Genomic DNA, 57,671 nt, shown 5'->3' with positions numbered 1-57,671 from the left:
GTGTAATTCGTTTCTGTGCTGGAACAGTACATGTTCGGAGAGGAAGTGCTGTCGCAACAGTCGTTCGTACACGTACTGGCCAAACAGGCTCATGCTCGCAAAGGCCAGTGATACCAATACCAGGGTGGATGGTTCAAAGGGATGGCGGCCGGAACTGAGCTGCAGGCTGAAAATCATGCAGCCAATCATGATCACTGAACTAACCAGTGCGGAGTAGAATGGCACCCGTATCAGGATGCAGATCATCAGGATGGCCAGAGGGGTGTGGAAAAAGAAGGTGTAGGCCAGGGGGTGCTCGACAATGGCTCCTAGATAATTGCCGGTAAGGGCAATGGCGAATGCCAGTATCAGCGTGGCTTCATGAAGCCAGTTGCGCCATTGGGGCTTGCGGATTAATACCAGACAGCCGCCGGTGAGCATCAAGGTGAAAAGCCGCGGGCGCCAGGAAAGGTTGAGAACGTCGGGAGAAATTCGAGACTCGATAAACATGGCGGAGACAATCAGGAACGCCACCAGTGCCAACGCCCAGGGCATGACTTTGGCCACGCTTGCCCGGAAATAGAGGCGAAAATCCTTTTCCAGCGGTTTGGGCAGGCGCAGGTGCCACGGTAACGTAATATCGTTGCCGGTTGGCAGTGGGGTATGGTTCTGGTTTGCGGTCACGGCCGTAAAGGCTCCTTTCAGTCCATGAATCGGTGACTGCGTGCGTGAGCAGCATGCACTACATCATAGTGCAAAGTACTGTCATTTCGATAATGGGCACGTGGCCAGCGGTGTATTGTAAGGACAAAAGGGCAGTTGTGGTTAGCCCGGCAGAATTAATCTAATCCAAAAGCGCTAACAGTGCCTGCTGTTTCCCCTGGGGGAGTTGGCGAAAGCGTTCCAGCAGGAAGGCTTCTTCGTTGCCTTGCGGCACCGCTGCTTCGCCGTGGGGCAGGGTATGCGGCCAGTTCTTCAGGCTATGTTCCAGCCGGGCAATAATTTCCGCGTTCATGCTGCGATGGCTGTGGTTGGCCGCTTCTGCGACCTCGTTTCGCATACCGCAGGGAAAACGAACCACGAACTTCTCGGTTCGCGTGGTTGCGTTGCTTGTCATAGTAACCTCTGAATCACGCCTGCTTACATGGGGCTGGCGAGAAAGGCTTGCCGGCCTATGACAACAGAGCAGGCTGTGCTGTTATCTGGACACAAGCTTCAGACCTTACGCATTTTTTTGCCTCCAGGCGATACTGGCAACATGCCAGTAATGGCGAAATAGAGACACGGTTAACACTCAAATGCGTAAAAGTTTTTTTTACACAGAGAATCGTCATGACCCTGTGATCTGGTGCACGGTGCCAGTGAGGATCAGGCAGTGCTAGAATTGATCCTGTTGATGTGGGCATGAGTGGCTATTCATAAAATGAATATTGGTGCGGCAGATCTGAATCTGCTCAAGTATCTGGATGTGCTTCTGCGTGAGCAGAATGTGACCCGAGCGGCGGAGCAACTGGGGATTACCCAGCCGGCGATGAGTAATTCGCTGAAACGGTTGCGCGAGTTATTTGGTGATCCGTTGTTGATTCGTACCAGTGACGGCATGACGGCGACGGAACGCGCACAGGAGTTGCGGCCCTTGGTGCGGCAAATTCTGTCCCAGGCGGAGCAATTGTTCACCCCTGAGGACGTGTTCCAGCCGGCGGACAGTCGCCGGGTGTTTCGGATCATGACCAGTGATTATGCGGAAGCGACTCTGGTGCCCCATATTGTTCGTCGCCTGCGCGCCGAGGCCCCCAATGTGGTGCTGGATTTCCTGACCCCGTCGGATGTGAGCTACCAGGACATGGAGCAGGGCCGGGTGGATATGGCGGTGAATCGCTTTAACGAAATTCCGGGCTCATTTCACCAGGTAAGCCTCTGGAAAGACTCCTTTTCCTGCTTGCTCAACCGGGATAACCCCATTGCCGAAGGCTTTGATCTGGACAGCTATTTGTCCGCCCAGCATATCTGGGTATCAAAAACCGGTTTTGGCGTGGGATTCGGCATGAATCCGGAAAAGCTCGGCGGGCTGGGGTGGATTGACCATGCCCTGGAACAGTTGGGCAAGAGCCGCAAGATCAGTATCTTTACTCGCCACTATCAAATGCCGGCCCTGCTGGCCATGAATAACGACCTGGTGGCCACGCTACCAAGCCGGGTGGCGCGCATGCAGGCCCAGAATGAGCGCTTGCTGATCAAGCAGCCGCCGTTCGATATCCCCGAGTTCGAGCTGAAAATGGCCTGGTCCTCGCTGTTGCACCACAACGTGGCACACCGTTGGCTGCGGCGGCTGATTCAGGAAGAGGCAGAGCGAATTCTGGCGGAGGAATAGCTACGAGCTACGCTCGATTCGATAGGAAAAGCCGGGATAGTTCCCCAATACCGATCCTTCTTCGCAGCCGCTGTAGGAATGTGGCGAAGCCCGCTTGCGGGGTTTTCTCGAGGCTAGTCGCTAACAGCTGGCCCTCAAATTACTGAGGTGCCGCTGAGCCAGCTGCTGTGGGTCTTGCCGGGCAGGTTCTCGCCGGCTTCGGCGATGGCGCCCTTGCCGACACCTTCGAAGGCGCGGACCCGAAAGTGCTTGCCGGGAGCTTCATCGGCCAGTTGCGCAGCAATGTGGGCGGCCAGCTGTTCTACAGTGGTGTCCGTATCGACCATGTAGCAATGGTCTTCCGGGATCACCAGCTCGAAATGTCCCTGCTCGGCATCGTAACGGAACCGGTGGTGGGGAATTTCGTCGATGTAGTAAGTGCCTTCCAGATCTTCCTCGGTACCCAGGTAGATGTCTTCCCAGCGGTCTGCCCAGAGCTTTTCCCAGTAACGGCTGCGTCGGCCATTCTCGAAGATGTGAATATTGGAACGATGTCCGTGGGCAATGCGCTGGCAGTTGCCGTCGTGCTTTTTCAGGCCATGGGAATAGTGATAGAACGGCGCGGTGCCGGTATCTTCTTCGCGCAGTACCACGCGCACTTCCGCTACATTCGCCGGTACCACGGTCTGGATCAGATCCATCAGATACAGGGTCAGGCTGGCCTTGGACACTTCCGGACCGGGCATCAGCAACAGGCTCTGGCTGGGCGCCACCATGCGGATGGTGCCACCCCGGTATACCCATTCCAGGCTGGTGTCGTTATCGCGTTCGGCGATGGTGGCCTGGTCATTGTCCACGGGAACCAGCAGACGGTGATCCACGCTGTCATCAATGATCTGCTTGATGCGCTTTTTGATGTGGCCAAAGTCGAAGACCATGCCCTGATCATCCAGATCGCCGCTCAGTTCCAGGTCCACCAGCCAGGATTCGCCCACCATGCCGCGCTTGGGGTGCAGGTAGGAGAAATCGGCGACGGTTAAATTTTCGACAAAAAGAGTGGCCATGCTGTTCCGGTTGATAATGATGGGTTTCGACAGGTGCTATAATGCCATTATTCTGGGCTGCCGCTAAGGTGCACAGCGCTTGCTGCGGACATTTTACGAGCAGTTATCGTAGTAGCTGTGAACCGGGGCACACCGGTTGCACAGTAAAGTGCACATCCTGTGACGTGGCTACGGGGTTCCGCCGTGGCTTTTTCGCTGACCCAACCGAGACCAGTTATGGCTGAAACGCTTTTCTCCAAGATCATCGACCGGGAGATTCCTGCCGATATCATCTTCGAAGACGACCAGTGCCTGGCCTTCCGGGATATCAATCCCCAGGCGCCGACCCATTTTCTGGTGATTCCCAAGAAGCCGATTGCCAAGCTGTCCGATGCTGAAGAGGCCGATCAGGCATTGCTTGGGCATCTGTTGCTGGTGGCCAGTCAGGTCGCCAGACAGGAGGGGCTGGAGGACTTCCGCCTGAACGTGAATAACGGCGCTGGCGCCAGCCAGACCGTGTTCCACCTGCATGTGCATGTGCTGGGTGGTCGCTCATTCAGCTGGCCGCCGGGCTGATTCTCTCGCCGCCGGGGTACAGGCAAGACGGGCGCCGGCAGGAGAGCGCATGGAATTGCCTGACGTACAGGGGTGGCAAATGGAGCGATGGATAAAACCGGTCACACTGGAAGGCGAGCATGTGGTGCTGGAGCCTTTGTGTGTGAACCATGCGGAGGATCTGGCCGAGGCTACGGCCGATGGCGAGTTGTGGCGCCTCTGGTATACCACGGTGCCGGCCCCGGCAACGGTGGCGAATTATATCGATACGGCTTTGCAAGGGCGGGCACAGGGCGATATGCCCTTCGCGGTGCGCCACCGTGCCAGCGGCAAGGTGATCGGCAGCACCCGCTTTTTTCGTGTCGACGAGAATAATGCGCGCCTGGAGCTCGGCCACACCTGGTATGCCCGCCGTTTTCAGCGCAGCGCGGTGAATAGCGAGTGCAAGCTGCTATTGCTGGGCCATGCCTTCGAAACGTTGAATGCCGTTGCGGTGGAGTTGCGAACCCACTGGCATAACCACGCCTCACGCACGGCCATTGCCCGCCTGGGCGCCAAACAGGATGGCGTGCTGCGCCACCACACGCGTTCAGCCGACGGCGTGTACCGCGACACGGTGGTGTTTTCCATTCTTGAGCAGGAATGGCCGGCCGTACGTCAGAACCTGCGTTACCGACTGGACCGTGGTGCATCGTGAATTACCTGGCCCATCTGACCTTGGCGCAACCGTCGGTGCCCTCCAAGGTGGGCAACGTGCTGGGGGATTTTATGCGCGGTGCGGTGGTCAGTGAGCTGAGTGAGCCGCTGCGCCGGGGATTGGATAATCATCGCCTGGTGGACCGGTTCACCGACCACCACCCCTGGGTCATGGCGCAACGCCGTGGGTTTTCGGCCCGCCGGCGCCGTTTTGCCGGAGTGGCGCTGGACGTGTTGTTCGATCATTTTCTGTGGCAGCACTGGGCCACCTTCTACGGACATGACCGGGACGCAGCCATTATCCGCCATTACCAACATCTGCAAGCGGGCCTGCCGTTGATGCATCTCCCCATGCGTGAGCGGGTGGAGCGTCTGATTGAGCATGATCTGCTTAACCAATACGGGGAGTTGGAGCGGGTTGGACAGGCGCTGGATGTGATCGCCGGGCGTATCCGCTTTGCCAATGACTTTGCCGGCATCATCCAGGAAATTGAGCCGCGCTACCAAGCCCTGGAGGCCGGGTTCCTGGCGTTCTATCCCGAGCTACAAGCGGCGGTCAGGGAGGCCGCACTGGAGTGACGGGTTGTCGGTTGCCGTTTTGGGGTTTGATCGCGCAATGGAGTGATTGAGCTGATGTCGGGACTTTTTCTGTGATCCTGCCTTGGCAACCGCTGGACGCCGGATGCCCGACGGCTGACGCTTTCAGTCAAACCCCTGAAGCCTTGATCCCTCTACTCTTTTCGTCAACAGGTGTTACCTGATTGTCGCTGGAGTATTTCTCAAAAGAGATGCCGGAATAGCGACTGCCTCTCAGAGTGGGTGTTTTGCGTCAGGCATTCGGCGTCGAGCGTCCTGCAAAGTGTGAGTTATACGCGATAAGCCAGGAAAACGACGGTAAAGCTGACATTCTCGCTGACCCGTGAAGAACTTTTTTTGCTCACAATGCGGGCATATTCAATTCAGCCATGGTGTCGTAATACAGCTCATCGGCCAGGTTGCTGTTGCGGGCCCGGGGGGAGCGCAGGGCCGGTTTGTGGTTGGCGAAATACTCTCCGCTGATCTGCGCATACTGTTCGTCCAGTGCCAGGCTCACGGGAAGCGATGCGGCTTTTTCCGGGGTGGTGAGCGTGGGGCGAATCAGTGCCATGACGGCGCTGGGCACATGACGGAAAATCGGTGTGTCCACGCCGCCGGGATGCAGGGCATTACTGGTGATGCCGGTGTCTTTCAGGCGGTCGGCCAGTACGTTGCTGAACAGAATATTGGCGAGCTTGGACTGACCGTAGGCGTCCATGACCAGGTAGGGCTTGCGACCTTTCCAGGTCTTCTTGTTGATACGGCCCAGCCAGTGAGCCACCGAAGCCAGGTGCAGAATCCGGGGCTGGGTGCCTTTCTGTAGCAGGGGCAGCATCAGGTGCGTGAACAGCACCGGGGCCAGGTAATTTACCCCGAACTGCATTTCGTAACCGTCTTTGGTGAACTCCTGCTGGGTGGGCACCACGCCGGCGTTGTTGATCAGCACATCAATGTGGCCCAGTTCCTGATAGAGCTCAGCGGCGCAATCGCGTACCTGTTCAAGGTCTGCCAGATCCAGGGCAAACAGGCGCACTTTTGCCTGTGGGTGGGCGTTCTTGATTTTGGCGACGGCGGCCTGCCCCTTGGTCTGGTCGCGGCAGGCGAGGATAACCTCCGCGCCGCGGCCGGCCAGTTGCTCTGCCGTGCAGAAACCAATGCCGGAATTGCCGCCGGTGATCAGTACGCGTTTGCTCATGATGGTCCTTGCCCCGCTTCCCAGTTGGTGTGTGGTCAGCTTAACAGGCCTCACAGGTGGGAGTGGGGCCGGTGGGGCCATTTTCTGCGTTTTTCTGCGGCAGTTGGGTCATGGCAAGCCACTGGGAAATGTCCTGGCTGACCTGCTGCCACTGCCGGCTTTGCAGTAACAGGTGCGGCGCATTCGGATAGAAACGGTATTCCCCCCGGTCGTTGGCGGATAAATGTGCCCGCAGGTGGCGAATGCCTGCTTCCGGCACGGAATGGTCCTTGCCTCCGTACAGCAGCAGGGTAGGGGTGTTCAGGTTGTTGGCCGAATCGCTGGCGCTGTCCGCCAGCTTGATCAGCCCCCAGTAGGCGTCCATCCGAACCTCACGCATAACGCGCGGATCCTCGGCCAGGCGTTGAGCGCTGGTTGGGGCGAGGGTGGGATCATCGGCGTTGCGTTCAACGGTGAGGCGGTAGCCGGGGGCCAGGGTGGCGGCGGTGGCGATGGCGGCGTTCCAGCCATAACGAAAGCGAATCCCTTCGCGCACCGCAGGCCCGGCCAGCATCAATCCGGCGACCTTGTCCGGTTCCTGCTGGGCGGCCAGTATGGCCACGGCGCCACCCAGGCTTTCGCCGAGCACAAACAGGGGCGCGGCATGGGTCTGGTGCAGGCGCCGGATCTGCGTCACCGCTTCATCGACCAGTTGCTTCTCACCGGCCCAGCGGCCTTGCTCCAGCCGGTCGCCAAAGCCGGCCTGATCGTAGGCCACAAACACATAGCCGGCCTCGGCGAACCAGGGACCCAGCTGTTCAAACGCGGCGCCGAAATCCCCGAAACTGTGCAAGCCCAGGATGACGCCCCGTGGGGTGTCATCAGGCGCCCACTCCCGCACAGTCTGGGTGAGAGGCTCAGGTATACTGGTGGTGTCTGATTGTTTGCCGGAAAAAAGGCTGCATGCGGCCATCAGCACCCCGGTAAAAAGAATAAGAGAAAAGCGCAACGTACGGAGAGTCATGCCATGAGCGTAGCAGTGTCGTTGCAACGGCGAGTGAATGCGGCGGTTTTTTCCCTGGTGCTGGTGGGGACGACCGGGCTGGTGTCCCGTTGTGAGGCGGAAAAAGCCCCGGCGGTGCCGATGATGGAACTGACGGTGACGGCTTCGGCTTACAACTCACTGCACGGGCAGGGGGCGGGCAGCGACCATGCGCTCGCCGCCTGGGGTGATCGTCTGGTGCCGGGAATGCAGGCCATCGCAGTGTCCCGCGACCTGATCCGGCTGGGGCTGACCCACAATACCGAGGTTACCGTGGAGGGCTTGCCGGGTGTCTGGGTGGTGAAGGACAAGATGCACCGGCGCTGGAAACGCAAGATTGATATCTATATGGGGGAGGATGTGCAGGCGGCCCGTGAATGGGGCCGCCGCAAGGTCAAAATCCGTTTTCCCCGGCCGCCGGAGAAACCCTGACGCGGACTATTCCCGGCTGAGAAATGTCATGGTCATCCTGGTGGAGGCGCTGGGTAATACCTTGTCCATCAACTTGATGAATTTGAACACCCCGCCGACCGGATTATGCACCGCGACGTTTTCATTGGCGGCCTGCCAGGCTTTGGCTGCAATGTCGTCGGCGGTCAGATTGACCCCCAAACGGTCCACCACCGGGGCGCGGAATTCAGCGTCATCCAGCATCGGCGTTTTCACAAACGGCGGCATGATATCCACTACCCGAATGCCCTGGCGGGCCCACTCGATATTGAGTGCTTCGGTGAGCGCGCGCACGGCAAACTTGCTGGCGGAATAAGAGGCCAGGTGCGGCACCCCGTAGAGCGCAGACGCTGAGCTCATGTTGATGACGGCGGGCTCGGTGCTCAGTTGCAGATGCGATTGTGCCGCCAGGGTCATGTTGATCAACCCGGTGACATTGATATCGATGATCTGCTTGTGTTGGGCGGCGCTGATATCTTCGAAGTGTCCCATGCGCAGGATGCCGGCACAGTTGAACAGTACGTCGAAACCCTTGCCCTGGGCAAAGGCCTCGCAGGCCTGCTGGCAGGCGTCAGCATCGGTGACGTCCAGCCGTTGATACCAACTGCCACCCAGCGTTTTTGCCAGCCTGGCGAGGGCGGTTTCATTGATGTCGGTGAGGCCCACCTGCCAGCCTTTGTTATGAAACAGCGTGGCAGTGGCCAGCCCGATGCCGCTGGCGGCGCCGGTAATCAGAATGCGTTTCATGGGTTGCCACCTTTCTCGTGTTGAGGGACCGCGTGTTGGTGGATAAAGCGGGCACAGGTCATCAGGGCCTGATCCGAATCCGCCAGTACCCCGGCATGCAATTGGAAGTCGTGCCAGCGCTGGGGGTGAATCTGTAGCCGTGTCGGGGTGCCGGCTTCGTTCAGTGCGGTGCACAGGCGATGGCTGTCATTGAGCAGAATTTCATCGCCGCCGGCCTGGATCAGAATCGGAGGCAGGCCCGTTAAATCGCCGAACAGGGGGGAGCATTGTGCGTTGCGGGTGTCATCACCGGCGTAGGCTCTGGCCGCGCTGTCCAGCCAGGCATGGCTGAGCATGATGTCCCGGTCGGTGTCGAAGAGTTGCCCCAGTGTCAGGTCGACCCAGGGGGAAAACAGGATGGTCGCACTGGGTAGCGGCGTGCCGGCCGCTTTAAGGGCTTGCAGTGTGGCCAGGGCCAGGCCGCCTCCGGCGGAGTCTCCCATCAGCGTCAGCGATGCGGGGCTGACGCCGTCGTCCAGCAGGGCCTGATAAACCGCCACCGCATCTTCGATGGCCGCAGGGCAGGGGTGCTCCGGGGCGAGCCGGTAATCCGGCACCACCACGTGGGCATTGGCAAACTTGGCCAGGTGCGAGGTGATTGCCTTGTGGCTGTCCGGGCTGCCGGCCACGTAGCCGCCGCCATGCAGGTAGAGCACGGTGCTTTGCGCATGCAGTGGCTGGTAGTGGCGGCAGGGCACATTGGCAATGGCTTTGTCATGGCTGCCGATGCTGCCGGCCTTGAGAGTGCTGTAGGCCATGATGTCCAGCCAGCGCCGTTGCGCGGCAAAGCTGAAACGGGGGTTGGCGACGGGTTTGAACAGCAGGGCCAGGGACTGGCGCAGGGCGCCAGCCAGCAACTGCTGAACGGTGGACTGGCTGCGGCTGATGCGATCAACAAACAGACTCATAGGGCTTTGTACTCGTAGTCGCTGAGTTCCAGGTGCTGGGTCTGGCGGCGGTAGTCAAAGGTGAACCCGGGCCAGTTGTTGGTGTTCTTGCCACTTTCGGTCTTGTACCAGCTGTGGCAACCCTTGTCCCACACGGTGTCGCTGATTTTACGCTGCACGTTATCGTTGAAACGCGCCTGCACGCTTTCGCGTACTTCCAGAGAATGCAGTTTTTGCTCGTCCATTTCGGCCAGGCATTGCTGCACGTAATGAATCTGGCTTTCCAGCATGTAGATAATCGAGTTATGGCCCAGGTTGGTGTTGGGGCCATAGAGCATGAACAGGTTGGGGAAGCCGCGCACGGTGATGCCCAGGTAGGCTTCCGCGCCGTCCTGCCAGGCGGTATTCAGGTCCACGCCATCGCGGCCGGTGATGGTCATCGGGGTCAGGAAATCGGTGGCCTTGAAGCCGGTGCCGTAGATGATGACATCCACTTTATGGTGGGTGCCGCTGCTGTCGGTGAGCCCTTGCTTGTCTACCGCATCGATGCCGTAGTTGATCACTTCGGTATTGGCCTGGGCCAGTGCCGGATAGTAGTCATTGGACATCAGGATGCGTTTGCAGCCCATGGGGTAGTCCGGGGTCAGCTTCTCACGCAGAGCGGGATCGCTAATCTGCTTTTTCAGGTGCCGGGCGAATAGCCACTCGTAAACCGCCATGGCTTTCTGGAAGGAGGTAAAGCCCAGTACCCGGGATTCATTGGCCGCATAGATGCGCATGCGATCCAGCGTCTGGGTCAGTGGCAGTTTCTTTAATACCCAGTGTTCGGCTTTCTTGTAGGCACGATCGGGTTTGGCAATCACATGGGCGGCGGAGCGTTGGAACAGTTTGACCTTGCCGGCCACCTTGGCCACTTCCGGCACAAACTGAATGGCGCTGGCACCGGTGCCCACCACGGCCACGGTTTTGCCGGTGAGGTCTTCATCGTGATTCCAGCGGGCGCTGTGGAAGTGTGGCCCCTGAAAGTCCTCGATGCCGGCAAGCGGCGGGTAGGCCGGTTGGTTGAGTTGGCCGGTGGCGGTGATCAGGGCGCGACAGGTGATCACCTCGCCGTTGGTCAGGGTGATTTCCCACAGGCCGGCGTCATCCAGAAAGCGGGCTTCCGCCACTTCAGTGTTGAAACGAATGTGGCGATACAGGTCGTACTTGCGTGCGCAGTATTGCTGGTAGGCAAAGATTTCTTTCTGCGGCGCGAAGCGGCGACTCCACGGGTAATGCCGTTCAAAGGAAAATGAATACAGGTGTGAGGGCACATCACAGGCGGCACCGGGATAGGTGTTATCGCGCCAGCAGCCGCCCACATCGTGTCCTTTTTCGATCAGCAGCAGGTCGTCTTGCCCCTGGGCTTTCAGGCGAATGGCCATGCCCAGTCCGCCGAAGCCGGCGCCAATAATGACTACGTTGTGCGTTGCTTGCATGGGAAACAATCCGGTTAATAACGTTAGGTTCCACTCTAGCGATACATAAACGCCTTGTTTATGGCATTCTGGGACAGAAAATTGTGGAATTCGGACATCGCCAGTGACAGTACAGCGAGCCATTACCAGCGTGCGAATGCAGGTGGCCTTTGCCGAAGAGCGGGGGCTGCCGGTCGCGGCGTGTCTGCAGGGTTCCGGCATTCATCCGGACATGCTGGGCCAGGCTGATTGCACCATTGATGCGGAGCAGGAGCTCACCGTGGTGCGCAACATGTGCCGGGAACTGGGCAACGAGGCAGAGCTGGGCCTGGCCATGGGGCAGCGCTACCACCTGAGCAGCTATGGAGTCTGGGGGTTTGCGCTGCTGAGCAGTCCCACCTTTCGTCAGGCGGTTGAGCTGGGGTTGCGTTACCTGGATCTGACCTTCGCGTTTCTGGATATTTCCCTGCAGGAGCAGGGCGATGACGCCATCTTGATCCTGGATGATAGCCGTGTGCCCGAAGAGGTGCGTGAGTATCTGCTGGCCCGGGATGCCAGTGCGGTGATGATGATCCAGGAGGAGCTGTTTGCCGGGCGCATTCCGCTGTCTTCACTGGAAGTGCGGTTGCCGCCGCGCTCGATTGCCCCGTTCGAGGCGGTTTTCGGACTGACGCCGGTATTTGATCGCCCCCGCAGCCAGGCACGGTTCGCGCTGGGCCTGCTGGATATGCCGCTGCCCCAGGCCAACCCGGTGACGGCCCGCTTGTGCGAGGAACAGTGCCACCAGTTATTGGTGCAACGTTACCGCAAGGGCAGTGTGGCGGTGCGGGTCCGCCGACGGTTGTTGCAGCAGCCGGGGCGGTTCCCGGATATGGAGGCCATGGCGGAAGAACTGACCATCACCAGCCGGACATTGCGCAGGCAGCTGGCGGCGGAAGGAACCAGCTACCGGGCCCTGCTGGATGAAGTGCGGCGGATGCTGGCGGAACAGTGGTTATTACTGGGCATTCTCAGCCTGGCCGAAATCAGCGAACGGCTGGGCTTTTCCGAAATCGCCAATTTCAATCACGCCTTCCGGCGCTGGACCGGGCAGAGCCCCGGCCGCTTTCGGCATCAGCTGAGAGAACAACACTGATAACCCGCCGGACCATGCCCGGGCTGTGTTCCTTGGGGCGGCAAGCGCTATGGCATCGCCGGCAGTGTCATTTCGCCTTCCTTGTCGAAGGAAAGGGGAATCGGCACACCCGCTACCCGTGCCTTGCCGACCAGCCGGTATTGCAATGGCTGGTCCTTGCGCTGCTGGATTTTCTGCAGCTGTTGCAGGCTGCTTAACAGGCTGGTGGTAATGGTGGTGGTGACCTGGGCATCGCCCATGGCGGGCAGAGTGATGCGTTCGTTGGTCAGTCCACGGGCAAATTTCTCCCCGTTGACGTAGATCTCGTAATCCAGGCTGTTGAGGGTGAGCTCCCGGTCGTTGGGGTTGCGGGCCCGCAGGGTCAGCCCCCATTCCTGCTCGAACAGGTTGAAACTGTTCAGGTTGATGCCGGATACGCTGACTTCCGGGGACTCCAGGCCAGCCAGGCTCTGGCAGCCGCTCAGTATCAGCAGGCCCATGGCCATCCACAGGGAAACCACTTTTTTCATCTATTCACTCCATCCATAGGGCACAGGGGCTACGACGTGCAGGTTAGAGGCCAGCATAACGGGAAAGTTGCGAGTGTGAAGCAGAAGAAGCGGAAGAGGGGGGAGGGTAATTAATGCGTGCCGGACGGCCCGATCGCCAGTCACACCACCGCGCCCCTTGCGGGGCGCCTGTGGTGCGGCATCCTGACCGGGCCGCCGGCACGAGGGCCGAATGACAGAATCATCCGGCTTTCTCGATAGTCGCGTGATCGCCGGGCCGAAAGCAAGTACCGGATGTCGTAAATTTGTATCCGGCAGGCTGTGACAATCACAACAGTCAAAGCCGACAAGCTATGGTAGATTTCCTGAAAAGAACCTATCTGAAAACAACGTAGATAAACGCTAACACCGGGGGAGCGCACATGCGCCGCGCATTCATTTTGTTGTTGATGCTGGTCGCAGCCCAGCTGCACGGGGCCGAGCTGGACAAGGATCTGGCCGATTTCAAACGTGACGTGCTGGAAGTCAATAAACGCCTGCTATTGCTCGAAGAAGAGTTGCTGTTCCCCGCCGATACCCAGGTCGGGATTTATGTCTCTCTGGATGTGGGGCACTTTTTCCAGCCGGACAGCATCACGCTGGAGCTGGATGGCGAAGTGCTGACCAGCCATCTCTATACGGAAAAGGAGATCCGCGCCCTGAAAAACGGTGCGGTGCAGCGTCTGGCGCTGGCCAACGTGAAGAATGGTGATCACGAGCTCACGGCCTTTATCACCGGCACCGGGCCTGCCGGCCGGGAAATGCGCCAGGGGGTGACCGGCCACTTCGACAAGAATCACGGCCGCCATTTCGTTCAGCTTCATATCGAGGACGATACCGCCAAGCAGCAGCCGCGTTTCCGTTTTCGCGACTGGCGCTGAGAGCGGTCTATGCGAATGCGAGGAAGCTTGAAAGGGCTGGTGGTGGGGCTGTTGTTACTCAGTTCCCTGAGCTGGGCCCGCCTGGATGAACCTCATCAGGTGCAGGAGCTGGCCTATGGTGAGGTGGCCTATCTGTATCTCAAAGGCGATTATTTTGCTGCCCTGACCCGCGCCCAGATGGCGCTGGAGCGGGGCGAGGTGGATATCCACAAGGCGGATATGGAAGTGCTGTTGGGGGCCATGTACAGCGCCTACGGCATGCCCGAAGACGCCGAGCAGGTTTTCAACCAGTTGCTCGATACCCAGGTCAGCGGTGAAGTCGCCCAGCGGGCGTGGATTCACCTTGCCGGTCTTTACTATCGCCAGCAGAAATACCAACAGGCGCTGGCCATGCTGGATCAACAGGTCGGTGAGCCGCCAGCCAAACTGGAAGAAGTGTATTTCAGTTTGCGGGCGCGGGTCCTGATGCGTCTGCAACGCTATGAAGAAGCCGCAGAGCTGCTTGATGCGTTCTCCGAAGACCATCCTCTCAATGCCTACCTGCGCTATAACCTGGCGATCAGCTGGATTAACGGCAAGCATCCCGGGCTGGGGCAGGAATGGCTCTGGCAGCTGGCCAACATGCCGCCGGGGGACGCCCAGGTTAATGCGATCAAGGAAAAAGCCATGCTGGCGCTGGCGATCTACATGTTGCGCAGCGATCAGGAAGACCGTGCGCTGGCCCTGTTGCGAGACGCTCGCCTGGAGGGGCCGTTTGCCGACATCTCCCTGTTGCTCTATGCCCGCGCCCTGTTGATTGAAAATCAGCCCCGTAAGGCGCTGCCGGTCCTGCAGCAGCTGGACACCAAGTCGATCCAGCGATTGCCGGTGCAGGAAGCGCAGTTAGCGATTCCCTACCTGTACGAGCAAATGGGCGATCAGCGTTCTGCCAGGCAGGCATTCGAGACTGCACTGGATCGCTTTGCTGGTTTGCAGCAATACCTGCTGGAAGTGGAAGCGGATATTGCCAGTGGCGAATGGTTTACGGCCATGGTGGGGGAGCCGCGCTGGTCCACCGCCATGGATCCGGTGCCGCCGTTCCTGCCGCGTCGGGTGGAAAGTTTCCCAACCTTTTATGAATGGTTTGCCACCACCGAATTTCAACGCGGCTGGAATAACTACCACGAGTTGTTGCGGCAGAAGAACCTGCTTACCCAGTGGCAGGAAAAGCTGCCGGCCTTTGAGACATTGATGGCTGCCCATCGGCGCAAGCAGGACGAAACCCGCCCTGCGGCCCGAGCGCTATTGGACGATCTGTCACAGCAGGATTTCCAGGGGCGCATGACCCGTTTGCAGCGCCGTTACGATGAGGCCGTGGCCAAACAGGACCCGTTGCCCTTCGCCACCGACAAGGAGCGCAAGCTGTGGGAGGCGCAGCAGAATGCCGAGCAGCGCACCGAGGGGTGGGGCAAGCGAAAGCGCCCGGATGTGACCGCCAAGCTGGACTTCTACAAAGGTGTTTTGCTGTGGGAGATGCAGGAAAACATCGTGCCGCGCCAGTGGGAACGCCAGCATCAGCTTAATGAAATCGATGGGTTGCTGGATGAAACCCGTGTGCTGCGCAGCCGTGTGCTGTTTGCCACATACCGCTCAGAGCGGTTGGAAGATTTCTCGCAAGAATTGAATGCACTGACCGGCGAGCTGGAACGCTTACAGAAACGCGGGGCGCTGTTGATGCGTCGCCAACAGTACGGTTTGCAGGCGTCGGCCTATGAACAGGTTACCGAAACCCGCAACCGCCTGAAGCGTTTCAGTGCGTCGGCCCATGAAGGGCTGGCCGATCTTTACCATCGCGCCTTGCGCAGCAGCCGCGAGCGTGAGCAGACCCCGGACGAGGCGGCGCCGCAGTCCTCAGCGTTCCCCTTACAGCCGCCCATGGGCTCGTCCCGGTGACAGCGCAACAGCTGGATTCCTTGCACCACAGGGGGCAAGGGTTCGATGTGATCAGTGGTGCTGCGTTTTCACCGGCGGACTGGGATCTTTATCCCGATGGCGACAGTTCCGCTTGCTGGCGCGGTTATGTGTGCCATTACCTCATTGAGGGCGGCACCCTGTACCTGGCCGAGCTGGCCCTGTGCGCGCCACCGAGCGGACTGATCGGTGTGGATGAACAAGGTGAGATCGTTACCGTCCCGGCGCGATGGCCCGCGCTCAACGGGGTGGCGGCAGAGCGGGTGCGCGGCGGTGTGATGCCCTGGCGTTACCCTGCGTTGCACCTTCCTCTTGGCTTTACCGGCACGCTGTTGTTGGGCCAAACCCTGCGGGACGACAGCCTCTACCTGGCCGGCGCGGCGGATTTTCCGCAAGCGGAGGATTACCATGACGTCTGGCGTCTGCAGTTGGAGCAGGGGCGACTGTGTGGTGAGGCGCGGGGTGGCGCAGTCTCGCGGTAGACTGGCAAGGATCATCATTCCGCATCCTTTCTGCGTTGGTGAGGGCTTATGGATATCCCGTCGCTGTTTCTGTTGATGCTATCCCTCATGGTTATGGCAGCGATGCCCAGTACCAGTGTGGCGCTGGTGGTGGTCCGTTCCGCCCGGTATGGCGTTTCCCATGGTTTGCTGGTGGCCGCAGGTATTGTGCTGGCGGACCTGCTGTTTGTGAGCCTTGCGCTGTTCGGCATGGCGGCCCTGGCCCAGTGGCTGGGGACGGCGTTTGTGGTGGTGCGGATACTGGCAGCGGTGTGGCTGATAGGTTTTGGCGTGCAGCTGATCCGTTCCCGGCGGGCGGCCGTGAGCAATCCGGGGAACAGCGACAAGCGTTCAGGCCACCATGGTGCGAGTTTTCTGGCGGGCCTGCTGGTAACGCTGGGAGATATCAAGGCCATCGTTTTTTATGCCAGTTTGTTGCCCGTGTTCGTGGATTTGCCTGCGCTGCAAAGCGCGGCGATAGCTGCGGTGTTGTTGGTAACGGTCGTGGCCGTGGGCAGTGTAAAAGTCGCCTATGCCTTGCTGGCCAGCCGGCTGGCGGCGGTGGCGTTGCCGCCACGCTACCGGCGGCCGCTGCAGCTTGGCGCGGGCTGCGTCATGGTAGGGGCCGGAGTCGGATTGCTGGTTCGCGCCTGAGACAAGGTCCAGTGCAGATTGGCGCGACTCTGGCCACGCAGACGGACATTCAACGAAAGACCCGGCGATACCGCCATCAACCTGATTTCTGGTTTTTAGCCGCGTCAGGCTTCCGGCACTGGGCGTCTCGCCCTGTGCGTTGTCAGCCGCCAGTCAGGTCATTGGAGTAGGTGACGTTACCTTCCCGGTTGATGATGATGGCGGAGGTCTCAGGAAGACGATTGATCAGCGCGAGGCCTTTTTCGGCGCCCAGCACAAAGACGCTGGTGGAGAGGGCGTCGGCATCGATGCTGTTGTCACACAGCACGGTAACGCTGGCCAGCCCATCGATACTTTTGCCGGTCTTTGGCGACAGGATGTGATGAATGCGGCGGCCGTCCTGAATGAAATAACGCTGGTAATCCCCCGAGGTGGACATGGCCAGATTGGCCATGGGCAGTTTCATGGCGATGTCCTGTTTACTGCGCGGGTGTTGAATGCCCACTTCCCAGGGGCGGCCCCGGTGATCGCCCAGCACATAGCTGTCCCCGCCCAGTGACAGGTAGGCGTGTTCGACGCCTGCCTCTTTCAGCAAGGCGATGCCCTGGTCAATGGCGTACCCCTTGGCGATACCGCCCAGATCGATACGGGTGCGGGGGTCACGGAAACGCACCTTGTCCGGTGCGGTCAGTTCAATACGGTCGGCGCCGATATGCTGGTTCGCAGCGGCCAGCTCGGTATCGTTCGGCGCCTTGCCTTCGCGGTAATCGTACAGGTGCCCGGCACTGGCAAAGGTAATGTCGAAGGCGCCGTCGGTGAGTTGGTAGTAGTCCAGAGACCGTGCCAGCAGCTGATAAAACTCCGCGCTGATGGTTTGTGTTGTCTCGCCGGCACGGGCGTTGACCCGGGCCAGTTCGCTGCTTTCCACCCAGGGGGACAGCAAGGCATTCAGGCGCGCCATTTCCTCTTTCAGCGCGTCGAACAAGGGGGCCGCATCCTGCTCGGACCACAGTGTGACGCTGGCCCGGGTGCCCATCACATCCCAGTCCTGTTGTTGCCACCGGGCCTGTGCCGGCATGGCCAGCAGCAGGAGCAGGGCAGGTGTGATCAAGGTGATCAGGCGGGCAGTGGGGGTAAGCGAAACCATGGCAATCGTCTTCGGGTTGTCAGCAAAGGAGAGTGACAGCAGTGTACCTGCCGGAGCGGCCCTGTGCCGCCCCGGCAGGGTGGGTCAGGCGGGAGGAGGAAAGACGGGGCCGCTGACGATGGGGTTGAAGGCGGCCAGTTTGTCCAGCGAAGCGGCGTTGCCCAGGCTGTGATTGGGGAAGCGGGCGCTGAACTGGCCGAGTTCACCGTGCAACGCCATGTAGTTCAGCCACACGGTTTCCGCCAGCAGGTTCACGTTGTTGGCCGCCGGAGTACCAGCGGTTTCCACCGAGGCGTCGCTTCGCATCCAGCCCAGTTGCTGATGGTTCTCGGCGCTGGCGCCGTTGGTGTTCAGGGTTGGGCGGCCGTTGGGGTTGTAGACCAGAAAGAACGAGGCGGCGGTGGACGAGTTGTCGCCGGTCCACTCGCCTTTGCCGCGGCCGTTGGCGGAATCATCAATGCGCCCGTTGCTGGACACGGAGCCATCGCTGAACACGTACATCATCAGCGGCATGTTGCGGCGGCGGGCGTATTCCAGGCAGGCGCCCATGCAGCGCCCGGCGCGCAGGTCCCGTTGTTCGCCGGTGCCCCGTTCGCCGGTGTGGTAATCGAAGCCGCCCATGGAAATACAGCCGGCGCCGGCGTAGCCGTTGATCACCAGTTTCATGATGGAGGCGGTTTTCTCAAATTCACGGTCATTCAACTCCGCCTCGGAGAAGATGCTGAGGATGTCCGTGTCCTGACGAATATTCAGGGCAGAGGGGTCGCCATAGCGGTCGGTAATATCTGCGGCTTCCACATAGCCACAACGCAGCAGGTCGCGCAGGTTGGCGCGGCGGTTGGCATCGGTGAGGCCGCTGTCGATACGGTCGATGCGTTTATGGCTGATGCGGGCGATGGATTCCATCACCGACACGGCATCGTCCTTGGAAAGCAGGCCCACCAGCTTGCCGGTGTCCACCAGGCCGGTCACATCGGTGCCCCGGTCCACCTTGGTGGGGCGGGCAGAGGCGATGATGGAGCCGTCCGGCGACATGGAGTTACCGCCGGACAATGAGCTGCGTGATCCGATCAGCGACAGCAGCTCGCCGTCGGCGCCGGCATTGAAGATGCCGTACATGGGATTGTGCGGATTATTGGCGGTGTCGTTTTCGGAGCGCGCCGGAATCACACAACCATTCACGTTGCCCATGGCGCCGGGGGCTTTTTCCTGTATGCCGCGCAGGAAGGGTGAATCATTGTGGAAGGCCAGACCCAGGTCCGTATTGACCACGCCGGGATCCGTGCTGGGTGCCATGCCGCCGGGCAGGCCCAGTTTGGAGTAGCCGGCACTGCTGAGAAAATCCAGCTGGCCGCCCTGGCCGCCCACCAGCACATTGGAGCCGGCGATATTGGCGCCACCAGCCAGATCGAAACAGATGAACGGGATCTTGCCGGCGCCGGCACCGAGGATGCCGCAATCGGTCTTGATGGTTTCTAGGTCGCCCTGCAGGGCGGCCATGGCCTCGCGGGGGTTACTGAATAAGCCGAACAGGCCCACGCTGCCGAAGGCCGCGCCGGACACCAGGCCACGCCCGAGCATGTCGCGGCGGCTGATGGGTTTGCCGTGGCCCAGATTTAACAGCGGGGCGTCGGGGTGCAAGGCCTGTGGTTTTTTCATCATTCTTTTCATGGTCGTGCCCCTTATTGAAACAGCATGGTGGCGCTGCCCAGCATGGCCGCGCAGGCCGCCTTGGTGGCGGTGGCGGTGCGCTCCACGCAGTCGCTGCTGCATTGGGTCAGGTTGGTATTGAACAGCAGGTCTTCCAGTTCGCTTTCTACGCCGTCGCGGTCTGGCTGGCTGGCCTGGCCGTTACCAACCATGCGTTCAAACAGCGGTGAAATGACCCAGTCTTTCCAGTTCTGCTGGCTGAGGGTGTCGGCGCCGGCGCTGTAATTCATGCCCACGAATAACGGCTGAATGCTGGCGTCATTGTTGCGCTCTGCTTCCACCAGGGCGTTGCAGTATTCGATGGCCAGCTGGGCAACCCCCACTTGATGGGCAGTGAGGAAGGCTTCGATATTTTCCTCACTGGGCAGCTGGGCACGCAGGCGTTGATAGGTGTCCGGCACCTCGCCGTATCCTTCAGGTACTCCGGTCAGCTGGCTCATGGTGGCGTTGATTTCGGCAAAGTTACGCAGGCCGGGCAGCGGCTGTTCGCCGTACTGGTTCGGTGTCAGCGGCAGGGGCTGCGGGTCGGTGTACACATTGGTGTGGCTGCCCAGGCGCTCGAAAGTGAGGAAGAACTCGTCGTTTTCCTGGCCTTGCTCCACGGGTAGCAGGGTGCCCAGGCGAGACAGGGTTTCGCCCTGTTCGCTGTAGCCTTCTCCGCCAATCAGGGTATCCACCGTGGCAAAGGACTGTGCCACGTCGGGGACGCGGCCGTTGATGCTCAGGCGGAGCCCTTGCAATGCCTCTTCCGTGTCCACGATATCCTGCTCCAGATTAATGAAATAGGGCGCGGCGAACAGGTAGCTGTAGTTGTCGAAGCGGGACACTTCGAACACCAGGTAAGCGCCGGGCTGATCAATCAGGTGGCCGATGTAGAACGGCAGGAAGTAGCGCTCGCCGACCCCGGCGGCAAAGTTGGTGCGGATCTGGTCACCGGTGAGCGCCCGGCTGTGAAGGGCGGCAAACCGGATTACCCCTTCCCAGGGGCGGTCGTTGGAGGCTTCGTTGCCGAGCACCAGGGCAAAGGTGTCATCCCAGGTGTTGAGCAGGTTCGGGGTAACCGGGTCGGTGGCGCCATTGCGTTCACCATTGATGTAGATCTGGCGGCCGTTAACCGGGTCAAAGGTGATGGCGACATGCTGCAGGCTTGCCTGAAGCGGGTCATCGGCGGTGGCCAGTACCGGCTCACCGTTGCTGTCGGTGGCTTCGCCGATGCGCTGGTAGGCCAGGTAGTTGCTGCCGCTTTGTGCCAGGGTCAGGTTCCGGGCCATGGTGCCGGCGGAGTAGCTGATGATGTGGGCATTGTCCTGCCCGGTGCTGGCGGGTACCAGCCAGGCTTCCAGGGTCAGTTCGCCGGTGGCGGCAATCAGGTCGGTGAGCTTTTTGCTGGTCTGGGTACTGCCCTGGGCCTTGCCGCCGTTAAGGCGAATGCCCCAGCCGCCTTCCCAGGCCACATCGCCGCTGAATTGCAGATGGATGGCCGGGTCTACGCCGGAGGAATCGTAAGCGGTGAGGCCTTCACCGGTTTTGAATTCATAACGGGCGACCACGTTGCTTTCGTAGCGCCCGCCGCCGGCGGCCAGGGTGCCGTCGTCCACGGTTAGTGCCTTGCTCAGCACCAGGTCACCATCCGGGGCGGTGGCGGTAATGTTGTTGGCCATGGCGCGAATGGCGTCTTCCATGGCGTCGGCATCGCTGCTGCAGCTATCACTCCAGCAGTTGTGGTTGTCCTCGCGCAGGCGTTCCACCAGGCGGCTGAGCGCCGGCTGGTTCAGGTCAATCTTGCTTTGCGCGGCACTGTAGGCTTCGTCCACATCATCGGCGGCCAGGTAGGGCGCTTGCGGGGTGGCGGCATCGCTCTGGTGGCATTCGCTGCAATGCGGCTCCAGTAGCGGGTAGACAGTGGTTTCGAACAGCCCGCTGTCCACCGGGAAGTTTTTGCTGTCACCGGGATCGTACAGGGGCGGTTGGTCCAGCTCGGTGGTGCCGCCACCCAGGCCCAGGGTTTCTCCTGCCCAGGCGCTGATCCAGGTGCTGATCTGGTCGGCACAGACCTGCGGGTCCGCTTCCCAGCAGTTATGGCCACCGGCCACTTTCTGCACCATGCGGGATGCCGCTGGCTGGTTCAGGTTGATCAGCGGATTGGCGGCGGCATAGGCGTCGTTGATGTTGCCGGTTTGCACAAAAGCGGGCTGCTGGTTGCGGTGACAGGCGCCGCAGCGCTGTTCACTCACCAGATTGTTCCAGATATAGATTTTGAACGCGGAGATGTCGGCGTTGCGCGGCGCAGGACCGTTGTAGTTCACGCCGCTACCGTTGCCTCCGGTATCCACGTTCGGCTGTGTGTCGGCACCGCTGCCGCTGCCGCCACAGCCGCTGAGCAAGGCGACAAGCAGGCTGGCGAACAGGGTGGCGTTACGAGGGTAAGTAAGCGGGAAAAAAGACATGCGTTACTCCCCCATGCAGTAGGTGGCCGCATCGGAAAACAGGGTTTTCATGCGGTAGTTATCGTTCTTGAAATGGCTGGTCATGCTGGCCAGTTCAGCGGTGTCGGCGCCGTCGGCCGGTTTGCGCAGGCAGACGGTCTGGAAGACTTTCTCTGCCTGGCAGGTGGCAAAGACTTCACTGTGGGCCAGTTCCTTGCCCATGCTGGCAGCACCTTCGCCGCTGCCCGGGAGGCTCGGATCCCAGCCCAGGTTGGCATTGGGGCCTTTGCGCCAGTAGTTGTCCCAGCTGTTGTCGGGTGTGATGTAGCCCCAGGGGAAGTTGTTGCTGTTGATCAGGTATTTTCCCTGTACCCGGGTGCCGGTCTCGGCATCGTTGCCGCTGTTGTAGACCATGCGGCCGCCATTGCCTTCCTGTTCGCCTTCCCAGTCGTAGTAGGCAAAGGCCTGGGCCAGCGGGTCCATGCCGCTGTGACAGCCGATACAGCTGTTGCGGAAGATACGGCTGTCGCCACCGGGGCTGCGGCTCACGTCCTGGCGGATGCGGTCGGAGGGGCGGGTGGTGTCCTTGACCTGCTCCAGGTCACGACACATGTGATTCATCATGGTGAAGCGCAGCATGGCCCGGTTGGTGCCGGCGTAGAAAAAGGCGTTGGCGGCGGCGCGGGTCGTCAAGACGCCGGCCACGGCTTCTGCCGGGGTGCCGTACTGGCTGGCCTGGCTGCTTTCAGTGAGTACCGTGCTCAGATCCGCATGTTGATCTTCCAGCGCCTGGTAATGGGCATTGCTGGAGGGAGAGGCGGCCGGGCTGGCGTTGCCCACATAGAGCAGGTCACTGTAGAGAATGCGGCGGAAGTCCACGTCGTCACGGACCACACCGATGATGGTGGCGGTGTAGTCGTTGAGCGGTGCGAACACGTCCTGGGCTTCGTTGGTCCAGGGCGTGGCAAACTGCTTGATGGTGACGTTGTAGAAGGCCGGGTTGTCCATGGCCAGTTCGGCGGCCTCGGCCACCTGGTTGTTGTCAATCAGCTGCGCCATTTCGGTCAGCGTTGCGGCATCGGCCGGTACGCCGGCAAGCCGATTGTGGATGCGTTGAGCCTGATCCCGGCTGTTTGCCGTTGCTGTGGCGGATACCGCCATGGCAAGTGCGATCAGTATGATCCCCCGGTAGCCTTTCATGGGCTTGGTCCTTGTTGTTCTCTATGAGCACCGCGGCCGCATTCGGCGGTCGCCGGCAAGCCAGTAGTGATAATGGTATTACCGTTTAACAGATTTCCCGTATCCCGTGAGTATTCTGTATGACATTCTGCGTCACTCTCTGTGAAGTGACGCCCAGAAACTTAAGAAGATATTCGGGATACTGATGTAAACCTACGAAATACGGATGAACGGGTGAAAATAATAAAGCGTATTGGGGGACTCGGCCTGCTGGGAATGCTGGCAGCGCTTGGTGGCTGCGGCGGCCTGGACGGCAGTGAGCAGGCAAAAGATCCGACCGTGACCGAGATCCCGGTGGCCTATGTGCAGCGTACCCCGCCCCAGGGTGACATGGACGCGATGGCGCAGGAGACGCTGGAAGACCCGGCGGTTTTCCAGGCCGGTGCCCGGCTGATGGTGCGCGACAGTGCGTCATCCCGCGCTCAGGCCCGGGATGTGACCACGGCGCGGCTGGGTGCAGGCCATGATATCCGCGATCTCAGTGTCAGCCCGGACGGGACGCGATTGCTGTTTGCCGCCCGCGCGCCGGAAATTCCTGATGCGGATGAGGATGAGCAGCCCACCTGGAACGTTTGGGAATACGATTTTCAGGGCGGCGGGATCCACCGCCTGATCAGCAGTGATTTGCTGGCTGAAGAAGGCCAGGACCGCTACCCCGCCTACCTGCCCGATGGCCGCATTGTCTTTTCCTCCACTCGCCAGCGTCAGGCCCGGGCCCGTCTGCTGGATGAAGGTAAACCTCAGTTTTATCCCCTCGAGGAAGGGCGCGACGTGAGCGCTTTCGCCCTGCATGTGATGCAGCCGGACGGTTCGGATATTCAGCAGATTACCTTCAACATGAGTCACGATGTGGCGCCGCTGGTAAAAGCGGATGGCCGGGTGGTCTTCCTGCGTTGGGATAACAAGGACAATGAAGACCGTTTTGACCTGTACCGGGTGAACCCGGACGGGACCGCGCTGACGCCGTTGTACGGGGCTGAGAGCCATGCGCTTACGGACGATACCCGTCGCGAGTTTATGCCGCTCTCGTTTATGGGCGATGGCCGTTTGCTGACGGCCATCCGGTTACGTGAAACCGCCGCCGGGCAAATGGAGCCGGTGGCCATCGATATCGACAACTTCGTTAACCGTGAAGGCCCCTTGTTTGGCCGGGTGGCGGGGCAGGCGGAACAGGCTCTGCCGGGCCCGGATACCACGCTGACCGGAGACATTTCGGTGACCGGACGCATGGCGGACCTGGTTAGCCTGAATGATGGTACCGGGCGTTACCTGATGGCCTGGTCGCCGTGTCGTTTGCAGGACGGGGCGGTGTTGCGACCCTGTACCGACGAATACTTGCAGCAGGGTTTGCCGGAAGCTGAGCCGGCTTTCGGGCTGTGGATTCTGAATCCATCAGAAGGAACGCAGTTGCCGGTGGTGCAGCCTCAGCAGGGGCTATGGGTGACTGAGCTTGCTGTGGCCACGGCCAGTCGCATGGCTACCGTGGTGCCGGCGTCGGATCGGGACGAGGCGCTGGCCGATGCCAATATGGCACGTATCGATATCCGCAGCGTGTACGATCTGGATGGCGGTTTTTCCGATTTCATGAATCCGGGGCTGCCGGGCATCAACTCGATCGCGGATTTTAGTGATCCGGCCCAGGTCACGCCGGACCAGCGACGGGTGCGCTTCCTGCGTATCACCAAAGGCGTGCTGATCCCCGACGAAGACGTGCGCGATATCAGCGGCGCCCAGTTTGGTCGGGCAGCCAACTTCGGCATGCGTGAGATTGTCGGTTATGTGCCGGTGGAGCCGGACGGTTCCGTGCGGGCACGGGTGCCGGCAGATGCGCCGCTGGGCCTGCAATTGGTAGATGCAGACGGCAAGGCCGTGTTCAGCCGCCATGGTGCCTGGCTGAACCTGCGCCCTGGGGAGACACTGCAATGCCAGGGCTGCCACCGAACCAACAATCCACAGCCCCATGGGCGCATCGATGGTATGGCGCCATCGATCCATGACGGCGCACCGGTCACCGGCCAACCGTTCCCCAACAGCCGCGCCGATGTGGTGCCGTTTGCCGATGCCGGGGAAACCATGGCCCAGGCCCTGGCCCGTTTCCTGCCAGATAGCGAATGGCCGGCTATCAATATGCAGGCGTTTGATGCCTGGAGTGATCCAGCGCCGGATCCGGCCGATGAGCTATTGCTCAGCTATGACGATCTGGAGACCCCGGCTCCCGCCACGGCGGGCTGTCAGGCTCAATGGCAACCGGAATGCCGGACGGTGATTCACTACGAAGACCATATTCAGCCGATCTGGGATCTGCCCCGGGTGGCTGATGTGGGTGGCGTGATGGAAGACCGTACCTGCTCGTCGTGCCATAACCGTCGCGATGCCATGAATGCCTTGCAAGTGCCGCCTGCCCAGTTGGAACTCACCGGTGAGGCGTCACCGGACCAGCAGGACCAGCTCACCAGTTACCGGGAATTGTTGTTCAACGACAACGAGCTGGTGCTGGAAGACGGCGCTCTGGTGGATAACCTGATTATCGTCACCGATGGTGAAGGCAATGTGGTTTACCAAACCGATGAAGACGGCGAGTTGATTCTGGATAACAATGGCAACCCGATTCCCGTCACGGACACGGTGGCGGTGTCCGCTACCCTGCGGGCCGGGCAGGCCCGTAACTCCGGCGCTTTCTTTGATCGCTTCGCCACCGGCGGCGTGCATGAAGGCTGGCTGAGTGCGGCGGAGCAGCGCTTGATTGCCGAATGGATCGATCTGGGGGCGCAGCTGTATAACGACCCCTTCCGGGTGCCGGAAAACTGAGCGGGCTTTCCCGCGCCCTGACATGTATTGGAAAGGAGACGCACCCGGTGCGCCTTGTTGTAATTCTGTTATCACTGATTGCGGTGCTGCCGGCCTGGGCTGAGCCCGAGACTGGGGCCGATACCAAATCGGATACTGCGGCGGTGCGCGTCAAGGTGGCGGAGCCGTTTGTGGAAATTCACACCGGCCCGGGGCGCGGTTATCCCGTGTTTCATGTGGTGGAGCGCGATGCCCCGCTGACCCTGGAATATCGCCGTGCCGGCTGGATCAAGGTAAGCACCGTGCGTGGCCGGGTGGGCTGGGTGCCTCGTGAAGCGTTGCTGGCAACCCTGGATGGTAGCGAGCAAACCCCGGAGATGAAAAGCCTGGGCCAGGAAGCATTCCAGGCTGGCCATTGGCAGGCGTCGGTGCTGATGGGGGAGCTGGATGAAGTGACCTCACTGGCGTTTGCGCTGGGTTACCGAATGACGGAAAACCTGTCTGCGGAAGCCATGTTCACCCAGGCCAGCGGCCCCTTCGCCAACAACAAACTGATCGATATTAACTTGCAGCACGAGATGTTCCCGCGTTGGCGGGTCTCTCCCTATGTCATGCTGGGTACCGGGCGCGCCAAAATCGAGCCTCGGGCCACGGTGGTGACACCGGAAAACCGTGATGAGAATTTTGCCTTCGCTGGGGCGGGCCTGAAAGCCTACCTGTCGCGAGGATTTGTTCTGCGCGGCGAGTACCGTAGCTATGTGCTGTTTACCCAGGAAGACGACAACCGGAATTTGGAAGAATGGAAACTCGGTTTCTCTGTACTGTTCTAGCGGCATCCCTGCTGCTGCCACTGCAAAGCGTGGCGGCGGAACAAGAGGGTGACAACAAGGCCACCGTTCGGGATGCGGATGCGGAATCCGTGCTCGACCCGCGTATTGAACGCCGTCATATCAAAGAGGCGGACATCGATGCGGAAAATTTCGAGATCGGCCTCTACACCGGCATTCTCTCCATTGAGGATTTCGGCAGTGACCCGGTGCTGGGGGTGCGGCTGGATTACCACCTGTCTGAGGATGTATTCCTGGAAGGCAGTCTGGGCCGTTCCAAGGCCGGGGAAACCAGTTTTGAAACCCTGAATGCGGGGGTTCAGCTGCTCACCGATGATGAGCGTGAATACACCTATTATCAGGTGGGCGTGGGCTACAACCTGCTGCCGGGCGAGGCGTTTCTGTCGGAAAACCGTGCCTACAACAATGCATTGTATTTAATGGGCGGAGCCGGCATGACGGACTTTGCCGGCGATGACCAGTTCACGCTGAGTCTGGGTGTGGGGTACCGTTTGTTGCTTAATGACTGGATGGCGGTGCGCGTGGACATGAAAGATCACATCTTCAATCTGGATGTGCTGGGTGAAGACAAAACCACCCATAACCTGGAATTAACCGCAGGCATCGGGGTGTTTTTCTGATCACCCCCGGTCACGCTCCGGGGCCGTCAGAACGGGCGGAAGCAGCATAAAAAAGCAGGCAAATACAGTGAGGGGAAGCACAATGAAAAAATGGCTATCAGGGGTGCTGTGTGGGGTGCTGTGCGTGTGGAGCCTGGGGGCGAGCGCAGACGTAACCGGCCAGGCGCCGGACTTTACCCTGAAATCCAGCAGCGGCGAGAACATCAAGCTGAGTGAGCTGCGCGGCACGGTGGTGTTGCTGAACTTCTGGGCGTCCTGGTGCGGCCCGTGCCGTACGGAAATGCCCTTGCTGGATGAGCTCTATCAGGAATATCGCGACTATGGTTTTACCATTCTCGGCGTGAACCTGGATGAAAACCGGGATCAGGCCAACCTGCTGCTGGATAAAATTCCCGTGAGCTTTCCGGTGTTATTCGATCCGGCCAACAGCACCAGTGAGACCTACCAGGTGGATGCCATGCCGACCACGGTGCTGATCGACCGCAATGGCAAGGTGCGCTATCACCACCGTGGCTACAAGGACGGTTATATGGATCACTACCGGACCGAGGTGAAGGAACTGGTGCTCGAATAATGCGACAGACCGCGCTGATTTCCCTGTTGATTGCCGCCGCCCTGGGCAGTGGCTGTTCATCCGTACAGCCCTGGCTCAAGCCTTACGAGCGTGCCCGGCTGGCCGACCCGGTGATGAATCCGGCAGCCAACCCTGCATCGGATAACTACATGCACCACGTGCATCAGGCCCGTGAAGCCATGCGCGGAGCAGAAGGCAGTGCCGGCGGAGGCTGTGGATGCAACTGATGTGGGGGCTACGAGTCGGGGCGCTGTGGTTGCTAACGGCCAGTGCGTTGGCGGCGGTGTTGCCGGAGGATCGGCTGGATGTATTGCGCCATGCCTACGATGGCGGCGGCATGGATATCAAGGGCCCGTCGGTGCTGGTGCGCAAGTCTTTTGCAGATAAAGTCTCGGTGCGTGCCAATTACTATGTGGACAAGGTGTCGGCGGCTTCCATTGACGTGGTGACCAGCGCCAGCCCTTATTCAGAAGAGCGCACCGAAAAAAGTGTCGGTATCGATTACCTGGCGGGCAAAGCCATTTATTCACTGAGCTACGGCAACAGTGAAGAAAGTGACTTTGAAGCCAACTCGGTGCACTTCGATATGAGCCAGGATTTTTTCGGGGACCTGACCACCCTGAGCCTGGGCTATTCGAAAGGCTGGGACGAAGTGTTCCGTACCGGCGACAACAGCTTCGCTGAAGAGGCGGACCGTCAACACTTTCGTATTGGCTTGAGCCAGGTGCTGACGAAAAACCTGATCGGCAGCATCGGCCATGAACTGATTACCGATGAAGGCTACCTGAATAACCCTTACCGATCGGTGCGCTACCTGACTTCACCCAACAGCTACAGCTTTGAACCGGAGCGTTACCCCAATACCCGAACCAGTGAGGCCACGGCGATCCGGTTGTCGTATTACCTGCCATGGCGTGCCGGGTTGCACGGGGAATATCGAATTTATAGCGACTCCTGGGGCGTGGATGCCAATAGCTGGCAGCTTCAGCTGATTCAGCCCATCGGCCAGCGCTGGACGGTGGAGACCCGCTACCGGAGTTACCAGCAGGGTGATGCGGATTTTTATGCAGACCTGTTCCCGTTTCAGGATTCCCAGAATTTCCTGGCCCGAGACAAGGAATTGAGCGAGTTCTCTTCCACGGTGATTGGTCTGGGGGTGGGTTTCCAGTTCAGTAAACCCAACTGGGACACCATCAGCAAGGCCGGCCTGCACCTGTGGGTGGACCGCTTCAATTTCGATTACGATAACTTCCGTGATATCCGGGTACAGACCACACCCGGTACCGAGCCTTTGTACAGCTTTGATGCCACCGTAACCCGGTTGCTGTTTACGCTGTGGTACTGAGCTGCCAGCACGCATCATGCTGATTCTTCCGTGTTGCATGATGCGTGCAGCGTGTTGCGTCTCTCTATGCGTCTCTTACAATGAATCCGTCAACAGAATCCCGAAGCTGTAGCGGTTTTCATAATTGTCGTAGTTGATCAGCGAATCCCCGTAACCCGAGAACACCTGTACCAGCCCTTTGAAACGCTTGCTTAACGGGAACGAATAGTTGATGCGGGCGGCACCCTTGTTTTCCGAACGCAGATTATTGCGCAGCATCAGTTCAATCACGTGATTGCCGAACGGGCGGGCCACTTCCAGTTCAAAGTTACCCATGTACTTTTCGATATCCGGGTTGTCGTCACCACGGGGATCCAGCGGATCGTCTTTCTCATCTTCCGGTATGCGATACCAGGGTTTGAAGGACCAGTAATAATCGTTGGTCTTGAAAATATAGTTCAGGAAAACCCGGTTCCAGCTGCGCGATACCGGGACATCCTGGCCGTTGGATTCATGGACCACCCCCATGGCGAGCAGCTCCGAGTCCAGCGGGCCGATCTGCCAGTCGATGGGCTTGGTAATGAACAGCTCAGGTTCGTAATTGGCTTCGCGGAACGGGGCAGAGAGCTCGCTGTTATAGGCCTGCCAGTAAAAGGTGCCGGTGAATGCCATCCACAGGGTGATGTCATCCACAATCTTTTCCTTGATCGGGGCTTTCAGCGATAACTGGAATTTCACCTCGGTGGGCTGCAGGTCGCTGTCGTTCTTGGTGGGGTCGTTCCACTGCCGGTTGGACCAGTAGCTGTAGGGCAGCAGGTAATTACGGCGATGGGGAGTAATGACGAAGGGGTTGCCCTGGGTGGTGTTCTCCAGTGCTAGTCTGGCCCGCAGTGCATCTTCGTGGGCGCTGATCTTGTCCTGTTCTTCGCCATTGGTGCACCAGCCACGCATCTCCTGCAAGGTTACCTTGCCGTTGGCGGTCTGGGCGCTGCGCAACAGGCAGTCATTAAGCTTTTGCTCTTCGGTCATGCTGGCGGGGGCGGTATCGGGAACCGGCGTGTCGTTATCGACGGGCTCCTGAGCGCACAACGGGGAGCTGGCCAGCGCCAGGGCAAAACAAAGCCGCTTATGCATAAAAGGCCTTCCTGTGGCGAAGTGTTATGTGGCGGGGCTCTACAGCGATTGAGCTTCCTCATCACCCATGGTGCGAGCTTGCTCTTCCAGCATGACAGGGATGCCGTCGCGTACCGGGTAGGCCAGGCCACTGGCCTTGCACTTCAGTTCAGCCGACTTTTCATCGTAGATCAGCGGTGCTTTGCTCACCGGGCAAACCAGAATATCCAGCAGGTTGGGATCAATCATTTCACTATTCCTTAACAGGCTGTTAAACCGTAATCCCGCGAGTATACCGAAACCCGAGGGGCTTGAGAGGTCAACGGGGGCAGACCGGTGCTTTTTTACGGTTGCCAGGTAAATGCCTTTTAAATCAGCGCGGTTAGAGGGCAAACGGTAGTTTCAAACGCTTGTTTGACTTGCGGGTCACAAATAGGGGTGGAGACGTGCTGGAGGCCTGACCTAAGATTAGCGTCCCAAGGAGTACTTCAGAGACTCCCCTACACTGGCGAGCCGCGGCCCGCCTCATTGTCACCGGTAATTTAAGGGAGATTTGAGATGCCGGATTACAAGGCTCCCCTGCGCGATATGCGCTTTGTACTGAATGAAGTGCTGGATCTGGATGGCCACTACGCCAGCCTGGGTCTGGAAGACATCAACAGCGAACTGCTGAATGCTTTCCTGGAAGAAGGCGCCAAGTTCTCCGAAAACGAGCTGGCTCCCCTGAACCGTTCCGGTGATGAGGAAGGCTGTGGTTTCGATAACGGTGTGGTGACCACGCCGAAAGGCTTTAAAGAAGCCTATACCAAATACGTGGAAGGCGGCTGGCCGGCCATGGGCGGCGACCCGGAATTCGGCGGCCAGGGCCTGCCCGGTTCTGCTGGTATCGCGATTTCTGAAATGACCGGTTCCGCCAACTGGTCCTGGAGCATGTACCCGGGCCTGTCCCACGGTGCGGTTGCGACCATCGAAGAGCACGGTACCGACGAGCAGAAAAACGGCTACCTGCCCAAGCTGACCAGCGGTGAGTGGACCGGCACCATGTGCCTGACCGAGCCGAGCTGTGGTTCCGACCTGGGCATTCTCAAGTCCAAGGCCGAGCCTAACGCAGACGGTTCCTACAGCATCACCGGCACCAAGATCTTCATCTCCGCCGGCGAACACGATATGGCTGAGAACATCATCCACATCGTGCTGGCCCGTCTGCCGGGTGCCCCGAAAGGTACCAAGGGTATTTCCCTGTTCATCGTGCCCAAGTTCCTCACCGACGGTAACGGCAGTGTGGGTGAGCGCAATGCGGTGACCTGTGGTTCCATCGAACACAAGATGGGCATCAAGGCTTCCGCTACCTGCGTAATGAACTTCGACGGTGCTACCGGTTACCTGATCGGTCCGGAGAACAAAGGCCTGAACTGCATGTTCACCTTTATGAACTTTGCCCGTCTGGGCACGGCCATTCAGGGTGTTGCCCACGCTGAAATCGGTTTCCAGGGTGGTCTGACCTACGCCAAGGATCGTCTGGCCATGCGTAGCCTGTCTGGCCCGAAAAACCCGGAAGGCCCGGCGGACCCGATCATCGTTCACCCGGACGTGCGTCGCATGCTGCTGACCTCCAAGTCCTTCGCGGAAGGTGGTCGTGCACTGGTTTACCTGTGTGCCCAGCTGGGTGACAAGGTGAAGCTGGAGAAAGACGAAGCGGCCCGTAAGGAAGCCGACGACCTGATGGCTCTGCTGACCCCGATCGCCAAGGCGTTCGTGACCGAAGCGGGCCTGGAAGCCGCTAACCACGGTGTGCAGATCTACGGTGGCCACGGCTTTATCCGTGAGTGGGGCATGGAGCAGAACGTACGTGATGCCCGTATCTCTACCCTGTACGAAGGCACCACCGGTATCCAGGCGCTGGATCTGCTGGGCCGCAAAGTGATGATGACTCAGGGGCAGGCCCTGCGTAACTTCACCAAGATCGTGCACCAGTTCTGTGAAGCCAATGGCGACAATGCGGACCTGAAAGAATTCCTGGAGCCGCTGGCCGGCTACAACAAGGAATGGGGCGAGCTGACTCAGGCCATCGGCATGCAGGCCATGCAGAACCCGGAATACGTGGGCGCCGCCTCGGTGGACTACCTGATGTACTCCGGCTACGTGACCCTGGCCTACCTGTGGGCCCGTATGGCGTCCGTGGCCCATGCCGCACTGGAATCCGGTGCCGGTGATGAGGACTTCTACAAGGCCAAGATCAGCACTGCACGCTTCTACTTCAAGCGTATCCTGCCGCGCGTGGCTGGCCATAAAGGCGCCATCGAAGGTGGTCTGGACTGCATGATGGATCTGGATGCGGAACACTTTGCATTCTGATTTTTCCTGTAGATAAAAAAGCCCGCCTCTCTTGGCGGGCTTTTTTTTGCTTCATTTTTGGGTTCAAGACAACGCGGAATTGAATCGGTGCAACGCCAGGTTAGCGAGAGATAACGTGCCTGTGGTGGTTGGCGGGCTGATCGTTACTCCCGGTGTTTTTCCGCTATAGTGATGCACTTCAAAAAACGGGGTAACAGGGACGAAGGGGGAATACCCATGAAAAAAGGACTCGTGCTGGTTGTAGTGCTGGTCGTACTGCCGGTAGCGGCATGGTTGGCGGCTACCTTTTATGTGGGCCTGCGGGTTGAGCAGGTGGTCCGCGATGAAGTCGCGAAGATGGAAATACTGCCGGGGCAGAAGGATATTCTGCTGGATGTAGTGCGTTACGAGCGTGGTTTGTTGTCCTCCAGTGCGCATACCTGCCTGATCATTCAGGGAGAGCTGGCGGCCATGCCGCAAGCGGCGGCGTTGTCCGGTCAGGTTTGTTCGCTGAGCACGATCCATCATGGCCCGCTGGCGTTCACCGATGATGGGCTGAAGGTCGGCCTGGCCAGCACCCGGGAAGTGCTGGACCTGTCGGCTTTGCCGCCTGAGAGCAAGGCGCTGGTCGAGCAACTGTTCAAGGGCAAGGCTCCTCTCGTCGGGAACAGCTTTTATGGTTTTGATGGCAGCGTCCGTATTCGGGTGGCGCTCGCCCCGGTCGATCTGGATTCGCCCATGGGCAAGATCGTGCTGGAACAGCTTCAGGTGGATGTGCATCGCCCGAATATCGACGGCTACCCGGTGAACAGCTTTGTGACGCTCAAGGGGCTGAATATCAATGCACCACAGGGGCAAATGGCGATTGAATCGCTGACCGGCTCGGTGGATGTGGTGGATATGCTTGGCGACATCCTGCCGCTGACCGACATGAACCTGAACGGCAAGGGGCTGGTGTATGCGCAGAATGACCTGCCGCTGCTGGGGTTCGATTTTACCCTGCAGGGTAGCAGCCAGGATGATGGTGACACGCTGGCCGGTAAAAGTGGCTTGTGGGTGGATAACGTTATCGGCGCCATGGTGCCCATGCCGATGGACAGTGCTTACCTGGGCATGAATTACGCCGGCCTGGACAAGCAGGCGTTAATCAAGGTCAACGCCCTCAACAACGAACTGGACCAGCTGCAAACCAACATGCTGCTGGGGGCCATGGCCAACAGTGAGCCGGCGGATCCGCAGCAAACGATTGCCAGAATCAAGACGCTGATTGACGAGATGATGACGGTGATCGGGGAGCAGTTGCTGCACCCCGGTGACAGCCGCCTGGCCATGCAATTGCTGGTGGACAATGCTGATGAGCGCCAGCTTAGCCTGGATGCCCGTACCCGCTATCTCGGGCTTGAGGGCCGTAACTTGCCACTGCAAGAGCTGCAGGGTCTCACCGAGCAGCAAATGAACCAGATGCTGGATGTCTCTGTGCAGGTGGATATGAATCAAGCCGTTATTCCACCGCCGTTAGCCATGCGGTTGCCCGGTTTGGCTGCCCAGGGGCTGGTGGTTCAGCAGGGTGATCGGTGGAGCAGTGTACTCAACGCCAGTGGTGATGAGGTGGTGCTTAATGGCGAGACCATTCCGGTTGCGATGCTCAAGCAGCGCCTTGAAGCGGCCAGTGGACTGGCTGGCGCTGCCGGGGATGCCCAGACCGTCCCACAGGACGGGGAGTTGCCTGCAGAAAGTGGTTCAGAGGTTCCCTAGCTCTGTCCGGTCACTGCGTTGCTGTACTCGTTGACGTCAGTCATCAGGCGTTTGATTGTGGAGGTTTTTTCAATTCAGGCGTACTGGTGCATGCTGTAGTGACGTTTCAGGAGTGTGAGCAATGATCAGAGTCGTTGCCTGGCGATTACTGGCGGTGTTCTGCGTGGCCCTGGGGATGATCGGTGTGGTGATCCCCGGCCTGCCCACGGTGCCGTTTCTGCTGGTGGCCGCCTGGGCGGGAACCCGTGGCTGGCCCCGGCTGGAAGCTTGGCTGCTGGGGCATCCGAAATACGGTCCGAGCATCCGTGACTGGCGCGAGCAGGGCGCGGTATCGCGCCGGGCTAAAATCGCTGCTTCGGTGATGATGCTGCTCAGTGTGGTGATTATTGCTTTTTCCGGTGCCCATGTGGCTGTGAAGTTGGGGGTGCCGGCGATATTGGCGCTGACTGCCAGTTGGCTGTGGGCACGGCCGGAGCCGCTAGCCGCGAATCTCGAGCACAAAGACAAACAAGCTGGCCGGTAATGCCGGCCTGCCTGTTTGTGTCTGTTGGGGCCTTGCTACACCACGCCCTGTGCCAGCATGGCATCAGCGACTTTGACAAAACCCGCAATATTGGCACCTCGGACATAGTCAGTGGTGCCGTCGATTTTTCCGTACTCCAGGCAGGAGTGGTGGATGCGCTGCATGATTGAATGCAGTCGCTCGTCCACTTCGCCGGACGTCCAGTTCAAGCGCAAGCTGTTCTGACTCATTTCCAGTCCGGATACCGTAACGCCTCCGGCGTTGGCTGCCTTGCCCGGAGCAAACAGGGTGTCGGCGTCGCGGAAGATATCCATGGCTTCGAGGGTGCAAGGCATGTTGGCGCCTTCGGCAACCACCTGGCAATTATTTTTGATCAGGGTCCGGGCGTTCTCACCGTCCAGTTCATTCTGGGTTGCGCATGGCAGGGCGATATCGCAGGGGATGTGCCATGGGCGCTGGCCTTCCAGATATTCAACATCCAGATCCTTGCTGGCTTCGCTGAGCCGTGCCCGGCGCTCATTCTTCAGCTCGGCAATATAAAGCAGATCGTCTTCTGTCATTCCCTGTGGGAAGAACAACGTGCCGCTGGAATCGGAAAGGGTGAGCACCTTGCCACCCAAATCCAGTACCTTGCGGGCGGCAAACTGGGCCACATTGCCGGAGCCGGAAATCAAGGTCTGCTTTCCTTCCAGCCCGCTATGGCGGGTTTTCATCATTTCTTCAACGAAATAAACGCAGCCATAACCAGTGGCTTCCGGGCGAATTCGTGAGCCGCCGAAGGAGAAGCCTTTTCCGGTAAAGGTGCCGGTGAATTCATTGGTGAGTTTTTTGTACATGCCAAACATGTAGCCCACTTCCCGGGCGCCGACGCCGATATCCCCGGCAGGGATATCCAGGTTCGGACCAATGTGGCGGAACAGCTCGGCGATAAACGCTTGGCAGAAGCGCATGATTTCGGCGTCGGACTTCCCTTTGGGGTCAAAGTCCGCGCCGCCCTTGCCGGAGCCCATGGGCAGGGAGGTCAACGAGTTTTTAAACGTTTGCTCAAAGGCGAGGAATTTGAGAATGCCCAGGTTGACCGATGGATGGAAACGCAGCCCGCCTTTGTAGGGGCCGATGGCGCTGTTCATCTGCACACGGTAACCGCGATTGACATGCACTTGACCGTTATCATCCTGCCACGCCACCCTGAACTGGATTACCCGCTCAGGCTCAACAAGTCTTTCTAGCAGCCCCATGGACCGATATTTCGGGTTTTGTTCCAGAAAAGGCCAGAGTGAGCGCAGCACTTCTTCGCTTGCCTGATGGAAAGCGGTTTGTTCCGGGTCGCGCTGTTTTATATGCTGAAGAAAGTCCTGTAACCCTGATGGCATAAGGGGGTCCTGAGCTTTGGGGAAATGGAGTTGCATTAATTTGGTGCACTATAGTGCACCAAATTGAATCGTTACGGGAGTCTTGTTTCTGTTTGAAAGTCTGCGATATCGATTGCCCGTGTCGAGCCTCGATCCTGCAGGGTGGGGAGGCGGCTGGAAGCGCAATAAAACGGCGAAATACGTGGTATGAACGCCGGGTCACAAATAAGCCTGTAACCCGGCCGCCGGGCTGCCTAAAATTCGCACCCTGCCAACTTTCGGGAGATGTGCAAATGGCGACCTATAAAGCCCCCCTCGAGGACATGCGTTTTGTTCTCAACGATGTGTTCAAAGCGGATCAGCTCTGGGCCTCCATGCCGGCCACCGCAGAGGTGACTCAGGATTTGTCCGATGCCATTCTGGAAGAAGCGGGCAAAATGACCGAAGGCCTGCTGTTCCCGCTGAATCGTAACAGCGATGAGCAGGGCTGTACCTGGAACGACGGGGAAGTAACCACCCCGGACGGTTTCAAGGATGCATTCAAGACGTTCGCCGAAAACGGCTGGAGCGCATTTTCCGGTAACCCGGAGTTCGGTGGCCAGGGTATGCCCAAGTCACTGGCGGTACTGTTCGAAGAAATGATGCACAGTGCCTGCTCTTCGTTTGCCCTGTACCCGGCGCTGACCAGCGGTGCCTGCCTGGCGGTAGACGCGCATGCCTCTGAAGAGCTGAAGGGGCAGTACTTGCCCAAGCTCTACAGCGGTGAGTGGAGCGGCACCATGTGCCTGACCGAACCTCACTCCGGGACCGATCTGGGCATCCTGCGCACCAAGGCCGTGCCCAACGATGATGGCTCCTTCAACATCACCGGCACCAAGATTTTCATCACCGGCGGCGAGCATGACCTGACCGGCAACCATATCCACCTGGTGCTGGCCAAGCTGCCGGACGCGCCGGCTGGCTCCAAAGGCATCTCCCTGTTCCTGGTGCCCAAGTTCCTGCCCGATGCGGACAACAACCCGGGCGAGGCCAATGGCGCTACCTGTGGTTCCATCGAGCACAAGATGGGCATCAAGGGCTCGGCCACTTGCGTGATGAACTTCGACGATGCCAAAGGCTGGATCATCGGTGAGCCGAACCAGGGGCTGGCGTGCATGTTCACCATGATGAACTACGAGCGTTTGTCTATCGGTCTGCAAGGCCTGGGCCTGGGTGAAGCCAGCTACCAGAGCGCGGTGGAATACGCCCGCGAACGTCTGCAGGGCCGCAGCGCCACCGGCGCGAAAAACCCGGAAGGGCCAGCGGATCCGATCATCGTGCACGGTGATGTGCGCCGCATGCTGATGAACATGCGTGCCATCAACGAAGGGGGCCGTGCACTGGCCGCCTACGTGGGCATGCAGCTGGATACCTCCAAGTTCAGCGAAGACGCAGACGCCAAGAAAAAAGCGGAAGATCGCGTGGCGCTGTTGACCCCGATTGCCAAGGCCTTCTTCACCGACCGTGGCCTGGATACCACCATCACCGGTCAGCAGGTGTTCGGTGGTCACGGTTATATCCGTGAGTGGGGCATGGAGCAGTTCGTTCGTGATTGCCGTATTTCCCAGATCTACGAAGGCACCAACGGCATTCAGGCCCTCGACCTGGCCGGCCGCAAAGTGGCTCGCAACGGCGGCAAGTCCGTGGATGCATTCCTGGCGGATGCCCAGGCCTGGGTTGATGCCAATGCCGACAACGCGCAGCTGGCTGCAGTAAAAGAGGACCTGCAAGCGGCTTTGGCACTGCTGAAGTCCTCCACCGATACGCTGCTGGCCCAGGCCGGTGACAACCCGGATGCCATCAGTGCCGGTGCGGTGGAGTATCTGGATATCTTCGGGTATGTGATCTACGCATGGCTGTGGGCCCAGATGCTGGCGGCCACAGACGGTCGTGATGATGACTTCGTCAAAGCCAAGCGCATCACCGGTCAGTACTACTTCCAGCGTGTGTTGCCGAAAGCCCAGTCCCTGGCTGCCCAGCTGAACAGTGGGGCGGCTACCATGATGGACCTGGATGCGGATCTGTTTTAAAGGCCGCTGCATGTGGCACGCAACACGCCGCACGCATTAAAAAAACCGCACCCCTCAAGGGTGCGGTTTTTTTATGGTTCATCACGGCAGCCTCTCAGGCGATGGGTTTTACGTCAGGCTCCCTGGCGTTTGGCAAAGTGCGGAATATTCGCGATAAGCCAATCAAACGGTGAAAAGCGTGTTATTCACTCCAATCCGCATCCCATTCCCTTCAGCGCGTAGCACAGGAAGATAGGGTTTACCCGGTCTTGCGACGTGTTGTTGCCTGCTGCATGAAGCGTGCTGCGTCTCTCCGCGTCTCTGCTACGGAAACTGCATATTTAATGGTGAGCTGCCTTGCAGGCTTTGTGCGCGGTCGGGCTCGTCGATGAAGGGGTTGCGGTTGCCCTGCAGTTGCTCAATCACGTTATTGCGGCGGCGCTCTTCGGCGGTGACCGGGTCTTCCTGGTTCCAGCGTTGGTACATATCCAGGGTGCCGAGCAGGGGGAGCTCGTAGCGTTCGTGGAGATAGAGCATGGCCCGGGCCACGTCCCCCTTGGCGTTGACCGGGGGCTCGAATACCTGGAACGATTGTTTGTAACCGCAGTTGCTGTCTTTTTCTGTGGTGTCCGGCAGATCGCCAAACAGGGTTCGCCGGCGGTCCAGCTCGGCGCGGCGGGTGACGGGGAAGAGGGCGTGGCGGTCTTTACGAATATCGGAGAATTGCGGATTGTTTTCGCAAAGACGAGTACTCCGGCAACCAAAGTGCTGTGCCAGCCGGCGTTCATCGTAAATCTGCTCTACTGAAATGCGATCACCGGGCTGAAAGGATTCCTGACAATAAAGGGTGTCGCCTCCGTTGGCGTAAACCTGCTTGAGAAAGAGTGCGTCCATGCCATCGGCAAAGCTGGCCGAAACCGGCAAAAAACTTGCCAGTAAGGCAAGTGTCAATTTGTGCATATTGTGAATCCTGTCACATTATCAATATTGCCATCTTAGCCCCCAAGGCCAGGGTGACGGATATCTACAATGTATACCGGGCAGACAGGTGGTGCCAATGGCGAGACTAGTGGTTGTCCAACAAAAGAGCCACACAGCTTTGGATGTGTGCGGTGATCGCGGTTTCGTCGGGAAGCTGGCTGGGGGCCAGCAGGGCGCAGAGCTGGAAATCGGCCTTGATCATGCCAAAAAACTGCCGGGCGGCATGGGGGCTGGGTTCGGCGCCGGGGAGCTGCCCGCGGTCGTGAAGGCACTGAAGGTAGAGCAGTAACTGCTCCTGCAGCATGTGGGGCCCGGCTTCGTAAACGGTTTGCCCGAGTTCGGCAAAGGCTGAACCCTCTGCAATCAATAACCGGTATAACTCCAGGTTGACCGGGTCCGTCAGCGCGTTGAAAAAAGCGTGCCCCAGCCGTTCCAGGCCTTCCCGGGCCGGCAGTTCGTCCAGCTCCAGGCTACGGATATCGTGAACCATCTTGTGGGCATGGTGAGTGATCACCGCGCCGAACAGGCCGCGTTTGTCGCCAAAATACTCATACAGACTACGCCGCGACCCACCCGCCTCGGCAATGATCATGTCCAGCGTAGTGCGCGCATAACCGTGCTGGAGAAAGGTGTGTGTGGCGGCATCAAGCAATGCCTGGCGCCGTCGCTGGCCGCGTGTGGTGATCTGCTGAGTCATGAAATAAGTCCTGTTCTGTCACTGAATGGTATTGAGCAGGACACTTTCCGGCAATGGCGATACGCACCAATGTGAAGAAAGAGACGGACAGGCAAAAACGGGATTAACCGCACGAAAATAAGGTTGATATATAAATAAGAATCAATATCATTGCGATTCTCTTTATTTGCTCTTCCCTGTCCAAGGAGGCGGACATCCCTCATGACCCTCATGGGCCTGTTATTTTCCCGTAGAAAGAAAGCCTTCGCGGCGGTGGCCGTGCTCAGTGTGTTGAGTGCGGTATTGAGTGTGGCGGTATTGGCGTTTATCAGTCAGCGATTGCTGGCCGGTGGCGCGGACTTGCCGGTGGTGCTGTTCCAGTTTGCCTTGCTGCTGGTGGCGCTGTTGGCCACGGCCACGGCCGCCCAGGTGACCCTGCATGTGCTGGGGCACCGGATGGTGTACGGCCTGCGTCGGGACCTGGTGCGCCGTGTGCTGGCCACGGACATCGAGCAACTGGAAAAGGTGGGCGGGCCGCACCTGCTGGCGGCGCTGAGCACCGACCTGCGTAACCTGACAATCGCCTTTGTGCATTTGCCAGAGCTGGTCTACGGCGCCGCGCTTAGCGTGGCGGCCCTGGGGTGGCTGGCCTGGCTGGCGCCGGGGTTGTTCGCTGTCACGGTGGCCTGGCTGCTGGGGACGGCGGTCATGGGCATCTGGCTGGTCGGGCGTATCAATTTCCATGTGGGCAAGGTCCGTGAAGGTGATGACCATCTTTATCAGGACTATCAATCCATGATTGATGGTCGCAAGGAGTTGGCACTGAACCGGCCCCGTGCGGCGCGTTTTTTTGATGAAGAATTCGATGGCCATGCCCGCGGTTACCGTGACCATGTGACCCGCGCAGATATCTGCAACGGACTGGCCGGCAACCTGGCCAACGTCCTGGTGTTGGCCCTGATCGGGGTGCTGTTCTATCTCGCCGCAGGGCGTGGCTGGGCAGACGCCAATACCGCTTCCATTTTTGCACTGACCATCTTGCTGTTGCGCACGCCTTTGATTGGCGCGGTGGCGGCGTTGCCCACTTTGCTGGCTGCGCGGGTGTCCCTGCGCAAACTGACCGGCCTTGAGCTGGCCGACGATACGGCGGATCTGCAGGCGGGCGGCGACACGCTGGCAGGCTTCAATACGCTCAGCCTGCAAGGAGTGCGTTATCACTATCCGGATCAGGACGGCGCGCCGGGTTTTGCGGTCGGACCGCTGGATCTCACCATTCGCCGTGGCGAGCTGATTTTCGTGCAAGGCGGAAATGGCAGTGGCAAAAGCACCTTTGCCCGTTTACTCACCGGGCTTTACCGGCCTCAGCAGGGTGAGCTACGGGTGGATGGCGAGCTTGTTACCGAGGCGAACCGGGTGGCATTCCGGCAGCTGTTTTCGTCGGTGTTCACGGATTTCCATCTATTCAGCCGGTTACTGAAAGGCGATGGAGCGGAAGTGGCGGCGGCGGATGTGGATGCCTGGCTGGCCACGCTGGGCATGCAGCACAAGGTGCGCCAGCAAGATGGCCGCCTCAGCGATATTCGTTTTTCCCAGGGGCAGCGCAAACGTTTGGCCCTGCTGATGGCGGTGATGGAAAACCGGGACTGCTTGTTGCTGGATGAGTGGGCGGCGGACCAGGATCCACAATTCCGGCAATTCTTTTATCTCGAGCTGTTGCCGCGCCTGCAAGCCGCCGGCAAGACCATCATTGCCATTACCCACGACGATCATTATTTCGATCGCGCTGATCGCTTGCTGAAAATGGAAAGTGGCCAGCTGGAAGAAATGGATGATCTGGCCGCTCGAGAGAGTGTTCAGGTATTACGCGAAGCGGGTGTTTAGGGCGTCTGATAATCGTGCTTTGTGCGCCCGGGCTATCGGCTCCGGCGCGCTTTTCTCTCAATTTTTTTCTCAATCCTGTCAACGGCGAGGAAGCCATGAGTATTGATAATCCCGAAACGGAATTCACTGTCGTCATGAATGATCAGGAGCAGTACAGCATCTGGCCGACCTACCGTCCTGTCCCGGCGGGCTGGCAAGCCGTCGGCGTGACCGGCAACAAGAGCGAATGCCTTGAGCATATCAATCAGACCTGGACAGACCAGCGTCCACGCCGCCTGCGGGATGCGCAAGCGTCCTGATTCTTTCTCTTGCGTCTGCATTAACGGCAAGGAGCTGATATGACCGGGTCTGCCATCGAGAACGCGCGCCCGGGGGCCGACTGGACCCCGCTTTCCTCTTCACAGCAACGTCTGTGGCTATTTACGCGGCTTTCACCGCAGAGCACGGCCTATAACCTGGGGGGCATGCTGTGGCTGGACGGCGAGCTGAATCCGCAAGCGCTTGAGCAGACCATGAATTATGTGGTGGCCCGGCAGGCGATATTGCGTGTGGAATTTTCCGAGCGGGATGGTCAGGGTTGGCAGAGGATCGCGTCGCACGTGGACAGGGTGCTGCAGGTCGAGGATGTCAGCAACGAGGCAGACCCGGAAGCGGCAGCCTACCGGTTGGGCCGCGAGCATAATGCGAAACCGTTTGATCTGGAAACCGAGTCGCTGCTGCGTTACCGGCTGGTCAGGCTGAGCGAGCAACGGCATGTGCTGCTGATCTCGTTGCATCATATTGTCGGCGACGCCTGGTCGTTGGGCGTGTTCATGCAGGAGTTTCTGTTTGCCTATAGTGCCTTGCGTGATGGGCTGACACCGAACCTGCCGCCGCTGAAAAATACCTATCTGGATCTGGTCGAAACAGAAGCTGAATGGCTCGCCAGTGACGATGCCCGGGCGCAGCGGGGTTACTGGATCGACACACTGCAACATGAAGGCGAACCCCTGGCTTTGCCCCGCCTGTCACAACCGTCCGGTGCCTCCAGTGGTGCCCGTTTTCAGGACTTCTCCCTGTCTGCCAGGCAGACGCAAACCCTGAAAGATTTTGCCCGGGCGCAGGGCGTCAGCCGTTTTACCGTATTGCTTGCCGTGTTGCAGTACCTGTTGTTTCGGGTGTCGGGGCAACCGCAGATTCGCGTTGGCGTCCCCAGTGCCAACCGTAAAGGCAGTAACCAGTTTCTGGTGGGTTTTTTCGTGAACAACCTGGTGGTGCAGGGCCATGTTTCCCCTGAGCTGTCCGTCAGTGATTGGATTGCACAGATCCACAGTGCCTTGAACGACGCTAAAAAAAATCGCGATCTTCCCTTTGAAAAAATTGTTGATGCCTTGAGCGATTCCCGCAGTTCAGGCAGTCATCCCTTGTTCCAGGTGGCGTTCAATTATCGCCAACAGGGCAAAGGATTAAGTCTGAATCTGGGTAACCTGATGGCGCGGGTGGAAGACCTGCCCGTAACGGAAACGCCGTTTGATCTGGTGCTGGATGCCTGGCCGGATGAGCACGATGGCCTGACGTTACGGTTGGTTCACGGTGACGGCATTCTTGATGATGCCTTTGCCGGGAAAATGGTGGTGGCGTTTGAGCAGGTGCTGGAGCAGTGGTTGCAGTCGCCAGCGTTGCCACTCACCGAGAGTGCGGCGCTGGTGCCGGATGATCAGGTCATGCTGGAGCGTTGGGGGCAGGGGGCTGGCCAGTGGCAAGCGCATAGTTTTGTGTCTTTGTTTTCACAGCAGGCCGCGAAACAGGGCGATGCCATTGCGCTGGTGCACGGAGATGCCCGTGTGTCGTTTGCCGAATTGGAAGCACGTTCTAATCAATTGGCCCGTTATCTTATCGCACAAGGTGTGAAACCGGATGACGTGGTCGGCGTGTCCTTTGAGCGTGGCGTCACCATGGTGGAAGCCTTTATCGCCGTGATGAAAGCCGGCGGCGCTTTCCTGCCACTGGATCCGGCTTATCCTGCGGACCGATTGTGCTACATGCTGGAAGACAGTGGCACAGAGCTTTTGCTCACTGAATCGGGCCTGGCTCCTTCGCTGCCAAGCGTGGAAACGGTGACACCGATTGCGGTGGATGCGTTGTCACTGGATGCCTTTTCTGCCCAGACCCTCGACAACGAACCGCACCCGGACCAGCTCGCCTATGTGATCTACACCTCCGGCTCCACCGGCAAACCCAAAGGCGTGTCGCTCACCCATGCCGGTCTCACCATGCATGTGCAAACCATCGGTGAACGCTATGGCATGACCCCGGATGACGTAGAACTGCAGTTCGCCTCCATCAGTTTCGATGGGGCGGTGGAGCGCTGGACGGTGCCGTTGGCCTTTGGTTCCCGTGTGGTGATTCGTGACCAGCAACTGTGGAGCGCGGAACAATGCTGTGAGGTGCTGAAAAACGAAGGCGTTACCGTGGCCTGTTTTCCGCCCAGCTATATGGGCCCGCTGCTGGACTGGATCGAACAGGAAAAACCCGCATTGAAAGTGCGTTCCTGGACCCTGGGTGGCGAAGCCTTTACCCGGGAAACCTTCGAGCGCATGCAGCATGTGTTGAAACCGCAGCGCATCCTGAACGGTTACGGCCCCACGGAAACGGTGGTCACGCCGATGCTGTGGGCCGCCTACGAAGGCGATTCCCTGACCAGCGCCTATGCGCCCATCGGCACCGCCGTGGGGCCGAGAACATTGTATGTGCTGGATCAGGATCTTAACCGGGTGCCGTTTGGCGTCGCGGGGGAGCTGTATATCGGCAACGAAGTGGGTCTGGCCCGTGGTTATCATCAGCGCCCGGACCTGACGGCGGAGCGTTTCCTGCCGGACCCGTTCGGCGAGCCGGGCGAGCGTATGTATCGCACCGGGGACCTGGTGAAGTACCGGGACGATGGAGTAATGGAATACCTGGGCCGGGTGGATCAGCAGGTAAAAATTCGCGGTTTCCGCATTGAGCTGGGCGAAATTGAAAGCCAACTGCTGGGCCATGAACCGATTCGTGAGGCCGCCGTGGTGGCGCAGCCTTCTCCCGCCGGGGATAGATTGGTGGGGTATGTGGTGCTCCGTGGTCCGATCGTTATCGATAACATCCTGGCGGCGCTGGCGGGCTCACTGCCGGACTATATGGTGCCCAGCCAGTTGATCGTGTTGGAGGCCTTGCCGCTGACCCCGGCAGGAAAAGTCGATCGCAAGGCGTTGCCGGCGCCGCAGTGGCAAACCGCCAGCGAAGGTGATGCGCCACAGACGGACAATGAACAGACGCTGGCGACGATCTGGCAACAACTGCTGGGCCGTGAAACCGTCAGCCGCGATGATAATTTCTTTGCGCTGGGCGGCGACTCCATTCTTGCCTTGCAGGTGGTCAGCCGCGCCCGCCAGCAGGGCCTGGCGTTAACGCCCAGGGATTTATTCGAACAGCCGGTGTTGAGTCAGCAAGCCGCTGTGGCGCAACCGGTGACGGTGAATACCGCCAGCCAGGAGCCTCTGGCCGGTTTGCTATCCCTGTTGCCGATTCAGCAGCGTTTTATTGAGCAACGGGGACTGTCTGCCTGTAACCAGTATCTGCGTTTTTCCATACAGAAACCGTTTGATGCGGCCGTTCTGGAACAGGCCCTGCAGCTGCTTGTCGCTCAGCATGATGCCCTGCGTTTACAGTTTGACGTGAGTGACTCCGCGACGGCGCAGTGTGTGCCCGCCGCGAGTGCGCCGCTGCTGAAAACCATGGACAGCAACGACAGTGCTGCGATTGAAGCGCAGATGGTTGCTGTGCAGCGCAGTTTGAATCCGGCGCAAGGCAAGTTGCTGGGGGCGCTGTATGTTACTGGCGACACGCCCCAGCGAGATAATCCACAGCTGTTACTCACCATCCACCACCTGGCTGTGGACGGCGTGTCCTGGCGAATCTTGCTGGAGGATTTTTTCTTCGCCTGCGAACAGATTGAGCAGGGTGGCAATGCATCGCTGCCACGCAAGACTCACAACCTGAGTGACTGGCGCGAAGCGCTGGATCAGCAGTGGCTGCCACAGGCAGAGCTGGCGTTGCCTTACTGGCAGTCGGTTTGTGAAGCGATGCCGCCGTTGTTCAATGGATTAAAGTTCAACGGATCGCAGCCCGATCAGGCGAGCCACTTCGTCCGTGAAACCGATGCGCAGACCTTGCGCCGCTGGCAGCACAGTGCAGACCGTTACGCCTCCCTCAATCTGGAAGAATTTCTGCTGATCGCCCTGTCGCAAGCCCTGGCGGAATATTGTGATCGTCGGGTGTTGCGCATTCACCGTGAAAGCCATGGCCGCACCGCAAGTGACACGGCGCTGGATTTGAGCCGGACCGTGGGCTGGTTTACCAGCCTGTATCCGCAGCGACTGGACTGTGCTGATGATCTGGCGACCACGATCAAACAGCAGAAGGAACAGTTGCGCGAACCGGCACAGGGCGGTCTGGGCTATGGGCTGCTGGTTCAGCAGGGCAAGCTGGCCGGCGGCGATCATCGCCTGGATGTGTTGTTCAATTATCTTGGCCAGTTTCGCCACGATGATTTGCCCGGTGTCTCGCTGATGGACGCGGGCCTGTGGCAGGAAGCGGATGCGCCGACGGATGCGCCGCTGGTGATCAACGCGGATCAGCAGAACGGAAAATTGCGCATTCGTGCGGATGTGGATGGGGTGACCCTGTCTGGCGAACAGGGTGCGGTGCTGGTGGATCAGTGGCTGCAGCAGTGCGAACGGTTGGCCCGGCATTGCGATTCCCGGGCGCCGGTACTGACGCCGGCCGATGTGCCTTTGGCATCACTGGATCAGGCCCAACTGGATTCCCTTGCGCATCGTCCGGAACAGATTCTGCCCCTGTCGCCCTTGCAGGCGGGATTGCTGTTCCATTCGCAGCTCAGTGATAGCAACAGCACCTATGTGAACCAATTGGTGTTGCCGCTCACCGGGGTGGAACCGACGCGAATGCGTCAGGCGTGGCAGGCGTTGCTGGAGCGCCATGGTGTGCTGCGCACCAGTCTGTTGCCCGCGACCCTGTCAGATACTCGCCATCAGGCAGTCTGGTCTGCGCAGCAGGTAGCCTTGCCCTGGCTGGAGAAGGATCTCCGTGACGTCGGCGAATCGGCACTGGATGATTGGTGCCAGCATCGTCTGCAGACAGGTTTTGATCTGCAGGCGGCGCCTTTGTGGCGGGTCGACCTGTTACGCACCAGCAAGCAAACCTGGCAGTGCGTGCTCACGCTCCATCACATCCTCATGGATGGCTGGAGCACCGGGGTCTTGCTCAGCGAATTGATGGCGCTATACCACGACAAGACACTGCCGGCGGCGCCAAAGGGTTATGCGGATTATCTGGGCTGGTTGCAGCAACAGGATCGCGGCGCGACCCGGGAATTCTGGCAGCAATACCTGTCGCCGGTGCAGATGCCAACCCGTCTTGTGGAGGCCGTCGGTACGCCGGATAAAGGCGCATTCCGTCGTCACCCGATCGAATTTGATGCCGCGACCAGCGATGCTCTGCGCAAGGCGGCCCGTGACAAGGGGCTGACCATCAATACCCTGGTGCAAGCGGCCTGGGCGCGAGTACTGGGCCGGTTCACCGGCCAGCAACGGGTGGTGTTCGGCAACACCGTAGCCGGCCGCCCGGCGGAACTGGCCGGTAGCGACAGTATGCTGGGCCTGTTCATCAACACCCTGCCCATGACGGTGCCCCTTAATGGTGAGCAATCCATCGCCCACTGGTTGAGGCAGCTGCAGGCGGATAATGCGTCGCTGCGCGAACAGGGCCATGCGCCGCTGTTCGAAGTGCAGCAGGATGCCGGCTGGGGCGGAGAAGGCTTGTTCGATACCTTGCTGGTCTTTGAAAACTATCCGCTGGATGAATCCCTGCTGGGCAGTGAGCACAGCGAATTGCAGCTGGGCACGCCCACCAGTCACGAGTTCACCCATTACCCGCTCACCGTGGCGGTGCTGCCCGGTGACCATCTGCAAATGTTGTTTGCCCACGATAGCGCGGCCTTGCCGGTGGCGTTGGTGGACCGCATGGCCAGTGCGTTCAAGCGTACCTTGCTGGCGTTGTCTCATGTGGATGATGTGCCACTGGCCGAGCTGGATGCGTTGGGTGACGACGAGCCCCGGTTGCAGCAATGGAGCCAGGGCGAAGGCGAGTGGCACGCGGCCAGTTTTCTCTCGCTGTTTTCACAGCAGGCAGCCGAGCAGGGCGAGGCCATTGCACTGGTGCACGGTGACACCCGCGTATCGTTTGTCCAGCTGGAATCCCGCGCCAACCAATTGGCTCGTTACCTGATCGAACAGGGCGTGCAACCGGACGATGTGGTCGGTGTGTCCTTCGAGCGTGGTGTCACCATGATCGAAGCCTTCCTTGCCGTGATGAAGGCCGGCGGTGCTTTCCTGCCGCTGGATCCGGGTTATCCCTCCGATCGTTTGCACTACATGCTGGAAGACAGCGACGCGAAACTGTTGCTGACCTCTTCTGGTCTGGTGGAAACCTTGCCCCGTGTTGATGCCGTTAAACCGATTGCAGTGAATGAACTGTCGCTTGATGTTTTCTCGGCGCAGTCCCTCGACAGCGAACCGCACCCGGATCAGCTGGCCTATGTGATCTACACCTCCGGTTCCACCGGTAAACCCAAAGGCGTGTCGCTCACCCATGCCGGTCTCACCATGCATGTGCAAACCATCGGTGAACGCTATGGCATGACCCCGGATGATGTGGAGCTGCAGTTCGCCTCCATCAGTTTCGATGGCGCCGTAGAGCGCTGGACGGTGCCGCTGGCTTTTGGTTCGAGGGTGGTGATCCGTGACCAACAATTATGGAGCGCGCAACAAACCTGCGATGCCCTGCAAAAAGAAGGGGTGACCATTGCCTGTATTCCGCCCAGCTACATGGGGCCACTGCTGGACTGGATTGAACAAACACAACCGCCCCTGAAAGTGCGTTCCTGGACTTTGGGCGGTGAGGCTTTCACCCGGGAAACCTTCGAGCGCATGCAGCAGGTGTTGAAACCGCAGCGCATTCTCAACGGTTACGGTCCTACCGAAACCGTGGTCACACCGATGCTGTGGGCCGCCTATGAGGGTGACTCCCTGAGCAGTGCCTATGCGCCCATCGGTACCGCCGTGGGGCCGAGAAAATTGTATGTGCTGGATCAGGATCTTAATCGGGTGCCGGTTGGCGTCGCGGGGGAACTGTATATCGGCAACGAAGTGGGCCTGGCCCGTGGCTACCATCAGCGCCCGGACCTGACCGCCGAACGCTTTCTGCCGGATCCCTTCGGTGAGCCGGGCGAGCGTATGTATCGCACCGGGGACCTGGTGAAGTACCGGGACGATGGCGTGATGGAATACCTGGGCCGGGTGGATCAGCAGGTGAAGATCCGCGGCTTCCGTATTGAGCTGGGCGAAATTGAAAGTCGCCTGCTCGCCCATCCGCAGGTGCGTGAAGCGGTGGTGCTGGCCCAGCCGTCACCGGGCGGTAATCGCCTGGTGGGGTATCTGGTGCCGCGCGGGCCGCTCAGTACCGATGCGCTGATGGCTGAGTTGGTCACGGAATTTCCCGACTATATGGTTCCCGGCCAGTTGCTGGTCCTGGAAGCCATGCCACTGACGCCAGCGGGCAAGGTGAACCGCAAGGCATTGCCTTTGCCCCAATGGCAGGCGGGCAGTAGCGGTGAGGCGCCGCAAACCGATAACGAAATGATTCTGGCGGCAATCTGGCAATCCCTGCTGGGGCTGGAAAGCGTCAGCCGCGATGACCACTTTTTCAATCTGGGGGGCCATTCGTTGTTAGCGGTGCAGATGGTTAACCGGCTGCGCCATCAGCATCAGCTGGATTTGCCGTTGAACCGGATTTTTGAGCAGCCATTGCTCAAGCAATGCGCCTTGCTGTGTCAGTCGGTGGATGCCATGCCGGCGATTCAGCCGGTGCCGCGCCACGGCGACTTGCCCTGTTCTGCCGCCCAGCGTCGGCTCTGGTTTGTGCAACAGCTGGAACCGGAAAACGGTGCCTACCATATGCCGCTGGCACTGGAGGTGCGCGGTGAGCTGCATCGCGATGCTCTGCAGCAGGCGGTGGGTACTCTGGTGGCCAATCATGAAAGCCTGCGTACCCGTTTTATCGAGGTGGGCGGCGAGCCCCGTCAGCGGATTCTCGATGCTGGCACGGTGGCTATTGAGTGGCAGGACCTGAGCGAAGAAACCGGGGCGGACGCAGCAGCCCGCTCTCACCAACATGAGGCGCTCCAGCATGAGGCATTAACGCGTCCGTTCGACCTGGCGGCGGATGACTTGTTGCGGGTGCAGGTGCTGAAACTCTCAGCGCAGCGCTATCACCTGTTGCTGGTGCAGCACCACATCATTGGTGATGGTGTTTCCATGCAGCTGTTGCTGACAGAGTTGAGTGAACTGTATCAACGGGCCCATCAGGGCGAGACGCTGGCGGCTAACCCCGCAGCGATTCAGTACGCGGACTATGCGGCCTGGCAACAGCAATGGCTGGACAGTGACGAAGCCCGCGCTCAAACCCAGTGGTGGGTCGAACAGCTCGGCGATGGTGGCGAGCCATTGGCATTGCCCACGGACTTTCCACGTGGTGGTTTGCCGGGCAAGGAAAGTGGCGGCGCGCGCCTGCCCATGCCGATCAGTGATGCGCAATTGGCGCAGCTGAAGCAGCGAGCCAGCGAGCTGGGCTCCACCGTGTCCACGCTGCTGCTCAGTGTCTGGCAGACCCTGCTGCATCGCTACAGTGGCCAGCCACAGGTGCGGGTCGGCGTGCCGGTGGCCGGGCGTTTGCTGGCGGAGACGGAAACCCTGCAGGGCTGTTTCATCAATACGCTGGTGATCCCGGCGTCATACCATCAGCCGCAGACTTTTGCGCAACAGGTGGCGGCCACCCAGCAATTTATCGGTGCCGCCCAGGGCCGCCAGGCGTTGCCGTTCGAGATGCTGGTGGAGGCGCTGGGAGTGGACAGAAGCCTGGATCGTCACCCCTTGTTCCAGGTGGTGTTCAATCATCAGCGGCTCAGCCAGACCTTTGCGCCCCAGTGGCCGCAAGCGGTGATTACCCCATTCGATCCCGGTGCCGCCGGTGCCCAGTTCGAACTGGCGCTGGATATTCTGGAAGACGATGAACAGCTGCAGGGTTTTATCGGTTATGCCACTGCATTATTCAAACCGGAAACCATCGAACGGTTACGGAACCATTTCTTCATTCTGCTGGGCGCGTTGCTGAATGACCCGCAGCAACGGCTGTCTGATGCGAGCCTGCTGACAGCAAACGAAGTGGCCGCGGGCCAAGACTTCAACCGTACCGAAAAAGACTGGGGCGATTTTACCGCGGTACCGAAGCGGCTGGGTCAGCAGGCGGCCCGCACCCCGGATGCCATCGCTCTGAGCATGGGCGAGCAGCAGCTCAGCTATGCGGAGCTGGAACGCAAGGTCAATCAACTGGCGAATCGTTTGCGTCGTGCCGGGGTGAAGGAGGACGTGCGCGTGGCCATCGGCTTGCCCCGTTCGCTGGAACTGGTCATCGGTATTCTTGCCATCACCCGTGCCGGCGGTGCGTATGTGCCGCTGGACCCGGGCTACCCGCAGGATCGACTCGCCTACATTCTGGACGCGTCGTCGCCAGCGTTGTTGCTGACCCATAGCGAGCTGCTGGAAAGCTGGCCGCAAGGGGTACCCATGTGGTGCCTGGATGAGCTGGATGTGAGTGATCAACCGGTGACGCCGCCGGCAGTGCAGTGGCACCCGGATCAGGCGATCTATGTGATTTACACCTCCGGTTCCACCGGCAAACCCAAGGGCGTGCTCAATACCCAGGCGGCGCTGGAAAACCGGTTGCTGTGGATGCAGAACGCCTATCCGTTGCAGGCGGCGGACTGTGTATTGCAAAAAACGCCGTTCAGTTTTGATGTGTCAGTGTGGGAATTTTTCTGGCCATTGATGGTGGGCGCACGGTTGGCGGTGGCGCCGCCGCAAGCCCATGGTGATCCGCAATGGTTGCAACAGGTCATGGCTGACGAAGACGTCACCACGCTGCACTTTGTGCCGTCCATGTTGAAGGCGTTTGTGGATGCCACCGGCCTGCAGCGTCTGCCGCAACTCAAGCGCCTGATCTGTAGCGGCGAAGCGCTGGATATGGAACTGCAGAAAGCCGTGTTCGCCAGCCGCAACGATGTGGAACTGCACAACCTGTACGGTCCGACCGAAGCCGCCATTGATGTGAGTTTCTGGCAGTGCCGTTCCCTGGAGAGAGAAGAAAAGGAAAAGCCGGCAGATGGACACACCGTGCCCATCGGTGCGCCGATCAGCAATATTCAGCTGCATGTGCTGGATACGGATCTTAACCCGGTCCCCCGTGGTGTCCCCGGTGAGTTGTACCTGGGCGGTACAGGGTTGGCACGGGGCTATTTTGCCCGCCCGGATCTGACGGCAGATCGTTTCCTGCCCAATCCTTTCGGTGAGCCGGGCAGCCGCATGTACCGCACCGGCGATCAGGTGCGGCAACGGGACGACGGCATCATTGATTATCTGGGCCGCCTCGATCATCAGGTGAAGATCCGGGGCTTGCGTATCGAGCTGGGTGAAATCGAACAACAGCTAAAACAATTGCCTGAGGTGAATGATGCGGTTGTTGTTGCTCATCACAGTGACGCCGGTGACCAGTTGGTGGCTTATGTGAGCGCCGATAGCGATAACCGTGACGGTTGGCGACAGTCTCTCGCTGAGGCGTTGCCCGAGTACATGGTGCCCTCGCTGTTTATGGTGCTGGAGGCGCTGCCTTTATCGCCCAACGGCAAGCTGGACCGCAAGGCCTTGCCTGAACCGCAATGGCAGGCCCGTGAATACCGTGCTCCACAAACCGACACCGAACAGCAATTGGCATCGCTATGGGAAGAATTGTTGGGGCAATCGCCAGTGGGGCTGGATGACAATTTCTTTGCCCTCGGTGGGCACTCGCTGTTAGCCACACGGGTGGTTGCCACGCTACGTGATCGCTGGAGTGTGGACGTTCCTCTGCGCGCGTTATTTGAGGCGGACACCTTGCAGGCACTGGCCGCCCTGGTGGACGAACACAACGGCGACGCCAAACAGCAGGAGCAGGATGACCTGTCGGCCATGGCCGATCTGCTCGATGACCTGGAAGATTTATGATCCGGAGTGACCTATGAGCCTGGACAAGGCGGCACTGGCGCAGCGCTTTATGGCGCTGGATGAAACCAAACAGGCGGTTTTTCTACAGAAGCTGGGGGAAAAGGGCATTCCCTTCGAACGCCTGCCGATTGTCGCCGGTGACCGCCCGAATCGTATCCCGCTGGCGCCAGCACAACAGCGTCTGTGGACCATTCATCAGCTGGAGCCGGACAACACCGCCTACCACCTGATCGCCGCATTTGAACTGAACGGGGCACTGGATGTGTCGCGGTTGCTGCGGGCTCTGGATGCGGTGGTCCAGCGGCATGAAAACCTGCGTACCCGTTTTGTGGAAGAGGGCGGTGAAGGGCTGCAACAGATTGGCAATGATTCCTTGATAGTCGAACAACGCGATGCTCGCACGCTGGATGACAACGCCCGGCAAACCCTGGCGGATGAGCATGCCCACCGGCTCTTCGTGCTGGGCAGTGATTCACCATTGCGTGTGCAGTTGTTGCAACTGTCGGATCAAGGCTGGCGCTTGCAGCTGGTCATGCACCATCTGGTGTCCGATGGCTGGTCCATGGATGTGTTCTTTGCGGATCTGGCGCAGACGTATCTCAGCGATGCATCGTTGCCAGAGCTTGCCATTCAGTATGCGGATTACGCGCTTTGGCAAAAGGCCTGGCTGGATGCGGGTGAACGTGACAGACAACTGGCGTACTGGCGCCAACAACTGGGGCATGATCAACAGGAAAGGGCGCAACCTCCGTTGCTGATTGCCCATGACCGTGCCCCGGCACAGACCGCCTTGCGTACTGCGGCCAGTGTGCAGTGGACGGTTCCTTCCCACTTGCAGGGGCCACTGCAGACGCTGGCGCGGAAAAACGACACCACCCTGTTCACGGTGGTGCTGGCGGCCTGGCAGTGGGCGCTGGCGTCGGTGAGTGGCCGCCGTGATATTCCGGTGGGCGTCCCGGTGGCTAACCGCGAGCGCGCCGAAGTAGAAGCGCTGGTGGGTTTTTTTGTAAATACCCTGGTGGTGCGCGGTCAGCCGCAGGCGGCGCTCACGGTAAACCAGTGGGTGGCGCAGCTACACCAGACCATGCTGGACGCCCAGGCTCACCAGGCGCTGCCGTTTGATCAGCTGGTGGCAGCCCTGTCGCCTCGCCGGGAGCCGGGTGAAACGCCCCTTTTTCAGGTGTTGTTCAACTATCAGCGTCGCGATACGGCAGCAAGAAATCTGACCGACGGCGTCACCATTGCACCGCTTGCTCAGGGTGTGCCGCATGCGTTGTTTGATCTGGCACTGGATGTCCATGAGGGGGATGGCGGTGCGTTGTTGCTGACACTGACCTATGCGGCAGACCGTTTTCATTCCGACACCGCCGAGCGACTGAAGCAGGCCATGAGCCTGGTGCTGGCGGCATTCGGCGAGGGCCAGCGAACGCTGGGTGCCATCGCTGTGTCAGAGATTGATTTACCGCAGTTGCAGCATTGGGGACAGGGAAAGGGCGAGTGGCATCAGAGCAGTTTTGTGTCCCTGTTTTCGCAGCAGGCCGCGAAGCAGGGTGATGCCATTGCGCTGGTGCACGGAGATACCCGTGTGTCGTTTGCCGAATTGGAAGCACGTTCCAATCAATTGGCCCGTTACCTGATCGCACAGGGTGTGAAATCGGATGACGTGGTCGGCGTGTCCTTTGAGCGCGGCGTCACCATGGTGGAAGCTTTTATCGCCGTGATGAAAGCCGGCGGTGCTTTTTTGCCGCTGGACCCGGGTTATCCCTCCGACCGCTTGCACTACATGCTGGAAGACAGCGGCGCGACGTTGCTGCTCACCTCTTCAGATTTGATTGAAACCTTGCCCCGTGTTGAAACCGTTAGCCCTATTGCTGTCGATACACTCTCACTGGACAGTTTTGCTTTCGGCATCCCCAACGAAGAACCGCACCCGGATCAGCTCGCCTATGTGATCTACACCTCCGGCTCCACCGGTAAACCCAAAGGCGTGTCCCTGACCCATGCCGGTCTCTCCATGCATGTGCAGACCATCGGCGAGCGCTATGGAATGACTCCGGATGATGTGGAACTACAGTTTGCCTCCATCAGTTTCGATGGGGCCGTGGAGCGCTGGACGGTGCCGCTGGCCTTTGGTTCCCGTGTGGTGATCCGTGATCAGCAGCTGTGGAGCGCGGAACAATGCTGTGAGGTGCTGAAAAACGAAGGCGTCACCGTGGCCTGTTTCCCGCCCAGTTACATGGGCCCGTTGCTGGACTGGATCGAACAGGAAAAACCGGCATTGAAGGTGCGTTCCTGGACCCTGGGGGGCGAAGCCTTTACCCGGGAAACCTTCGAGCGCATGCAGCATGTGCTCAAGCCAAAACGCATTCTTAACGGTTACGGCCCCACGGAAACCGTGGTTACGCCGATGCTGTGGGGCGCCTACGAAGGCGACACCCTGACCAGCGCCTATGCGCCCATCGGCACCGCCGTGGGGCCGAGAAAACTGTATGTGCTGGATCAGGATCTTAACCGCGTTCCAGTTGGCGTCGCGGGGGAACTGTATATCGGCAACGAAGTGGGTCTGGCCCGTGGTTATCATCAGCGCCCGGATCTGACGGCGGAGCGTTTCCTGCCGGATCCCTTCGGCGAGCCGGGTGAGCGCATGTACCGCACCGGGGACCTGGTGAAGTACCGGGACGATGGCGTAATGGAATACCTGGGCCGGGTGGATCAGCAAGTAAAAATTCGCGGTTTCCGCATTGAGCTGGGCGAAATTGAAAGCCGGCTGCTGGGCCATGAACCGATTCGTGAGGCGGCAGTGGTGGCGCAGCCATCGCCTGCCGGAGATAGATTGGTGGGGTATGTGGTTCTCCGTGGACCGATCGTTATCGATGACATTCTCGTGGCTCTGGCGGGTTCACTACCGGACTATATGGTGCCCAGCCAGTTGATCGTGTTGGAGGCCTTGCCGCTGACCCCGGCGGGCAAGGTGGACCGTAAGGCGTTGCCGGCACCGCAGTGGCAAACCGCCAGCGAAGGTGACGCACCACAGACGGACAATGAGCAGACGCTGGCGACGATCTGGCAACAACTGCTGGGCCGTGAAACCGTCAGCCGCGATGATAATTTTTTTGCGCTGGGCGGCGACTCCATTCTTGCCTTGCAGGTGGTCAGCCGTGCCCGCCAGCAAGGTCTGGCGTTAACCCCGAAAGAGCTGTTCGAGCAGCCGGTGTTGAAAGAGCTGGCGGTGCAGACAGTGAGTGCCCAGGCGTCGGTTATTTCTCAACAGCCCTTGCAGGGGGAGCTACCCCTGCTGCCCATTCAGCAGCATTTCTTTTCCCTGAATCCGCCCAGCCCCAGTCACTGGAATCAGCACCTGTGGCTGGCGCTGGATGCTCCCATGGAACGGCCGGCGCTGGAAGCGACCCTGCAGGCCTTGTATCAACAGCACGACGCCCTGCGATTGCAATTTACCCTTGAGCAGAACGGTTGGACGCAAACCTGTTTGCCGGCGGATGCACCGAGCCATGAATTATTGTGGTGGCGGCAGGCTCCGGATGATGCGGCGGTATCCGCCTTGTGTGAACAGACCCAGCAAAGCCTGAATATTGAAGCAGGGGAGCTGTTCCGTGTGCTTTACGTGCAAACTCCGCAGCAGCCGGATCGGTTGTTGCTGGTGATCCATCACTTGGCGGTGGATGGGGTGTCCTGGCGTATTCTGCTGGACGATTTGCTCAGTGCTTATGGACAGGCACTGGCGGGCCAGGCGATAACCTTGCCGGAGCGTACCCACAATCTGGGCGACTGGCACCAGGCATTACTGCAATGGCTGCAGAACAATGGCGATGAACGCTTGCCGTTCTGGCAGGCCCAGCAACCGGACAAGACATCGGCTGCCTTGCCGGCTTACGCCGAAAAGCAAAGTGCCACCTTGTCGCTGGACAAGGCGGATACCCGCCGGCTGCTACAGGATGCGCCAACCAAGCTGGGCGTTAGCGTGCCGGCGCTCTTGCTGACTGCGCTCTCCCGAACGCTGCAACCTTCTGCTGCAGGCGCATCGATTCATTCTGGGGATGCACCGGCGCAATCAGCGACTCTTCTTTACCCTCTTCCCAGTTCTCGATGACCACTTTCAACGGATTCATCACGCACATGGCCCGCGGAGCATACTGGTTCAGGTCATCACGGATCGCCGCTTCCAGCATCCCCATGTCCACCACCGAATCCGCACGGCTAACCCCCACCGACTCACAAAAGGTACGGATAGAAGCCGGGGTGTAACCGCGGCGACGCAACCCGGAGATGGTCGGCATGCGCGGATCATTCCAGCCATCCACGTGCCCTTCATCCACCAGCTGCTTGAGCTTGCGCTTGCTGGTCACTGTGTAATTCAGGTTCAACCGGGCAAATTCATACTGGCGGGGACTGGCCGATACAGCCGTATTCTCCACCACCCAATCATAAAAGGGACGATGATCTTCGAATTCCAGCGTACACAGGCTGTGGGTAATGCCTTCGATGGCATCCGACAGCGGGTGCGT

The 57,671-nt window shown here is 59.6% G+C and carries 42 protein-coding genes and 1 pseudogene (1 of these 43 running past the window's edge); 24 read left to right on the top strand and 19 right to left on the bottom strand.

Features of this window, described 5'->3' with window-relative positions; all coding sequences use genetic code 11:
• Positions 1-663, bottom strand: partial view of a diguanylate cyclase gene (locus tag ADG881_RS06810; protein WP_007148767.1) — the 5' portion only. The gene continues 567 nt to the left of window position 1, outside the view; the window shows 663 of its 1,230 coding nt (coding positions 1-663); it begins with the start codon at positions 661-663; the stop codon falls past the left edge of the window.
• 160 nt (positions 664-823) lie between these two features.
• Complete coding sequence (locus tag ADG881_RS06805; RefSeq protein ID WP_039926367.1) at positions 824-1,096, bottom strand: Arc family DNA-binding protein; 273 nt, start codon at positions 1,094-1,096, stop codon at positions 824-826.
• 306 nt (positions 1,097-1,402) lie between these two features.
• On the opposite strand from ADG881_RS06805, the gene ADG881_RS06800 reads away from it, so the two are divergent.
• Positions 1,403-2,350, top strand: coding sequence for a LysR family transcriptional regulator (locus tag ADG881_RS06800; protein ID WP_007150028.1), 948 nt, complete (start codon positions 1,403-1,405; stop codon positions 2,348-2,350).
• A gap of 134 nt (positions 2,351-2,484) precedes the next feature.
• Here the strand turns inward: ADG881_RS06800 and ADG881_RS06795 are convergent, their stop codons facing one another.
• Positions 2,485-3,393, bottom strand: a complete 909-nt coding sequence (locus ADG881_RS06795; RefSeq protein ID WP_007151130.1) for a 6-carboxytetrahydropterin synthase — start codon at positions 3,391-3,393, stop codon at positions 2,485-2,487.
• Positions 3,394-3,609: 216 nt separating this feature from the next.
• On the opposite strand from ADG881_RS06795, the gene ADG881_RS06790 reads away from it, so the two are divergent.
• Genes ADG881_RS06790 through ADG881_RS06780 form a run of 3 tightly spaced genes read left to right on the top strand, consistent with a single transcriptional unit; the run spans position 3,610 to position 5,202 of the window.
• Positions 3,610-3,948, top strand: coding sequence for a histidine triad nucleotide-binding protein (locus tag ADG881_RS06790; RefSeq protein ID WP_007151572.1), 339 nt, complete (start codon positions 3,610-3,612; stop codon positions 3,946-3,948).
• Between the two features lie 49 nt (positions 3,949-3,997).
• A complete protein-coding gene (locus tag ADG881_RS06785; RefSeq protein ID WP_007151227.1) occupies positions 3,998-4,624 on the top strand; it encodes a GNAT family N-acetyltransferase in 627 nt (208 codons plus the stop codon).
• Entirely contained in the window at positions 4,621-5,202 is a 582-nt protein-coding gene (locus ADG881_RS06780; protein WP_007150994.1) for an ACP phosphodiesterase, read from the top strand. Before ADG881_RS06785 ends, ADG881_RS06780 begins: the two co-directional genes overlap by 4 nt.
• A gap of 358 nt (positions 5,203-5,560) precedes the next feature.
• On the opposite strand, the gene ADG881_RS06775 is transcribed toward ADG881_RS06780, so the two are convergent.
• Both ADG881_RS06775 and ADG881_RS06770 read right to left on the bottom strand, forming a co-directional pair.
• Positions 5,561-6,394, bottom strand: a complete 834-nt coding sequence (locus ADG881_RS06775) for an SDR family oxidoreductase (protein ID WP_007150218.1) — start codon at positions 6,392-6,394, stop codon at positions 5,561-5,563.
• 40 nt (positions 6,395-6,434) lie between these two features.
• The gene (locus ADG881_RS06770) at positions 6,435-7,346 is read right to left on the bottom strand and encodes an alpha/beta fold hydrolase (RefSeq protein WP_039926366.1); all 912 of its coding nucleotides are present in this window, start codon (positions 7,344-7,346) and stop codon (positions 6,435-6,437) included.
• A gap of 54 nt (positions 7,347-7,400) precedes the next feature.
• Between ADG881_RS06770 and ADG881_RS06765 the strand changes: the two genes are divergently transcribed.
• On the top strand, positions 7,401-7,847 hold the full coding sequence (locus tag ADG881_RS06765) for a 3D domain-containing protein (RefSeq protein WP_039926365.1): 447 nt from the start codon (positions 7,401-7,403) through the stop codon (positions 7,845-7,847).
• 6 nt (positions 7,848-7,853) lie between these two features.
• On the opposite strand, the gene ADG881_RS06760 is transcribed toward ADG881_RS06765, so the two are convergent.
• From ADG881_RS06760 to ADG881_RS06750, 3 genes are read right to left on the bottom strand one after another with little or no spacing between them, the layout of a single operon-like run.
• Positions 7,854-8,612 (bottom strand): SDR family oxidoreductase, encoded by a 759-nt coding sequence (locus tag ADG881_RS06760; RefSeq protein ID WP_007149890.1) that lies wholly within the window; start codon positions 8,610-8,612, stop codon positions 7,854-7,856.
• On the bottom strand, positions 8,609-9,559 hold the full coding sequence (locus ADG881_RS06755) for an alpha/beta hydrolase (RefSeq protein ID WP_007150638.1): 951 nt from the start codon (positions 9,557-9,559) through the stop codon (positions 8,609-8,611). Before ADG881_RS06755 ends, ADG881_RS06760 begins: the two co-directional genes overlap by 4 nt.
• Positions 9,556-11,016, bottom strand: a complete 1,461-nt coding sequence (locus tag ADG881_RS06750; protein WP_007150296.1) for an NAD(P)/FAD-dependent oxidoreductase — start codon at positions 11,014-11,016, stop codon at positions 9,556-9,558. Before ADG881_RS06750 ends, ADG881_RS06755 begins: the two co-directional genes overlap by 4 nt.
• A 103-nt stretch (positions 11,017-11,119) precedes the next feature.
• On the opposite strand from ADG881_RS06750, the gene ADG881_RS06745 reads away from it, so the two are divergent.
• Entirely contained in the window at positions 11,120-12,130 is a 1,011-nt protein-coding gene (locus ADG881_RS06745; RefSeq protein WP_156790358.1) for an AraC family transcriptional regulator, read from the top strand.
• A gap of 47 nt (positions 12,131-12,177) precedes the next feature.
• Here ADG881_RS06745 and ADG881_RS06740 read toward each other — a convergent pair whose 3' ends face one another.
• The gene (locus ADG881_RS06740; protein WP_007149413.1) at positions 12,178-12,639 is read right to left on the bottom strand and encodes an LEA type 2 family protein; all 462 of its coding nucleotides are present in this window, start codon (positions 12,637-12,639) and stop codon (positions 12,178-12,180) included.
• Positions 12,640-13,040: 401 nt separating this feature from the next.
• Between ADG881_RS06740 and ADG881_RS06735 the strand changes: the two genes are divergently transcribed.
• From ADG881_RS06735 to ADG881_RS06720, 4 genes are read left to right on the top strand one after another with little or no spacing between them, the layout of a single operon-like run.
• Complete coding sequence (locus ADG881_RS06735; RefSeq protein ID WP_007148718.1) at positions 13,041-13,538, top strand: hypothetical protein; 498 nt, start codon at positions 13,041-13,043, stop codon at positions 13,536-13,538.
• Positions 13,539-13,547: 9 nt separating this feature from the next.
• Entirely contained in the window at positions 13,548-15,470 is a 1,923-nt protein-coding gene (locus ADG881_RS06730; protein ID WP_083787465.1) for a lipopolysaccharide assembly protein LapB, read from the top strand.
• Complete coding sequence (locus tag ADG881_RS06725) at positions 15,467-15,970, top strand: hypothetical protein (RefSeq protein ID WP_007149064.1); 504 nt, start codon at positions 15,467-15,469, stop codon at positions 15,968-15,970. Before ADG881_RS06730 ends, ADG881_RS06725 begins: the two co-directional genes overlap by 4 nt.
• 48 nt (positions 15,971-16,018) lie before the next feature.
• Positions 16,019-16,642: a LysE family translocator gene (locus ADG881_RS06720; protein ID WP_007151216.1), complete on the top strand. Its 624-nt coding sequence runs from the start codon at positions 16,019-16,021 to the stop codon at positions 16,640-16,642.
• Between the two features lie 142 nt (positions 16,643-16,784).
• Here the strand turns inward: ADG881_RS06720 and ADG881_RS06715 are convergent, their stop codons facing one another.
• From ADG881_RS06715 to ADG881_RS06700, 4 genes are all read right to left on the bottom strand, one after another.
• Positions 16,785-17,768: an FAD:protein FMN transferase gene (locus ADG881_RS06715; RefSeq protein ID WP_007150591.1), complete on the bottom strand. Its 984-nt coding sequence runs from the start codon at positions 17,766-17,768 to the stop codon at positions 16,785-16,787.
• 84 nt (positions 17,769-17,852) lie between these two features.
• The gene (locus ADG881_RS06710) at positions 17,853-19,439 is read right to left on the bottom strand and encodes a hypothetical protein (protein ID WP_007149988.1); all 1,587 of its coding nucleotides are present in this window, start codon (positions 19,437-19,439) and stop codon (positions 17,853-17,855) included.
• A gap of 11 nt (positions 19,440-19,450) precedes the next feature.
• Complete coding sequence (locus tag ADG881_RS06705; RefSeq protein ID WP_007150318.1) at positions 19,451-21,925, bottom strand: LamG domain-containing protein; 2,475 nt, start codon at positions 21,923-21,925, stop codon at positions 19,451-19,453.
• 3 nt (positions 21,926-21,928) lie between these two features.
• Positions 21,929-23,104, bottom strand: coding sequence for a hypothetical protein (locus ADG881_RS06700; RefSeq protein WP_007150668.1), 1,176 nt, complete (start codon positions 23,102-23,104; stop codon positions 21,929-21,931).
• Positions 23,105-23,317: 213 nt separating this feature from the next.
• On the opposite strand from ADG881_RS06700, the gene ADG881_RS06695 reads away from it, so the two are divergent.
• The 6 genes from ADG881_RS06695 (at position 23,318) to ADG881_RS06670 (ending at position 29,317) form a co-directional block, all read left to right on the top strand.
• Positions 23,318-25,951 carry a PD40 domain-containing protein gene (locus ADG881_RS06695; protein WP_007151613.1) on the top strand — a complete coding sequence of 878 codons (2,634 nt, stop codon included), beginning with the start codon at positions 23,318-23,320 and terminating at the stop codon, positions 25,949-25,951.
• Positions 25,952-25,998: 47 nt separating this feature from the next.
• Complete coding sequence (locus tag ADG881_RS06690) at positions 25,999-26,760, top strand: outer membrane beta-barrel protein (RefSeq protein WP_007150604.1); 762 nt, start codon at positions 25,999-26,001, stop codon at positions 26,758-26,760.
• A complete protein-coding gene (locus ADG881_RS06685) occupies positions 26,730-27,398 on the top strand; it encodes an outer membrane beta-barrel domain-containing protein (RefSeq protein WP_007151588.1) in 669 nt (222 codons plus the stop codon). The genes ADG881_RS06690 and ADG881_RS06685 overlap by 31 nt, the downstream gene beginning before the upstream one ends.
• 82 nt (positions 27,399-27,480) lie before the next feature.
• On the top strand, positions 27,481-27,972 hold the full coding sequence (locus ADG881_RS06680) for a TlpA disulfide reductase family protein (RefSeq protein WP_007150467.1): 492 nt from the start codon (positions 27,481-27,483) through the stop codon (positions 27,970-27,972).
• A complete protein-coding gene (locus ADG881_RS06675) occupies positions 27,972-28,199 on the top strand; it encodes a DUF4266 domain-containing protein (protein ID WP_039926360.1) in 228 nt (75 codons plus the stop codon). The genes ADG881_RS06680 and ADG881_RS06675 overlap by 1 nt, the downstream gene beginning before the upstream one ends.
• Entirely contained in the window at positions 28,190-29,317 is a 1,128-nt protein-coding gene (locus tag ADG881_RS06670) for a DUF3570 domain-containing protein (protein WP_007148793.1), read from the top strand. The genes ADG881_RS06675 and ADG881_RS06670 overlap by 10 nt, the downstream gene beginning before the upstream one ends.
• Before the next feature lie 75 nt (positions 29,318-29,392).
• On the opposite strand, the gene ADG881_RS06665 is transcribed toward ADG881_RS06670, so the two are convergent.
• Together ADG881_RS06665 and ADG881_RS06660 are read right to left on the bottom strand one after the other, a co-directional pair.
• Positions 29,393-30,430 (bottom strand): phospholipase A, encoded by a 1,038-nt coding sequence (locus ADG881_RS06665; protein ID WP_007149293.1) that lies wholly within the window; start codon positions 30,428-30,430, stop codon positions 29,393-29,395.
• A 39-nt stretch (positions 30,431-30,469) separates the two neighbouring features.
• Positions 30,470-30,658 (bottom strand): Trm112 family protein, encoded by a 189-nt coding sequence (locus ADG881_RS06660; RefSeq protein WP_007151538.1) that lies wholly within the window; start codon positions 30,656-30,658, stop codon positions 30,470-30,472.
• A gap of 309 nt (positions 30,659-30,967) precedes the next feature.
• On the opposite strand from ADG881_RS06660, the gene ADG881_RS06655 reads away from it, so the two are divergent.
• The 3 genes from ADG881_RS06655 (at position 30,968) to ADG881_RS06645 (ending at position 35,021) form a co-directional block, all read left to right on the top strand.
• A complete protein-coding gene (locus ADG881_RS06655; protein ID WP_007151410.1) occupies positions 30,968-32,764 on the top strand; it encodes an acyl-CoA dehydrogenase C-terminal domain-containing protein in 1,797 nt (598 codons plus the stop codon).
• 216 nt (positions 32,765-32,980) lie between these two features.
• Entirely contained in the window at positions 32,981-34,498 is a 1,518-nt protein-coding gene (locus tag ADG881_RS06650; RefSeq protein ID WP_198005000.1) for a DUF945 family protein, read from the top strand.
• Between the two features lie 121 nt (positions 34,499-34,619).
• On the top strand, positions 34,620-35,021 hold the full coding sequence (locus tag ADG881_RS06645) for a YbaN family protein (protein ID WP_007149023.1): 402 nt from the start codon (positions 34,620-34,622) through the stop codon (positions 35,019-35,021).
• Between the two features lie 35 nt (positions 35,022-35,056).
• Here the strand turns inward: ADG881_RS06645 and gdhA are convergent, their stop codons facing one another.
• Complete coding sequence (gdhA, locus tag ADG881_RS06640) at positions 35,057-36,394, bottom strand: NADP-specific glutamate dehydrogenase (protein ID WP_007149920.1); 1,338 nt, start codon at positions 36,392-36,394, stop codon at positions 35,057-35,059.
• A gap of 272 nt (positions 36,395-36,666) precedes the next feature.
• Between gdhA and ADG881_RS06635 the strand changes: the two genes are divergently transcribed.
• Positions 36,667-38,442: an acyl-CoA dehydrogenase C-terminal domain-containing protein gene (locus tag ADG881_RS06635; RefSeq protein ID WP_007150992.1), complete on the top strand. Its 1,776-nt coding sequence runs from the start codon at positions 36,667-36,669 to the stop codon at positions 38,440-38,442.
• 303 nt (positions 38,443-38,745) lie between these two features.
• Here ADG881_RS06635 and ADG881_RS06630 read toward each other — a convergent pair whose 3' ends face one another.
• Both ADG881_RS06630 and ADG881_RS06625 read right to left on the bottom strand, forming a co-directional pair.
• Positions 38,746-39,381: an endonuclease gene (locus ADG881_RS06630; protein ID WP_007150057.1), complete on the bottom strand. Its 636-nt coding sequence runs from the start codon at positions 39,379-39,381 to the stop codon at positions 38,746-38,748.
• A 106-nt stretch (positions 39,382-39,487) separates the two neighbouring features.
• A complete protein-coding gene (locus ADG881_RS06625; protein ID WP_007149009.1) occupies positions 39,488-40,099 on the bottom strand; it encodes a TetR/AcrR family transcriptional regulator in 612 nt (203 codons plus the stop codon).
• A gap of 201 nt (positions 40,100-40,300) precedes the next feature.
• Between ADG881_RS06625 and ADG881_RS06620 the strand changes: the two genes are divergently transcribed.
• From ADG881_RS06620 to ADG881_RS06605, 4 genes and pseudogenes are all read left to right on the top strand, one after another.
• Entirely contained in the window at positions 40,301-41,959 is a 1,659-nt protein-coding gene (locus ADG881_RS06620; protein WP_007150051.1) for a multidrug ABC transporter permease/ATP-binding protein, read from the top strand.
• Positions 41,960-42,054: 95 nt separating this feature from the next.
• Positions 42,055-42,258: an MbtH family protein gene (locus ADG881_RS06615; protein WP_007151409.1), complete on the top strand. Its 204-nt coding sequence runs from the start codon at positions 42,055-42,057 to the stop codon at positions 42,256-42,258.
• A 39-nt stretch (positions 42,259-42,297) separates the two neighbouring features.
• Positions 42,298-53,148, top strand: a complete 10,851-nt coding sequence (locus tag ADG881_RS06610) for a non-ribosomal peptide synthetase (protein WP_007148467.1) — start codon at positions 42,298-42,300, stop codon at positions 53,146-53,148.
• Positions 53,149-53,161: 13 nt separating this feature from the next.
• A pseudogene (locus tag ADG881_RS06605) lies at positions 53,162-57,109 on the top strand (amino acid adenylation domain-containing protein); the annotation flags it as partial.
• A gap of 13 nt (positions 57,110-57,122) precedes the next feature.
• Here ADG881_RS06605 and ADG881_RS17355 read toward each other — a convergent pair.
• On the bottom strand, positions 57,123-57,671 hold a 549-nt coding region (locus tag ADG881_RS17355), incomplete at its 5' end, for a glutamate--tRNA ligase family protein (RefSeq protein WP_232211700.1).

Origin of the sequence: Alcanivorax sp. DG881, from assembly GCF_000155615.1 — a bacterium.
Taxonomy (GTDB): domain Bacteria; phylum Pseudomonadota; class Gammaproteobacteria; order Pseudomonadales; family Alcanivoracaceae; genus Alcanivorax.
The sequence above is the reverse complement of the archived record's forward strand: the minus strand, read 5'-3'. Positions and strand labels throughout refer to the sequence as shown.

Excerpts from the sequence above, each read along its gene's own strand:
- ADG881_RS06805 (WP_039926367.1), bottom strand. The coding sequence starts at position 1,096 with ATGACAAGCAACGCAACCACGCGAACCGAGAAGTTCGTGGTTCGTTTT.
- ADG881_RS06800 (WP_007150028.1), top strand. The coding sequence starts at position 1,403 with ATGAATATTGGTGCGGCAGATCTGAATCTGCTCAAGTATCTGGATGTG.
- ADG881_RS06795 (WP_007151130.1), bottom strand. The coding sequence starts at position 3,393 with ATGGCCACTCTTTTTGTCGAAAATTTAACCGTCGCCGATTTCTCCTAC.
- ADG881_RS06790 (WP_007151572.1), top strand. The coding sequence starts at position 3,610 with ATGGCTGAAACGCTTTTCTCCAAGATCATCGACCGGGAGATTCCTGCC.
- ADG881_RS06785 (WP_007151227.1), top strand. The coding sequence starts at position 3,998 with ATGGAATTGCCTGACGTACAGGGGTGGCAAATGGAGCGATGGATAAAA.
- ADG881_RS06775 (WP_007150218.1), bottom strand. The coding sequence starts at position 6,394 with ATGAGCAAACGCGTACTGATCACCGGCGGCAATTCCGGCATTGGTTTC.
- ADG881_RS06770 (WP_039926366.1), bottom strand. The coding sequence starts at position 7,346 with ATGGCCGCATGCAGCCTTTTTTCCGGCAAACAATCAGACACCACCAGT.
- ADG881_RS06765 (WP_039926365.1), top strand. The coding sequence starts at position 7,401 with ATGAGCGTAGCAGTGTCGTTGCAACGGCGAGTGAATGCGGCGGTTTTT.
- ADG881_RS06760 (WP_007149890.1), bottom strand. The coding sequence starts at position 8,612 with ATGAAACGCATTCTGATTACCGGCGCCGCCAGCGGCATCGGGCTGGCC.
- ADG881_RS06755 (WP_007150638.1), bottom strand. The coding sequence starts at position 9,559 with ATGAGTCTGTTTGTTGATCGCATCAGCCGCAGCCAGTCCACCGTTCAG.
- ADG881_RS06750 (WP_007150296.1), bottom strand. The coding sequence starts at position 11,016 with ATGCAAGCAACGCACAACGTAGTCATTATTGGCGCCGGCTTCGGCGGA.
- ADG881_RS06740 (WP_007149413.1), bottom strand. The coding sequence starts at position 12,639 with ATGAAAAAAGTGGTTTCCCTGTGGATGGCCATGGGCCTGCTGATACTG.
- ADG881_RS06735 (WP_007148718.1), top strand. The coding sequence starts at position 13,041 with ATGCGCCGCGCATTCATTTTGTTGTTGATGCTGGTCGCAGCCCAGCTG.
- ADG881_RS06730 (WP_083787465.1), top strand. The coding sequence starts at position 13,548 with ATGCGAATGCGAGGAAGCTTGAAAGGGCTGGTGGTGGGGCTGTTGTTA.
- ADG881_RS06720 (WP_007151216.1), top strand. The coding sequence starts at position 16,019 with ATGGATATCCCGTCGCTGTTTCTGTTGATGCTATCCCTCATGGTTATG.
- ADG881_RS06715 (WP_007150591.1), bottom strand. The coding sequence starts at position 17,768 with ATGGTTTCGCTTACCCCCACTGCCCGCCTGATCACCTTGATCACACCT.
- ADG881_RS06710 (WP_007149988.1), bottom strand. The coding sequence starts at position 19,439 with ATGAAAAGAATGATGAAAAAACCACAGGCCTTGCACCCCGACGCCCCG.
- ADG881_RS06705 (WP_007150318.1), bottom strand. The coding sequence starts at position 21,925 with ATGTCTTTTTTCCCGCTTACTTACCCTCGTAACGCCACCCTGTTCGCC.
- ADG881_RS06700 (WP_007150668.1), bottom strand. The coding sequence starts at position 23,104 with ATGAAAGGCTACCGGGGGATCATACTGATCGCACTTGCCATGGCGGTA.
- ADG881_RS06685 (WP_007151588.1), top strand. The coding sequence starts at position 26,730 with ATGGAAACTCGGTTTCTCTGTACTGTTCTAGCGGCATCCCTGCTGCTG.
- ADG881_RS06680 (WP_007150467.1), top strand. The coding sequence starts at position 27,481 with ATGAAAAAATGGCTATCAGGGGTGCTGTGTGGGGTGCTGTGCGTGTGG.
- ADG881_RS06675 (WP_039926360.1), top strand. The coding sequence starts at position 27,972 with ATGCGACAGACCGCGCTGATTTCCCTGTTGATTGCCGCCGCCCTGGGC.
- ADG881_RS06670 (WP_007148793.1), top strand. The coding sequence starts at position 28,190 with ATGCAACTGATGTGGGGGCTACGAGTCGGGGCGCTGTGGTTGCTAACG.
- ADG881_RS06665 (WP_007149293.1), bottom strand. The coding sequence starts at position 30,430 with ATGCATAAGCGGCTTTGTTTTGCCCTGGCGCTGGCCAGCTCCCCGTTG.
- ADG881_RS06660 (WP_007151538.1), bottom strand. The coding sequence starts at position 30,658 with ATGATTGATCCCAACCTGCTGGATATTCTGGTTTGCCCGGTGAGCAAA.
- ADG881_RS06655 (WP_007151410.1), top strand. The coding sequence starts at position 30,968 with ATGCCGGATTACAAGGCTCCCCTGCGCGATATGCGCTTTGTACTGAAT.
- ADG881_RS06650 (WP_198005000.1), top strand. The coding sequence starts at position 32,981 with ATGAAAAAAGGACTCGTGCTGGTTGTAGTGCTGGTCGTACTGCCGGTA.
- ADG881_RS06645 (WP_007149023.1), top strand. The coding sequence starts at position 34,620 with ATGATCAGAGTCGTTGCCTGGCGATTACTGGCGGTGTTCTGCGTGGCC.
- gdhA (WP_007149920.1), bottom strand. The coding sequence starts at position 36,394 with ATGCCATCAGGGTTACAGGACTTTCTTCAGCATATAAAACAGCGCGAC.
- ADG881_RS06635 (WP_007150992.1), top strand. The coding sequence starts at position 36,667 with ATGGCGACCTATAAAGCCCCCCTCGAGGACATGCGTTTTGTTCTCAAC.
- ADG881_RS06630 (WP_007150057.1), bottom strand. The coding sequence starts at position 39,381 with ATGCACAAATTGACACTTGCCTTACTGGCAAGTTTTTTGCCGGTTTCG.
- ADG881_RS06625 (WP_007149009.1), bottom strand. The coding sequence starts at position 40,099 with ATGACTCAGCAGATCACCACACGCGGCCAGCGACGGCGCCAGGCATTG.
- ADG881_RS06620 (WP_007150051.1), top strand. The coding sequence starts at position 40,301 with ATGACCCTCATGGGCCTGTTATTTTCCCGTAGAAAGAAAGCCTTCGCG.
- ADG881_RS06615 (WP_007151409.1), top strand. The coding sequence starts at position 42,055 with ATGAGTATTGATAATCCCGAAACGGAATTCACTGTCGTCATGAATGAT.
- ADG881_RS06610 (WP_007148467.1), top strand. The coding sequence starts at position 42,298 with ATGACCGGGTCTGCCATCGAGAACGCGCGCCCGGGGGCCGACTGGACC.